This is a genomic window from Helicobacter sp. 11S03491-1, from assembly GCF_002272835.1.
Taxonomy (GTDB): Bacteria; Campylobacterota; Campylobacteria; order Campylobacterales; family Helicobacteraceae; genus Helicobacter_J.
In genome coordinates this window covers 1-57671 of the sequence record NZ_MLAO01000011.1, presented here as the reverse complement: position 1 = coordinate 57671, position 57671 = coordinate 1, and the positions used below count along the sequence as shown (strand labels likewise).

At 33.4% G+C, this 57671-nt stretch carries 60 protein-coding genes, 4 tRNA genes and 1 pseudogene (1 of these 65 running past the window's edge); 29 read left to right on the top strand and 36 right to left on the bottom strand.

Annotated features, from left to right (window positions below):
- The 6 genes in view from BKH45_RS07550 to BKH45_RS07525 are tightly spaced (at most 2 nt apart) and all read left to right on the top strand, a layout consistent with a single transcriptional unit that may run on beyond the window.
- Nucleotides 1-1013: the end of a UvrD-helicase domain-containing protein gene (locus BKH45_RS07550; protein WP_095274868.1), read on the top strand. It extends 1051 nt beyond the left edge of the window; only the last 1013 of its 2064 coding nucleotides appear in the window; the start codon falls outside the window, past its left edge; it ends in the stop codon at nucleotides 1011-1013.
- Nucleotides 1014-1015: 2 nt separating this feature from the next.
- Nucleotides 1016-1690 carry a flagellar basal body P-ring formation chaperone FlgA gene (gene flgA, locus BKH45_RS07545; RefSeq protein ID WP_095274867.1) on the top strand — a complete coding sequence of 225 codons (675 nt, stop codon included), beginning with the start codon at nucleotides 1016-1018 and terminating at the stop codon, nucleotides 1688-1690.
- Complete coding sequence (locus tag BKH45_RS07540) at nucleotides 1687-2271, top strand: UbiX family flavin prenyltransferase (RefSeq protein ID WP_095274866.1); 585 nt, start codon at nucleotides 1687-1689, stop codon at nucleotides 2269-2271. The genes flgA and BKH45_RS07540 overlap by 4 nt, the downstream gene beginning before the upstream one ends.
- Nucleotides 2259-2741, top strand: a complete 483-nt coding sequence (gene coaD / locus BKH45_RS07535) for a pantetheine-phosphate adenylyltransferase (RefSeq protein ID WP_095274865.1) — start codon at nucleotides 2259-2261, stop codon at nucleotides 2739-2741. Before BKH45_RS07540 ends, coaD begins: the two co-directional genes overlap by 13 nt.
- Nucleotides 2741-3376, top strand: a complete 636-nt coding sequence (locus BKH45_RS07530) for a dTMP kinase (RefSeq protein ID WP_095274864.1) — start codon at nucleotides 2741-2743, stop codon at nucleotides 3374-3376. Before coaD ends, BKH45_RS07530 begins: the two co-directional genes overlap by 1 nt.
- Entirely contained in the window at nucleotides 3373-3954 is a 582-nt protein-coding gene (locus BKH45_RS07525) for a ComF family protein (RefSeq protein WP_095274863.1), read from the top strand. Before BKH45_RS07530 ends, BKH45_RS07525 begins: the two co-directional genes overlap by 4 nt.
- On the opposite strand, the gene BKH45_RS07520 is transcribed toward BKH45_RS07525, so the two are convergent.
- From BKH45_RS07520 to BKH45_RS07480, 9 genes are read right to left on the bottom strand one after another with little or no spacing between them, the layout of a single operon-like run.
- Nucleotides 3951-4748, bottom strand: coding sequence for a hypothetical protein (locus tag BKH45_RS07520; RefSeq protein WP_143428396.1), 798 nt, complete (start codon nucleotides 4746-4748; stop codon nucleotides 3951-3953). The genes BKH45_RS07525 and BKH45_RS07520 overlap by 4 nt on opposite strands.
- Nucleotides 4749-4791: 43 nt before the next feature.
- The gene (locus BKH45_RS07515) at nucleotides 4792-5001 is read right to left on the bottom strand and encodes a DUF5408 family protein (protein ID WP_095274861.1); all 210 of its coding nucleotides are present in this window, start codon (nucleotides 4999-5001) and stop codon (nucleotides 4792-4794) included.
- A 10-nt stretch (nucleotides 5002-5011) separates the two neighbouring features.
- Entirely contained in the window at nucleotides 5012-5827 is an 816-nt protein-coding gene (locus BKH45_RS07510) for a metal ABC transporter permease (protein WP_095274860.1), read from the bottom strand.
- Between the two features lie 11 nt (nucleotides 5828-5838).
- On the bottom strand, nucleotides 5839-7191 hold the full coding sequence (locus BKH45_RS07505) for an FAD-dependent oxidoreductase (protein WP_095274859.1): 1353 nt from the start codon (nucleotides 7189-7191) through the stop codon (nucleotides 5839-5841).
- A 9-nt stretch (nucleotides 7192-7200) separates the two neighbouring features.
- Nucleotides 7201-7920, bottom strand: a complete 720-nt coding sequence (locus BKH45_RS07500) for an ABC transporter ATP-binding protein (protein ID WP_095274858.1) — start codon at nucleotides 7918-7920, stop codon at nucleotides 7201-7203.
- The gene (locus BKH45_RS07495) at nucleotides 7917-8774 is read right to left on the bottom strand and encodes a zinc ABC transporter substrate-binding protein (RefSeq protein ID WP_095274857.1); all 858 of its coding nucleotides are present in this window, start codon (nucleotides 8772-8774) and stop codon (nucleotides 7917-7919) included. Before BKH45_RS07495 ends, BKH45_RS07500 begins: the two co-directional genes overlap by 4 nt.
- Nucleotides 8771-10123: an SH3 domain-containing C40 family peptidase gene (locus BKH45_RS07490; protein WP_095274856.1), complete on the bottom strand. Its 1353-nt coding sequence runs from the start codon at nucleotides 10121-10123 to the stop codon at nucleotides 8771-8773. The genes BKH45_RS07495 and BKH45_RS07490 overlap by 4 nt, the downstream gene beginning before the upstream one ends.
- Entirely contained in the window at nucleotides 10120-10464 is a 345-nt protein-coding gene (locus BKH45_RS07485; protein WP_257874533.1) for an arsenate reductase family protein, read from the bottom strand. Before BKH45_RS07485 ends, BKH45_RS07490 begins: the two co-directional genes overlap by 4 nt.
- 37 nt (nucleotides 10465-10501) lie before the next feature.
- A complete protein-coding gene (locus BKH45_RS07480) occupies nucleotides 10502-10948 on the bottom strand; it encodes a low molecular weight protein-tyrosine-phosphatase (RefSeq protein WP_180675700.1) in 447 nt (148 codons plus the stop codon).
- Between the two features lie 102 nt (nucleotides 10949-11050).
- On the opposite strand from BKH45_RS07480, the gene BKH45_RS07475 reads away from it, so the two are divergent.
- On the top strand, nucleotides 11051-12205 hold the full coding sequence (locus BKH45_RS07475; RefSeq protein ID WP_095274853.1) for a metallophosphoesterase: 1155 nt from the start codon (nucleotides 11051-11053) through the stop codon (nucleotides 12203-12205).
- Nucleotides 12206-12210: 5 nt separating this feature from the next.
- On the opposite strand, the gene hisS is transcribed toward BKH45_RS07475, so the two are convergent.
- A complete protein-coding gene (gene hisS / locus BKH45_RS07470; protein ID WP_095274852.1) occupies nucleotides 12211-13533 on the bottom strand; it encodes a histidine--tRNA ligase in 1323 nt (440 codons plus the stop codon).
- Nucleotides 13534-13630: 97 nt separating this feature from the next.
- Between hisS and waaF the strand changes: the two genes are divergently transcribed.
- On the top strand, nucleotides 13631-14659 hold the full coding sequence (waaF, locus tag BKH45_RS07465; protein WP_095274851.1) for a lipopolysaccharide heptosyltransferase II: 1029 nt from the start codon (nucleotides 13631-13633) through the stop codon (nucleotides 14657-14659).
- A complete protein-coding gene (locus tag BKH45_RS07460; protein ID WP_095274850.1) occupies nucleotides 14649-15233 on the top strand; it encodes a flavin reductase in 585 nt (194 codons plus the stop codon). The genes waaF and BKH45_RS07460 overlap by 11 nt, the downstream gene beginning before the upstream one ends.
- A 5-nt stretch (nucleotides 15234-15238) precedes the next feature.
- Here the strand turns inward: BKH45_RS07460 and BKH45_RS07455 are convergent, their stop codons facing one another.
- From BKH45_RS07455 to BKH45_RS07435, 5 genes are all read right to left on the bottom strand, one after another.
- The gene (locus BKH45_RS07455; RefSeq protein ID WP_095274849.1) at nucleotides 15239-15691 is read right to left on the bottom strand and encodes a hypothetical protein; all 453 of its coding nucleotides are present in this window, start codon (nucleotides 15689-15691) and stop codon (nucleotides 15239-15241) included.
- A 145-nt stretch (nucleotides 15692-15836) separates the two neighbouring features.
- Nucleotides 15837-17381, bottom strand: a complete 1545-nt coding sequence (locus BKH45_RS07450; RefSeq protein WP_095274848.1) for a Na+/H+ antiporter NhaC family protein — start codon at nucleotides 17379-17381, stop codon at nucleotides 15837-15839.
- A gap of 72 nt (nucleotides 17382-17453) precedes the next feature.
- On the bottom strand, nucleotides 17454-17858 hold the full coding sequence (locus BKH45_RS07445) for a DUF1090 domain-containing protein (RefSeq protein ID WP_095274847.1): 405 nt from the start codon (nucleotides 17856-17858) through the stop codon (nucleotides 17454-17456).
- Between the two features lie 82 nt (nucleotides 17859-17940).
- Nucleotides 17941-18336 carry a DUF1090 family protein gene (locus tag BKH45_RS07440; RefSeq protein ID WP_095274846.1) on the bottom strand — a complete coding sequence of 132 codons (396 nt, stop codon included), beginning with the start codon at nucleotides 18334-18336 and terminating at the stop codon, nucleotides 17941-17943.
- A gap of 321 nt (nucleotides 18337-18657) precedes the next feature.
- On the bottom strand, nucleotides 18658-19209 hold the full coding sequence (locus BKH45_RS07435) for a phosphoadenosine phosphosulfate reductase family protein (protein ID WP_180675698.1): 552 nt from the start codon (nucleotides 19207-19209) through the stop codon (nucleotides 18658-18660).
- Nucleotides 19210-20144: 935 nt separating this feature from the next.
- On the opposite strand from BKH45_RS07435, the gene dnaE reads away from it, so the two are divergent.
- The 5 genes from dnaE (at nucleotide 20145) to BKH45_RS07410 (ending at nucleotide 26918) form a co-directional block, all read left to right on the top strand.
- On the top strand, nucleotides 20145-23762 hold the full coding sequence (gene dnaE, locus BKH45_RS07430; protein ID WP_095274844.1) for a DNA polymerase III subunit alpha: 3618 nt from the start codon (nucleotides 20145-20147) through the stop codon (nucleotides 23760-23762).
- Nucleotides 23759-24511 carry a pseudouridine synthase gene (locus BKH45_RS07425; RefSeq protein WP_095274884.1) on the top strand — a complete coding sequence of 251 codons (753 nt, stop codon included), beginning with the start codon at nucleotides 23759-23761 and terminating at the stop codon, nucleotides 24509-24511. The genes dnaE and BKH45_RS07425 overlap by 4 nt, the downstream gene beginning before the upstream one ends.
- A gap of 71 nt (nucleotides 24512-24582) precedes the next feature.
- Complete coding sequence (locus BKH45_RS07420) at nucleotides 24583-25443, top strand: tetratricopeptide repeat protein (protein WP_095274843.1); 861 nt, start codon at nucleotides 24583-24585, stop codon at nucleotides 25441-25443.
- Between the two features lie 97 nt (nucleotides 25444-25540).
- Nucleotides 25541-26590: a YeiH family protein gene (locus BKH45_RS07415; RefSeq protein WP_343286794.1), complete on the top strand. Its 1050-nt coding sequence runs from the start codon at nucleotides 25541-25543 to the stop codon at nucleotides 26588-26590.
- Nucleotides 26591-26603: 13 nt separating this feature from the next.
- Nucleotides 26604-26918: a thioredoxin family protein gene (locus BKH45_RS07410; protein WP_095274841.1), complete on the top strand. Its 315-nt coding sequence runs from the start codon at nucleotides 26604-26606 to the stop codon at nucleotides 26916-26918.
- Nucleotides 26919-27231: 313 nt separating this feature from the next.
- Here BKH45_RS07410 and BKH45_RS07405 read toward each other — a convergent pair whose 3' ends face one another.
- From BKH45_RS07405 to pyrG, 3 genes are read right to left on the bottom strand one after another with little or no spacing between them, the layout of a single operon-like run.
- On the bottom strand, nucleotides 27232-28134 hold the full coding sequence (locus BKH45_RS07405) for an RluA family pseudouridine synthase (RefSeq protein ID WP_095274840.1): 903 nt from the start codon (nucleotides 28132-28134) through the stop codon (nucleotides 27232-27234).
- Nucleotides 28122-29693 (bottom strand): single-stranded-DNA-specific exonuclease RecJ, encoded by a 1572-nt coding sequence (recJ, locus tag BKH45_RS07400; RefSeq protein ID WP_095274839.1) that lies wholly within the window; start codon nucleotides 29691-29693, stop codon nucleotides 28122-28124. Before recJ ends, BKH45_RS07405 begins: the two co-directional genes overlap by 13 nt.
- A complete protein-coding gene (pyrG, locus tag BKH45_RS07395; protein ID WP_095274838.1) occupies nucleotides 29690-31321 on the bottom strand; it encodes a CTP synthase (glutamine hydrolyzing) in 1632 nt (543 codons plus the stop codon). The genes recJ and pyrG overlap by 4 nt, the downstream gene beginning before the upstream one ends.
- Nucleotides 31322-31430: 109 nt before the next feature.
- On the opposite strand from pyrG, the gene BKH45_RS07390 reads away from it, so the two are divergent.
- Nucleotides 31431-32660 carry a M48 family metallopeptidase gene (locus tag BKH45_RS07390; RefSeq protein WP_095274837.1) on the top strand — a complete coding sequence of 410 codons (1230 nt, stop codon included), beginning with the start codon at nucleotides 31431-31433 and terminating at the stop codon, nucleotides 32658-32660.
- Entirely contained in the window at nucleotides 32657-33508 is an 852-nt protein-coding gene (gene prmC / locus BKH45_RS07385; RefSeq protein WP_257874530.1) for a peptide chain release factor N(5)-glutamine methyltransferase, read from the top strand. Before BKH45_RS07390 ends, prmC begins: the two co-directional genes overlap by 4 nt.
- A gap of 57 nt (nucleotides 33509-33565) precedes the next feature.
- Here the strand turns inward: prmC and BKH45_RS07380 are convergent, their stop codons facing one another.
- From BKH45_RS07380 to BKH45_RS07360, 5 genes are all read right to left on the bottom strand, one after another.
- The gene (locus BKH45_RS07380) at nucleotides 33566-33802 is read right to left on the bottom strand and encodes a hypothetical protein (RefSeq protein WP_095274836.1); all 237 of its coding nucleotides are present in this window, start codon (nucleotides 33800-33802) and stop codon (nucleotides 33566-33568) included.
- A gap of 413 nt (nucleotides 33803-34215) precedes the next feature.
- Nucleotides 34216-34303: transfer RNA gene (locus BKH45_RS07375), tRNA-Ser, on the bottom strand.
- A 37-nt stretch (nucleotides 34304-34340) separates the two neighbouring features.
- Nucleotides 34341-34415 (bottom strand) — tRNA-Cys (locus BKH45_RS07370).
- An 8-nt stretch (nucleotides 34416-34423) separates the two neighbouring features.
- Nucleotides 34424-34510: transfer RNA gene (locus BKH45_RS07365), tRNA-Leu, on the bottom strand.
- Between the two features lie 91 nt (nucleotides 34511-34601).
- Nucleotides 34602-34676 (bottom strand) — tRNA-Gly (locus tag BKH45_RS07360).
- 123 nt (nucleotides 34677-34799) lie between these two features.
- Between BKH45_RS07360 and BKH45_RS07355 the strand changes: the two genes are divergently transcribed.
- The 5 genes from BKH45_RS07355 to BKH45_RS07335 are packed head-to-tail and all read left to right on the top strand — an operon-like array spanning nucleotide 34800 to nucleotide 40427.
- The gene (locus tag BKH45_RS07355; RefSeq protein WP_095274835.1) at nucleotides 34800-35939 is read left to right on the top strand and encodes a succinyldiaminopimelate transaminase; all 1140 of its coding nucleotides are present in this window, start codon (nucleotides 34800-34802) and stop codon (nucleotides 35937-35939) included.
- Nucleotides 35939-37273, top strand: a complete 1335-nt coding sequence (gene murC / locus BKH45_RS07350; protein WP_095274834.1) for a UDP-N-acetylmuramate--L-alanine ligase — start codon at nucleotides 35939-35941, stop codon at nucleotides 37271-37273. Before BKH45_RS07355 ends, murC begins: the two co-directional genes overlap by 1 nt.
- Complete coding sequence (locus tag BKH45_RS07345) at nucleotides 37273-37692, top strand: hypothetical protein (protein ID WP_257874528.1); 420 nt, start codon at nucleotides 37273-37275, stop codon at nucleotides 37690-37692. Before murC ends, BKH45_RS07345 begins: the two co-directional genes overlap by 1 nt.
- Nucleotides 37692-39941 (top strand): endonuclease MutS2, encoded by a 2250-nt coding sequence (locus BKH45_RS07340; protein WP_095274833.1) that lies wholly within the window; start codon nucleotides 37692-37694, stop codon nucleotides 39939-39941. The genes BKH45_RS07345 and BKH45_RS07340 overlap by 1 nt, the downstream gene beginning before the upstream one ends.
- A gap of 21 nt (nucleotides 39942-39962) precedes the next feature.
- Nucleotides 39963-40427, top strand: a complete 465-nt coding sequence (locus tag BKH45_RS07335) for a tRNA (cytidine(34)-2'-O)-methyltransferase (RefSeq protein WP_095274832.1) — start codon at nucleotides 39963-39965, stop codon at nucleotides 40425-40427.
- On the opposite strand, the gene nspC is transcribed toward BKH45_RS07335, so the two are convergent.
- The 12 genes from nspC to folD all read right to left on the bottom strand — a co-directional run bounded on the left by nspC (nucleotide 40424) and on the right by folD (nucleotide 50484).
- Complete coding sequence (gene nspC, locus BKH45_RS07330; protein ID WP_095274831.1) at nucleotides 40424-41638, bottom strand: carboxynorspermidine decarboxylase; 1215 nt, start codon at nucleotides 41636-41638, stop codon at nucleotides 40424-40426. The two genes, BKH45_RS07335 and nspC, sit on opposite strands and share 4 nt — an antisense overlap.
- Nucleotides 41639-41647: 9 nt before the next feature.
- On the bottom strand, nucleotides 41648-42613 hold the full coding sequence (locus BKH45_RS07325; protein ID WP_095274830.1) for a chemotaxis protein: 966 nt from the start codon (nucleotides 42611-42613) through the stop codon (nucleotides 41648-41650).
- 61 nt (nucleotides 42614-42674) lie between these two features.
- The gene (locus BKH45_RS07320; RefSeq protein WP_257874536.1) at nucleotides 42675-43547 is read right to left on the bottom strand and encodes a radical SAM/SPASM domain-containing protein; all 873 of its coding nucleotides are present in this window, start codon (nucleotides 43545-43547) and stop codon (nucleotides 42675-42677) included.
- Nucleotides 43513-44613 (bottom strand): redox-regulated ATPase YchF, encoded by a 1101-nt coding sequence (ychF, locus tag BKH45_RS07315; protein WP_095274829.1) that lies wholly within the window; start codon nucleotides 44611-44613, stop codon nucleotides 43513-43515. Before ychF ends, BKH45_RS07320 begins: the two co-directional genes overlap by 35 nt.
- 1 nt (nucleotide 44614) lies before the next feature.
- The gene (locus BKH45_RS07310) at nucleotides 44615-46057 is read right to left on the bottom strand and encodes a leucyl aminopeptidase (RefSeq protein ID WP_095274828.1); all 1443 of its coding nucleotides are present in this window, start codon (nucleotides 46055-46057) and stop codon (nucleotides 44615-44617) included.
- The gene (locus tag BKH45_RS07305; protein ID WP_095274881.1) at nucleotides 46057-46683 is read right to left on the bottom strand and encodes a DedA family protein; all 627 of its coding nucleotides are present in this window, start codon (nucleotides 46681-46683) and stop codon (nucleotides 46057-46059) included. The genes BKH45_RS07310 and BKH45_RS07305 overlap by 1 nt, the downstream gene beginning before the upstream one ends.
- Nucleotides 46679-47242, bottom strand: coding sequence for an adenine phosphoribosyltransferase (locus BKH45_RS07300; RefSeq protein ID WP_095274827.1), 564 nt, complete (start codon nucleotides 47240-47242; stop codon nucleotides 46679-46681). Before BKH45_RS07300 ends, BKH45_RS07305 begins: the two co-directional genes overlap by 5 nt.
- Nucleotides 47243-47250: 8 nt before the next feature.
- Nucleotides 47251-47592, bottom strand: coding sequence for a hypothetical protein (locus BKH45_RS07295; RefSeq protein WP_095274826.1), 342 nt, complete (start codon nucleotides 47590-47592; stop codon nucleotides 47251-47253).
- A 9-nt stretch (nucleotides 47593-47601) separates the two neighbouring features.
- A complete protein-coding gene (gene rpiB, locus BKH45_RS07290; RefSeq protein ID WP_095274825.1) occupies nucleotides 47602-48039 on the bottom strand; it encodes a ribose 5-phosphate isomerase B in 438 nt (145 codons plus the stop codon).
- 10 nt (nucleotides 48040-48049) lie between these two features.
- The gene (locus BKH45_RS07285) at nucleotides 48050-48721 is read right to left on the bottom strand and encodes a site-2 protease family protein (RefSeq protein ID WP_257874527.1); all 672 of its coding nucleotides are present in this window, start codon (nucleotides 48719-48721) and stop codon (nucleotides 48050-48052) included.
- Nucleotides 48722-49618 (bottom strand): signal peptidase I, encoded by an 897-nt coding sequence (gene lepB, locus BKH45_RS07280; protein ID WP_095274824.1) that lies wholly within the window; start codon nucleotides 49616-49618, stop codon nucleotides 48722-48724. It abuts the gene before it with no gap.
- 14 nt (nucleotides 49619-49632) lie between these two features.
- On the bottom strand, nucleotides 49633-50484 hold the full coding sequence (gene folD, locus BKH45_RS07275; RefSeq protein WP_095274823.1) for a bifunctional methylenetetrahydrofolate dehydrogenase/methenyltetrahydrofolate cyclohydrolase FolD: 852 nt from the start codon (nucleotides 50482-50484) through the stop codon (nucleotides 49633-49635).
- 78 nt (nucleotides 50485-50562) lie between these two features.
- On the opposite strand from folD, the gene BKH45_RS07270 reads away from it, so the two are divergent.
- From BKH45_RS07270 to BKH45_RS07260, 3 genes are all read left to right on the top strand, one after another.
- On the top strand, nucleotides 50563-50925 hold the full coding sequence (locus BKH45_RS07270; protein WP_095274879.1) for a cytochrome c: 363 nt from the start codon (nucleotides 50563-50565) through the stop codon (nucleotides 50923-50925).
- Nucleotides 50926-51160: 235 nt separating this feature from the next.
- On the top strand, nucleotides 51161-52741 hold the full coding sequence (locus tag BKH45_RS07265; RefSeq protein WP_095274878.1) for an inorganic phosphate transporter: 1581 nt from the start codon (nucleotides 51161-51163) through the stop codon (nucleotides 52739-52741).
- Between the two features lie 105 nt (nucleotides 52742-52846).
- On the top strand, nucleotides 52847-54160 hold the full coding sequence (locus BKH45_RS07260; RefSeq protein ID WP_095274822.1) for a hemolysin family protein: 1314 nt from the start codon (nucleotides 52847-52849) through the stop codon (nucleotides 54158-54160).
- Between the two features lie 4 nt (nucleotides 54161-54164).
- Here the strand turns inward: BKH45_RS07260 and BKH45_RS07255 are convergent, their stop codons facing one another.
- Complete coding sequence (locus BKH45_RS07255) at nucleotides 54165-54671, bottom strand: YqhA family protein (RefSeq protein ID WP_095274821.1); 507 nt, start codon at nucleotides 54669-54671, stop codon at nucleotides 54165-54167.
- 112 nt (nucleotides 54672-54783) lie between these two features.
- Between BKH45_RS07255 and BKH45_RS07250 the strand changes: the two genes are divergently transcribed.
- From BKH45_RS07250 to BKH45_RS07230, 5 genes and pseudogenes are all read left to right on the top strand, one after another.
- Nucleotides 54784-54969 (top strand): hypothetical protein, encoded by a 186-nt coding sequence (locus BKH45_RS07250; RefSeq protein WP_095274820.1) that lies wholly within the window; start codon nucleotides 54784-54786, stop codon nucleotides 54967-54969.
- Between the two features lie 263 nt (nucleotides 54970-55232).
- A pseudogene (ssb, locus tag BKH45_RS07245) lies at nucleotides 55233-55595 on the top strand (single-stranded DNA-binding protein); the annotation flags it as partial.
- Nucleotides 55596-55724: 129 nt separating this feature from the next.
- Entirely contained in the window at nucleotides 55725-55973 is a 249-nt protein-coding gene (locus tag BKH45_RS07240) for an AbrB/MazE/SpoVT family DNA-binding domain-containing protein (protein ID WP_180675696.1), read from the top strand.
- Complete coding sequence (locus tag BKH45_RS07235; RefSeq protein ID WP_095274818.1) at nucleotides 55970-56284, top strand: type II toxin-antitoxin system PemK/MazF family toxin; 315 nt, start codon at nucleotides 55970-55972, stop codon at nucleotides 56282-56284. The genes BKH45_RS07240 and BKH45_RS07235 overlap by 4 nt, the downstream gene beginning before the upstream one ends.
- Nucleotides 56285-56659: 375 nt before the next feature.
- On the top strand, nucleotides 56660-57577 hold the full coding sequence (locus tag BKH45_RS07230) for a hypothetical protein (RefSeq protein WP_095274817.1): 918 nt from the start codon (nucleotides 56660-56662) through the stop codon (nucleotides 57575-57577).
- Nucleotides 57578-57671: the final 94 nt, after the last annotated feature.

Below are 57671 nucleotides of genomic sequence, written 5' to 3'. Positions count from 1 at the left end.
ATGCACTTTCCAGAAGCATTGAAGAAGGGCTTAATCGATCGAAAATTCCCTATAAACTTATTGGAGCTATGCGATTTTATGAGCGTGCAGAGATTAAAGATATTTTAAGTTATTTGCGATTGGTGATTCATCTTGATGATGATTTTTCACTCTCTAGAATTATCAATAAACCCAAAAGAGGGATTGGCAAAACTACTCAAGACAAAATTTTTGAAACTGCCGGAGACTTAAAAATATCTGTTTATCAGGCATTTAAGGCAAATTATCTTATGGGAATCATGAGTGAAAAAAATCATCAAACTCTTGAAAAATTTTTTTCACTCATTGAAGATTTGAGAGATTATCTTTGTATTTCTACGCTTAAATTTCTTGATGAGTTCATTTCTCAAGTTAATCTCATGAGTACCCTTGAAAATTCTCATGATCGTATTGATAAAAATTCAAATATTGAGGAATTTTATGGCATGTTTCGAGACTATATTATCCAATCTCCCATGAACTCTCTTGAAGATTTTTTAAATGATTTGTCCCTGAGCTCTGATGCAGATACCCAAACTCAAAACCATGTCTCTTGTATGAGTGTGCATTCTGCCAAAGGACTTGAATTTAAATATGTTTTTATTACAGGTTTTGAAGAAGGGTTTTTCCCCCTCATCCGTGAAGGGAGCGATATGGAAGAAGAAAGAAGGCTTGGTTATGTGGCCTTCACGCGGGCAAAAGATGAACTTTATATTTCTTATGTTAATTCAAGATTTTACAAAGGCAAGCGCACAGAATTAGAAAAATCTAGATTTTTTATAGAATCAGGTTTGATGAATAAAAACTCTCCAATCAAACAAAATATGCAAGAAACAATGCGAGATGATTTTAAAAAAGGGGATTTAGTTTTACACAAAATTTTTGGTTCAGGGAGAATACTCAATATCCAAGGAGATGGGAAAAATGCCAAGTTAAAAATCAGTTTTGGAGGTATGGAAAGGGACATATTAGCCTCCTTTGTCCAAAAAGGATAAACATGATAAAAAAAATTTTTCTATTTTTGTTGGTAAGTCTTAATCTTTGGGCAAATAGCAATATTTCCCAAATCAAAACTTATCTCCAAAATGCCTATGGAGAAAAATACAAAAATTATCATATCCGCATCATTGATATTTCATTATTTATCCCGCCTAATATTTTGATTGAAAACTACCATATCCATTCTATTGGACTTGATTCTAAATACCTCAATAAAAAAGATGGGATTATTTTGTTGCATACATCTTTGCAAAATTCTTTATTGCAAATCCCCCTGCAATATCAAATAAAAGCTACGATCAATGTTTATCGATCAAACAATACTATCAAAACATCTCAAGATATCACCGATACTAATACCTTTAAAGACACAATTACTCTGGATAAACTAAATCAAACCCCTATTGTTGCTTCACAAATCAATCAAGTCAGTGCCAAATCCTATATCCCTCCTAATAGTATTATTACAATGGACAAAATCCAACCCAAAATCCTCATACACAAAAATGATAATTTTATAGGTATTATTAAGGATAATCATATTAATCTTCAAACTACTCTTATTGCCAAACAAAATGGCTCATTAGGAGAGGTGATTCAAGCTATAAATCCTGAAACAAAAAAAATACTTCGTATAAAAGTTATAGATATAAACAAAGGAGAAGTCCTATGAAAATGATTGCAGGTATTAGCGGTGCAAGTGGGGTTAATTTGGGTATTAGACTTATTGAATCTATTCCTAAAGAAATAGATCTTTTTGTTATTATTTCTGAGAGTGCAAAAATAGTCGCAGAAAAAGAAATAGGATGTGAAATTGAATCTGCGCTTGATAGGCTTATCAAAAATGGCCGCAAAATGACGTTATTTGATGAAGATGAAATTGGGGCTAATATTTCATCAGGTAGTTTTGGGGTTGATATGATGGCGGTTGTTCCTACAAGTATGAATATGTTAGCAAAAATCTCTTGGGGTATAGCCGATGAATTAATTTCACGTTGCGCAAGTGTTATTCTCAAAGAACACAAAAAGCTTCTCCTTGCTCCAAGAGAGCTCCCTCTCTCAAGTATTGCTCTTGAAAATATGCTTAGACTCTCTCATCTCAATGTCATTATTGCGCCCCCCATCTTAGCTTATTATTCTAAAATATCAAATTTGGAGTCTATGGAAAACTTTTTAGTAGGCAAATGGTTGGATGCCCTAAATATTCCCAATGATCTTTATCCCAGATGGGGAGAAAATCCATGCAAAAAATAGCTATTTATCCGGGAACTTTTGATCCTCTTACCAATGGACATCTTGATATCATCAAACGAAGCATAGAACTTTTTGATAAAGTTATTATTGCTATTGCCAAATCAAGCTCCAAACACCCCATGTTTGCCCTCAAAGATCGCAAAGCCATGTTAGAGCTTGCCACAGCAAATATCTCCAAAGTCCAATGTGTGTGCTTCGATAATCTTTTGGCTGATTTTGCCAGAGATAACAAAGCTAAGCTTATCATCAGAGGACTTCGCGTAGTCAGTGATTTTGAATATGAACTTCAAATGGGATATGCCAATGCTTCTTTAAATGACGAATTAGATACGATTTATTTCATGCCAACTTTAAGAAATGCTTTTATTAGCTCTTCTATCATCAGAAGTATTCTCCAACACAATGGTAAGGTCTCTCATCTAATCCCTGAAGTTGTTCATAAATATATCCAAGAATTAAAAGGAGAATAATGTATATCGCACTGGAAGGGATTGATACTTGTGGTAAATCTACACAGCTCTCTTTGTTAAAAGCTTGCTATCCTCAAGCTATTTTTACCAAAGAACCCGGAGGTAGTCCTATAGGAGCGCAAATTCGTGAAATCATTTTGAAAGAAAATAATCCGGAGAATATAAACAATAAAAAAAAATCCCATTTAACATCTGTTCAAAATGCAACAAAAAGCTACCACATGGATTCTAAAACAGAATTTTTATTATTTCTGGCTGATAGAGCAGAGCATACTGCAAAAGTCCTTATCCCCAATCAAGGCAAACTTATTTTGTCTGATAGAAGTATTATATCAGGCATTGCTTATGCACAACAAATTCCAAAAGCAAAAGAATTTAATTTATTTGCTACTGACCATATCGTGCCTGATTTGGTGATTATGTTAAAAATTAATACCTCTACGCTTCAATCTCGTTTAGAAAAAAAATCTAATGATTCTATAGAATTACGAGGAATTGACTATTTACTTGATATTCAAAAAAATATCGAACAAGTAACTAACGAATTGAAATCCAAACTCGTTGTCATTGATGCCTCTCTCCCCCCTGAATGTATTCATACTCAAATCATCAAGGCTATCGAAAAAATGCTATGAAATGTGTTAGTTGTGGCAATTTTTCACTCAAACCTATTTGTAAAAAGTGTCTTGAATCAATCAGAATTACTCCAAGAACACGCGTTATTGAAGGCATAAGTATTTATAGTTTTTATTATTATCAAGATATTTCTATGCTACTCACAAGTAAATATTGGGTTTTTGGCAGCCGCCTATTAAAAATACTTGCCAAAAAAGCAAGTAACTATTTCTTTGATTCCCATCACCAACATCTATCTATCTGGAAGCAAAATAAACTTTATGGGATTGGTATTGATGATTGGGTAAGAAGCTATTATTCCCATACAGGCGTTATTCTCAAAGAATTCTGTAAGCATGGTATTAAACCCTCCTACGGGCAGCTCAAAGCCCAAAATAATGTTCATTATGCAGGTAAATCACTCCAATATCGCCAAGCAAATCCCAGAAAATTTTTTTATTCCGGCGCGCCTAAAAATGTATTTATTGTAGATGATATTATCACTACAGGCACAACAATGGCTGAAGCTAAAAATATTGTAGAAAAATCAGGCTCAAATGTTTTATTTGGGATTGCGCTTTGTGATGCCGGAGATTAAAAAGAATAGCCTACTTGAAGTCCATAAAACAAAGTTTTATTAACAGGTTCTATATAAGATCCTTTTGATATTCCTTTTTCATAAAGCTTTTCTTTACTTGATTGCCCTATGTTCCAATAATCTAAAAATCCCTCAACTAAAATAGAGGATTTTCTTGTGATAAAAACCTCTGCTCCTAAGGTAACTCTGGTCCCGCTGCCACTATTTTGAATAAAATGAAGATTGTTGTCATATCCAAGATCCTTAAAGTGACTGATATTGTTTCCTAAAAGTAACGCTCTAAACTCAACATCAAGATTTAATCTCACTTTATCAAACAACCATACTTTTACCTGCCCCCCCATTGGCATATAGAGATAGGTTTGTTCTCTTAAATAAGCTCCACTGCCATGTATTTGATTATGCAAATAACGATAGCCTAATCCCAAATAAAGCACAAGCCACTCATCAATACCATTACCAATAATCAAACCTGCTCGATATTTTCCCCCTACATACCAATCGCTCGACAATGATTGATGGGGTAAGATACTTCCATCATTTAGCATAATCCCCCCATCATAAGTATTTCTACCCAAATCTCTAGAATAATAAAGAGTTGCATCAGTCTTGATTAAGGGATTGAGTTTGAGACCTCCGATTGCACTGACCACATACATAGGACCCGTAATAGACATCACATTGGGTTCTTTGTAAGAATAATACCCTAACCCTGTTTTGATAGTTCCATAAAATGTAGGCTTTAGAGATAGGTTTATTGTATCAGTTCTGTTTATCCTTAAATCCTGAGCCATGACAAAATCCAAAAGAAAAAATAAAGGGAAAAAAAATTTTAGATTATTTTTCAAATTTTGCTTCTAAGGCTTTGATTTGTTCTTGCATAGAATGAATTTCTTTGCTCATTTGTGCTGTAGCTGTAATTTGACTAAGCAAGATATAAATATTAATCATCATTAAAAAAATGGCAAACATCCCAATAAATACAACAATTTTAACTGCTCTTCTTGCTACTTGTAAAGAAAGTTTTATTTCTTGATGTTCAGACATTTTTTTCCTTTTAGATTCTAAAATTATAAGATATATTTTTAAATAAAATCCCAAGCCCCATTCCCAATACAGACACCACAACAATACAAGCTCCTATACTTAAATCATAAGCATAAGAGATAAAAAAACCACTCCACATAAAGATCAATGAAAGAATCCATGATAAAAACATTTGTGACCTTAAAGAAGAAACAAACATTGTTGCAATGTAAGCCGGGATAGAAAGAATTGAAAGCACTAAAATAAGTCCTGCTACGCCCATACTCATGACCACTCCAAGAGAAACAAGCACAAAAATAATGATATTAAAAACTTTGACATTGATTTTTTTAAGTTTGCAAAATTCACTATCATAGAAAATACTCAAAAGTTCTCTATAATAAACCCCAACAAAAAATAACAATACAACATCAAACACTCCAATGCTTACTATATCACTTGGAGCCACTGCAATAATAGAACCAAATAAATAGCTTGTAATATCACTGCTATATCCGGGTGTCAAATCGATCAAAATTATTCCAATTGCCATTCCCAAAGCCCAACTCGCAGCAATAAAAGTATCAATCCTATTTTTATATTTAGTAGTGGCATATACCATTAATAATGCCATTAACACTCCTGCAAAACAAGCTCCTAAAGTAGCATTAAATCCAAAATATAAAGCAACACCTACCCCTCCAAAAGCACTATGAGCTACCCCTCCTGTTAAAAACACAGTTTTATTTGAAACAACAATAGAACCAATCACCCCTGCACAAATGCTAATCAAAAATGATGCGATTAAAGCATTTCGGACAAAATCATAAGTTAAAAGCTCACTCATTGGATAACTTATTAATGATTTAATTCCTCCGGAGAAAGATCTTGATAAAATCTCTCTAAGTCAAAATTTGCCCCTAAATATGTAGTAATTTCTTGGACATCCACCAAAGCATTTTGCAAACAACTTGTAGCTCCCGGTGAAGGCGTCATATTAAAAGTAATCCCTTTATTGGTAGAGATTTTTTTCTCTCCAAGTTCAAGTTTCTTTTTAGTCCTATCAAGTACTTGAGGACGAACCTCTCCAAATCCTTCTGCATACTCAAGATCTTCAAGCTTCAAAGATGGAATAATTTTACGTGCATCTTTAAGGAATTTTCGTTTTCCAATATAAGGCAACTCAAAAACTATGTTTCTAAAAACATAATCACGAATTTCTTTATCAGAAAGCAAATCACAAGAAATTTTAAAAACTTCTTTATTTAAGTCCATTTTAAGCAACTCCATACTAATGCCTCCAAATAAATGCTTATTTCTTTCTAATTTTGGCATTGTAAGCGCTGTAGGTCCAATACGCGATTTGCCTTTAATAACCACATCGGGATCTCCATGCAAAGCAGCAAAAGGAAGTTTGGGATTTTGAACGGTATAAACCTTACCTCTAAGCAAATCAGGCACAAAATAAAAACTTCCTGCAACCGGCAAACACCCCAAATCTAAACCATAACCCATAGATTGTGCTAAAGGTAAAGAATAAGACCCTGCATCTACTAACACAAATTTTGCATGAATCTTGTCTGATCTATCTGATATAAGTGTATAACCACCGGCATGCTGCTCTATTTTTTTTACACGAAAATTCAAAAATACCTCGCCTTCAGGATTTATCTTTTTTGCCTCAGAAACAAAATTTTCAGCCAAAAGCTCCCAATTCATTGCAGACCAATCTTTTCTAAATCCTGAACCCTCAACATTTTCTAATCTATCTCCCCCATTTGTCCCCAAAATTATATTAGGCTCAATTTCTTTGATAATTTTTTTATCAAAAAACTCCAGATCGGGAAAAACTTCTTTGAAATTTTCATGTCTTTTTCTCATGAAGGCGCATTCTTCATCTCCCACACCAATAGCCATTTTTTGATTTTCAAAAATAATTTTATTTTGCAAATTTTTATTCATAGCATAACGTCTCACTTTAAAAGCAGAGAGTTTGACTTTTTTAGCTTTTTCAACAGTATAATTTGTCTCAATGGAGCCATCATGAATGGTTTGAGAATTTGCTTTCGCATTTGTGCTTATTTTTGCTAACTGATCGCATTTTTCTACAATGGCAACTTTTTTAATACTGCTATATTCACTCAAAACATAAAAAGATGCACATCCGGAAATACCTCCACCTATAATCACGACATCAAATTCATTTTCCATTTATCACTCCTAATTTGCAAATCTATCAAGCAGATCGACTTCACATATGTGCCCATTTGTATCTAAATTTACATTTGGAAGCTTATGCGTAATTACTTCTTTATTGACATAAAGAACTCTTGAAGCATATCCCAACAATATAGATATGTCATGGCTAATCACAATTATAGTATGAAAGGTATTAAAGTTTTTTAATATTTTATAAATTTCACTTTGAGTTTTTGTATCAATGCTTGAAGTGGGTTCATCTAAAATAATCAATTTTGGATTACCACAAAGTGCTCTAGCTATCAAAATCCTTTGCCTCTGTCCTCCTGAAAGCTCCGATATCCTATAGTGTGCTAAGTGTGCTACCCCTAATTTTTCAAGCATTTCAAAAGCAATATATGTTTCTTTTTTACTCACTTTATAACCTAAAAAACTTTTTTTCAAAAATCCCATTTTTACCACATCAATAGCTTGTATAGGAAAATCGCTATTAATAGTGGTGTCTTGGGGAACATAGCCAATCAAACTGTGAGAGTCGAACATCAAAGGATTAGGATAAACAATCTCTCCTTTATTTGGCTTTAATAACCCCAATAAAATCCGTATCAATGTTGTTTTTCCACCTCCATTAGGACCAATAACTGCCAAAAAATCTTTTTCCATGATTGAAAAATTTATATTTTCCAGCACATACTCATTCCCATAACGAAAAGACAAGGCTTTGCATTCAAGAAGTGTCATTGACTTATTTTTCCTTGTGTGGCAATCATTTTAGCTATATACACCATATTTTTTTCCCAATCCGGCGCGAGAGGATCGAGTTCCAACACCTTTAGTTTCAAATCATTTGCCAAAGATTGGATACGTTTCTTAGAAAATTGAGGTTGGATATAAATGACTTTAATATTTTTTTGTTGGATTAGCTTTCTCATTGCAATTAATTGTTTTGTTTTTGGTGATTTACCCTCATTTTCAAGTGCAATTTCTTCAAGCCCATATTCATTTGCCAGATAACCAAAAGCCGGGTGATAGACAACAAATATTTTTTGTGCATGAGGTTGCGCAAAAATTATCTTAATCTCTGAATCAATATTATCAATTTCTTTTAAAAATTTATTTAAATTATCTTTATAAATTAAATTATTAGATACATCTATTTGAGAAAGAACTTCATAGATTTTCTGAGCCTGGATTCTTGCAAATTTTATGGACAACCAAATATGGGGATCATGCTTTTGATGATGAAGGTTATTGCTATGGCTTGAGTTATGTGTTTGGAAAAGATTGAGGGCTTTGGATAAATCTACAAATTTCATTGTAGGATTCACTCCCATGAAACGATCATGCCACATCTTTTCAAACTCCATCCCCACACCCAAATAAATAGCAGCATTTTTAATAAGCTTGATTTGACTCGGAAGAGGCTCATATGTTTCCGGACTTCTCCCATCAGGGACCATTGCGCTCACATGGACATAATCTCCCCCAATCTTTTTAACAAAATAGATTTGAGGAATAACGCTCACAATCACATTTACTTTATTTGTTGCCCAAGAAAATGTTCCCAGCAAGAGAATAACTAAAAAAAATCTCACTCTTTCCCTCCGGAATTTTCAAGATGAAAAGCATAATCATATAAATCAGACATCCCTAATACTCTATCAATTAACATCTTTGATTTAAATAAAATTCCATTTTTTTCTTTTCCTACCCAAAGTGTTGTAATCACAGCTCCTCCCAAAATGTTTTGAGTTTTTGAAAATAAATTTGAAGTTGAGATACTCCAAGCGCTATGGGCAACTATTGCCCTACCTTCATATGTCCCTATATAAAGCATAATATGCCCCTTAAGCCATAAAATTGTCGCAAAAGGAGTGGCATGCTTGATGATATATTGCTCTTTTTGTTTAGCGCTCATTTTGCTCAAATCAATCATATTGTTTGCATATTTAGCTTGAGAAGCAGAATTTCTAGGCAACAAAATACCAAAATTAGCAAAACTATCCCTTGTAAAAGCAGAGCAATCTCTATTTTCCAAAGAACCTCCCCAGCCATAGCTTTCTCCCAACATAGAATTCACAATACCTGCCATGGCGATAGCATCCATTCTTTTTGGAAAAGGACTAAAATCCGAATCCTCTATTTTAGCGCTAATGAAAACCCCATACCCATCTAAATTTTTCTTATAAACATAAACTTCTTTAGCCATAGAGTCTTGTTTATCCGGATGCCCGGATGGCTTTAGGGCAAATATCTCTCCTATGCGCGCATCTGTTAAAAAATTGCCCTTAGGACCGTAAAGGGGTATTTTGTCTTGATTGGGAACTACATAGTTTTTTAATGACAAAAGATAAGTGATATCTTTTGGATGAATTCTGGCAATATCCCCTACCTTTACCCAACCATAAACAAAACTACTTTGAATATGCGCCCATCGTTTTGTAATATCATAATGAGTAATCAACACAGGAGTACCTTGAAAAATCAAAGAATTTTGCCATCTATCAAAAGGATAGCCGCTTGGAGAATTATATCGAGGTTTATCTGTAGGCACTGCACGCACATTAGTATCTGTTGTGATGATAGCTTTTATTGCAACACTTGGGTAATGCTCTATATCCATATCCGCATAAATTTTACTTGTGTATTCCAAAGAATTTTTCTTCAAATTCTCCCCATAACCAGGGCTTTTGAGCAAAGAAGGTCCTATCCAGAAAACTTCATTCTTATCTTGATTGACTTCCATAGTTGTCCAAGGTGAAAACCAAATTTTCAAATAGTTTTCTTTAAGATTTTCAAGTGCTTTGGGAGGTAAATGAATCTCTTGTCCTTGTTGGATATAAAAATTTGCATCTTGAGGGAGAGATAAATCTGCTAATGGAGCATTTTTACTTGCACACCCAACTAAAAATAATATTAAAAAAGATAAAAAAAGTGATTTCATATTTGCCCAAAAGTTTCTTTATACTCCCCTTCATCAAACCCAACAATTATCTTATCTCCATCAATTTTATCGATAATAGGACGCTTGAGCAACAAAGGATTCTCATAACAATATTTAATTTTAGCAGATAAATCTAAATTCATATTTTTTAGTCCTAACTTTTTATAAGTAGTACCCTTTGAGTTCAATACTCTATCAATTCCTTTATTTTCTACCCATCTGCGAATATCAGATAAGGTGGGTTTATGAATCTTTAAATCTATAAAATCATACTTTATACCCCTTGTTTCAAAAAAATCTTTTGCTTTCTTCACGCTACCGCAATTTTTAATCCCAAACATAAGCATTACCAATCTCCTTAAAAATAATTTTAGAAATTTACTTGAAATAATAATTTAACAAATTTCTTACACCTGTATCTATCATCTGATAAATACATTCAAAACCTTTGTTATCTTTATAGTAGTAAGGGTCTGGAATATCTGCATTTTCTAAACCAAACTTTCCTATTTTACAAACCTTTGATTTTTCAAACCCCATTTGGAGCAAATCTAAAACATTTGCTTTATCCATTCCTACAATTAAATCAAAACAAGAATCTGCATATAGACTTACTTTTCGACTTTTGAAATCCGAAATGTCAATATGATGATTTTTGGCTATTGCAACAGATCCCTCGCAAGGTTTTTGACCATTATGCCACCCTGAAGTCCCGGCTGAATCAATTTTTATATCCAAAAATAACTTTTGGGCATAATGTTTTGCGATCCCCTCAGCCAAAGGAGAACGACAAATATTTCCCAAACATACAAATAAGACTCTCATTTTTTCCTCAATATTAGATACTACATCAACAATTACTTTTTAAATTTTATTTAAGTATAATATAAAAATTATTTAAATACCAATCAATACCAAAGGGATTTGATGCAAGATACTCCACAAATTATACAAATGCAAACACATTTATTCCCTTTTTTGATTTCTATAGTTTTTCTCATTCTTCATTTTGTTGTTTATCGTGGGTTATTTTACCAACTTAGCCACTCAAAAATTGTGAAGAATTGTTTAAAATTTCTCATGATTATTAATTTCATTGGCAGTGTTTGTTATCTATTTTTAAAACAATACTCCTCCCTCCCTCAGTGGATCTATTTTTTATTATCTTTATCTATTGGGATTATTTTTTCATTATTTATTGCAACTGTTGTTTATCAGTTTTTGGCATTTTTTATACGCTTCATTATCCGCAAAAATAGACAAATAATCTACACCCGTTATCTCCAAGAACTTTTCATTCTTCTTTCCATCTTTTATATTGGCTATGGTATCTACAACGCCCAATCAATACTAATTCTAAAAAAAATCTCTATCTATGTTGCTAATTTAACTTTTCCATTAAAAATTGTCCAATTAAGCGATATCCATATTGGGGGATTAATACAAAAAGATTATGTTAAAAAAATTGTCCAAATCACCAACGAACAAAATCCTGACATTATCGTCCTCACAGGGGATATCATAGATACAAAATCATCAAATGTAATCCAAACTGTCGAAGAACTCAAAAATCTAAAATCAAGTTATGGTGTTTATTATGTGTTGGGCAATCATGAATACTTTTATGATATTGACAATATTGTCCAAAAAATGGAAAATCTGGGGTTTCATGTCCTTATCAATCAAAATATTACCATTACCCAAGAAAATAAACCACTTATTAATATAGCAGGTATTACAGATTTTATGGGCAATCGTCTGGGGTATCTGCGCCCTAATCTCCAAGAAGCACTCTTAAATCAAAACTCCCATGTCCCTACTATTTTGCTCTCTCATCAACCAAAAATTATTCATCAAACCCAAGATAAAGCTATCGATATTATTCTAAGTGGGCATACACATGGAGGGCAAATTTTCCCTTTTGGTTTGGCAGTTTTGTTGCAACAGCCCTATCTAATGGGATTACATAAACTTTCTTCTCATCAAGTATTATATGTCAATCAAGGAACAGGATTTTGGGGACCACCCATGAGAATAGGAACTCATTCAGAAATCACTCTCATAACTCTTTTACCAAAATAAATTTTTTATTCTCTAACAATTTCAAGCGCTTTAAGGAAACTCAATCCATCCAATTGCATCCCGGAAGTCATATTTTTAAGTGTGATTGTTTGGCTTATGTATTCATTTTCTCCAATCACTACAACAAACTCATGGCCTTTAGCGTGGGCATAACTAAATTGTTTTTTAAGCTTATTGACTTCAGGATAGACTTCTGTTGCTACTGTGCTCCGACGAAAAGATTCTGCAAGCTTATGGGCAAAAGCAAAATAAGCTTCCTGCATACAAACAATCAAAATACGAGCACTCGTTGATTTTCCACTCAATAAACCCAATTCTTCAAGTCCTGCCAAAAGTCTATCTATCCCTATTGATGCTCCAACCCCACTTAATTTTTCCTTAGAAAAAGTTCTTGTTAAATCATCATATCTTCCCCCGGAACATACGCTGCCTAAGCTTTTTAACCTATTCAATGTAGTCTCATACACAATACCTGTATAATACCCCAATCCCCTTGCAATAGAAAAATTTACTCGATAAGTATCTCTATCCATTTCAAGCTCTGAGAGAATTTCATACATCCGCTCTAAATCTTCAATTCCTTTTTTAAGTTCCTCATTCCAACCCTTCATTTGAGCAATTTCAGAAAAAAATTCACTCCCTGATCCAATTTGTTTGATACTTGTTGCCTCTAAGAGACCCTCAACTTTTTTATCTGTAATATTTAATTCTTTTTTCAATTCTGCACACACATTATCTTTGCCAATTTTATCCATTTTGTCAATAATTCTTAAAGTGGTATCAATACTTTTTTTCTCATGGATACCAAAATATTTGCAAATTCCATTCAAAATATCTCGGTGATTTAGCCAAATTGTAAATTCTTCGATCTCTAAAGAAGCCATTGAAGCATAAATAACTTGCACAATTTCAGCATCACAAACAATCCAATTACTCCCGATAAAATCAAAATCACATTGAGTAAATTCTCGATACCTTCCCCTTTGGGCTCTTTCACCCCTAAAAACATTCCCAATCACATAACGTTTAAAAGGCAAATCAACCTCATTGTGGTATTGAGAAATAAATCTTGCTAAAGGCACTGTTTGGTCAAAACGCAACGCAACATCTCTTCCCCCATGATCTTTAAATCGATAAAGTTCTTTTTGTATTTCTTCACTACCTTGCTTAATCAAAATATCAGCGTATTCAAGATGAGGAGTTTCAATAGGGACAAAACCAAAACTTTCGAATACCTTAGAAACTTTTGCCAATAACTTTTCTTTTGCCATAGCTTCTTTGGGTAATCTATCTTTAAATCCGCTTAAAGTTCTAGGGACAACTAACATACTTAAGTCTCTCCAAAATTTTTAGTCAATGCTTGAATTTTATCCACTTTTGTGTAAAATTCAGTTTAAGTTAAAATCTAAAAGGACAGGCTATTTGATGAAAATTTTATTACGATTGCCAAATTGGATTGGCGATGCTGTGATGGCAACGCCAACACTGGAATTGCTCAAACAAAAATTCCCTCAAGCCTCCTTCACGATCATTGGCACCCCTGCTGTTTGTGAGCTTTTTTCCAGAGATAAGTGTATTACTTCTGCTTTTATTGATCAAACCAAAAAAAATAAAAATAGAATTCTTGCCACTTATCAATTTGCCAAAATGATTGGCAAGCATGACATAGGTATTACCTTTACAAATAATATTTTCTCTGCTTTGCTTTTATTTTGGAGTCAGACTCCCATACGAATAGGTTATTCCAAAAATTTACGCTCGCTTTTTCTCACTTGCAAGCTCATTCCCCTTAAACAGATTCATCAGGTTTTATTGTATGCTTGTTTATTGGAACCTGTGTTGAAACTTGGCAAATCTGAAATTATCAAACAAACTCCAAAATTACACCTCATTGCTTCAAATAACCATTATCACAAGATAAAAACAAAAATAGGCATCAACCCCGGTGGAGCATTTGGGAGTGCAAAGCGATGGCTTAAGGAATATTTTGCTGAAACTATTTTATATTTTATTCAAAAAGATTATGAAATTGTCTTATTTGGGAATCAATCAGACATTGATTCTGCCAAAGACATTATAACAACCATTGAAAAGCTCTCTTTGAATAAGCAATTATTACAAAACATCACTAATCTTACCGGATTAACCACTATCCCTACGCTTATAGACACTATCAGCAAACTTGATTTATTTATTACCAATGATAGCGGTCCTATGCATATTGCAACAGCGCTTCAAATTCCATTAATTGCAATATTCGGACCCACAAACGATCAAGAAACTTCTCCTTGGTGCCATTCTCAAGCTGTTATTTTAAACAAAAAATTAGCTTGTTCTCCGTGCAAAAAACGTGTTTGTCCCCTAGTACACCACAATTGTATGAAGCTTATTACTCCTGATGAGGTCATCATAGAGGCAAATAAAATTCTTAAAAGGAATAACAATGATTGTTGATTTTGACCAAACAAGTCCCTTAATAAAATATAAAATCCTAGCCAATTGTATTACCCCCAGACCTATTGCATGGGTAAGCACTATAGACCAAAATGGTGTTGTTAATCTTGCTCCTTTTAGTTTTTTTTGCCCTATAAGTTCTGATCCTGTCGTATTTTCTATTTGCTTTACTCCCAAAAGTGATGGTTCGCCCAAAGACACATTTAAGAATATTACAGAAACAAAAAAAGCCACCATTTGCATGTGTAATCAAAAAAATCTTAAATCTCTTCAAGATTCTGCCGGTGAGCTTGAATATGGTATTTCTGAAGCAGTCAAATTTAACATTGATCTCGAAATAATCCAAAACGATTATCCCCCTATTATCAAAAATTCCCAAGCGAGTTTCATGTGCGAATTTTATGATATTTTAGAGATTGGAAAAAACTCCAAAACAATCTTGCTTGAATCAACAAAATGCTTCATTGATAATAAAATCTATACACAAGACCTACGCTTTACGCTTCAGAATGTAGGCAGAGTAGGCAAATATTATCAACTCCCCGGTTCTCTTATTGATCCTAAAAATCTCTAAGAAGTTTATGCACTCATAGCGCCCTTGCTTAGATAATCAATCATTTCAAGTTTTTGAACAAGCCGGCTAATGAGCCCTTTCATTTCTAAACTCAAATAATCATTTTGCATGATTTTATTAAACTCATCAAAATCCGGCTTAGGACTCTCTTTTGCCAAAAAATCTACCGCTATCATATCGTCATTGTTAAGAATACCTTCTTTGTGAAGTTTCTCCGATATGACAACAAAAGAATTCACATCTTTAAAACCACCTTTAATTTGATCTTGGAGTTCAATAATTTTCGTATATTCTTTAGAGGGAACAAAACTATCTTCAATAGGCTTGTGAAAATTATTTTCTAAAAGAGAAACTTCAGAATGAGAGTTATTTTGGGGTAAAGAAGGAGATAAAACATTCCGGTGATAAGATTGTGAAAAAATATCTTTTAAATCTGTAGAGTTATTTTGGATATTCATAGGGATCTCCTAAAGGTAGTTACTTAGCTAAAGCAAAAACCATACCTTTATATTCTTATATTAAGAGATTTTTTGCCCTCATTTATGAAAATTTCAATCAAAAATATCACTAAATTTGCCTCTCTCTTTTGCGCCTTTATTTGATTTAAGATATGTTTTTAATGGGTTTGAAAAATTTCTTATAAAAATAAAATATACCCAACATCAAAACGATACCAACCCCATAACCGCTCAAAAGCGATGTACTTAAACTTGCCACACCAAAGCTAATCATAGCCACTACAGCAACTGTAGTGGCATAGGGAAATTGTGTGATAAAATGACTTTGCACTGAGCAACCCGCCCCTGTTGCCGAAAGAATCGTTGTATCAGATATTGGAGAAGCGTGATCTCCATATACTGCCCCAGCTAACACAGCTGAAATCGACAAAAGAATATCTCCTCCTGAAGCACCTACCACACTAACTCCTATGGGAAGCATAATCGCAAAAGTCCCCCAACTGGTCCCTGTAGCAAAAGCAATAAATCCTGAAATCAAAAACAAAATCACAGGCATCATTACAACCATATCTTGAGATAAAAACTCTTTGCTTAAATTCGCCAAATAAATCCCTGTTTGCATATCATCACGGATAACAGGTCCTATTGCCCAAGCCAAAATTAAAATCAAAATTGCAGGCAACATACTTTTAACACCATTTACTGCAAGATTAGCCAGAGAATCTTTGCGTATATGTTTGATTGAAACTAAAAAAGCTATCACAAGAGCAAATAAACCACCATAAAATAAAGAAAAAGCCGTATTGGTATTTTTGAGCATATCCAAAAGTTTCCATTCTTTTCCCACATCATATCCTGTCCATAAAATCATAGAACCAATTGAAATAACCAAGACTATCACAGGGATTACAAGTAGCCATACTGAACTTGAATATTTATTCAAATCATCATCGCGGAGTAAATCTGTAACCCCAACGTTTTTATATTTTTTCATCGCAGGGAGATTGATTTGCCAATATATAGTTAAAAATACTGCTAAAAGCGCAAACCAAGCATAATAATTACTCCATACGCTGCTAATAAGCACAAACAATCCATCGCCAACAGATGGAGGAACACTACTTTGCATAATCCCTATGATATAGGCTCCCCAACTTGAAATGGGCATCAAAATACAAACAGGAGCAGAAGTTGAATCAATAACATACGCAAGTCTTTCTCTGGTAGAGTGGTTTGCATCATTTAAAGATTTTGAAATTTGCCCTACTGTCAAGGCATTAAAATAATCATCAATAAAAATTACAATCCCGGCAATAAAGGCGACAAATTCAGAACCTTGGGGACTTTTTATACGCTGTCGTGCCCATTTTACAAATGCATTCACAGCGCCTGAGTGAGAAATAAGTTGAGAAAGTATGCCCAGAATAATCAAAAATCCAAATACATATACACTTTCCCAACTGATTACTAAGCTTGTCTTGCCTTCCTGATTGTGTTGTATGCTAAAAAGTACAGAGGATATTTTTTCATAGATATAAACAAAAATTCCAATAAAATTATCATAACTTACCATTACCCCACCAAGCACCACTCCTAATAACAAAGAAAGCACCACTCTTTTGGTGAGAAAAACCATAACAATTACACAAACCGGAACCAATAAACTCAAAGCAGAATGGGCATAATCCATAAAATTCCCCCATAAAAATTTTATGCAATCATACCAAAAAAAGATAGCAGTTTAAAATCCAAAAAGCTTAGCTTAAGACTTTGGTTGAGGATTATTTCCCTTAGCTAAATCCTGCATCCTTTGAAGTTCGTCTTTTTTTGAGGCTAATTCTGTTTCAATTAATCTTAACTTCATTTCTGCTTTTTTAATACGATCAGCCTTACCTTTTGCTTGAGCTTGAGTTATTTTTGACTTTGCTTCAATCACCTTATTTTCAAGCTTTTGGACATCAAGTTCAAGTTCGCTTAAAACGATATTATCTTTGCAATGATCTCGTAATTCTTTCAAGGCTTTTTGCAAACCTGAAATCTTATCTTTATGATTATGTTTGGTTGCATAATCAATCTGAGAAAGCACATCTTTTTCTTTAAAATCACAGACAGGTCCTGCTATCAAAATACCACAAGCTACAGCACTTAAAATAAAAAATTTCTTCATTTTTTCTCCTAAAAATTATTTTTTAAAACATAGAATTATAGCCTAATTTCTCCTAAAAATTTAAAATAAATCATACTAAAGATTATTGTCTTTGTGTTTTTAATAAATCTTTCATTCTCAAAAGCTCTTGTTTAGCAGCAATGTATTCAAGATTTGCAATTTTGAGTTGTATGCTTGTTTGTCTGATTTGATGCGCATTGCCCTCAATTTGTGCGTTATTAAAGTTTGTCCGGGCTTGTTGGAGATTTTTTTGAGTTATTTGAATATTTTGGTTGATTTCTGCCAAAATATCAGAATCTTTGCAAGTTTTTTGAAAATCTGACATAGTTTTTTCTAGTTTTTTGACCTTTTGGGATAAATGATTTTTTTTTGCATAATCAATCTGAGCTTTAAAATCATTGAGTTTATATTTGCACACCGGACCTGCATATACAAAAGAACTCCATAGGAATATAATAAAAAAAACCTTCAAAACCATCTTTGTTGCCTTTTATTTTTAAATGCCTCAATAACATATGCAATTATATAAAATATGAATAAATCTTTAATAGAAGATATTTGTAAAAATAAAAGAATGCGGAAAAACTAAAATTTAATAAATTCAATGGCCGGGAGAGAGGGATTGCAAAACTTTATAAGTCCCTATTTTATGTGGTTTAAGGTTAAAATTAGTTTCCAAATAGCATTAAATACCTTATGCCGAGTGTTTTTAGAGGTATAATCCGGATCATAGCCTTATAGTCGCCTATTTTAGGACATTCTAATTTTACTGGTTTTCACTTTGTTTTAAATCTAAAAATTATTCTATAGAAGCTATTATTAAAATTAATTTTAATAATAGCTCAACATTAAAAGCGCAATCGCTCAAATCCCTGCTCCAAAAATCAAAAGAATGGTTTTCCTCTGTAATGCTATAACCTGGAGGTTCTCTTAGCCATTTGTCTTTGTCTTCTATCGCCCAAGGTCTCCAATAGGTTTGATACATCGAACAAGCACATTGGGCTTTGAAGGGCATGCAGATATAAAATATCTTAAAGCCTTCTTTCTTACATTCTTGGAGGGTTTGTTGCACAAACTTTGTGGTTTGGTTATATTGGGCTTCATAATCCAAGTGATAAATAAAGAGATTCTTTTTTGTTTTTAATTCGGGTTTGTGTTTTAAATATTCACGCACAAGATGGAGGAGTATGGTGCTATCTTTACCCCCGCTGAAACTAATGCAGATATTTTTAAAGTTATCCAATACAAACCATAGCCGACCTTTTGTGGCTTCAAGGACATTTATATCCAAATATTGTTTTGAGCTTTCCGAATATTTCTCATCAATGATTTCTTCTTGAAAAACTTGCATTTCCATGTTATGGTACCTCGCTTTTAAAAAATTGGAATGTTGTCTCCACTCCATAAAACCCACTTCCGTTCAATAGAAGCGGGCTCCGGCAATGGTTAGAGTCTTTCTTGGAATGTTTTTATCTTCTTCTCAAGCTTATTTAATCGCCACTCATTCACCCCAACCCAACCTGCTAAAATAATGATTAGCAAAAATTCTAAGTCCATTTGCGTCTCCTGTGGTATAATTGGCTAACACAATGATTAAGCAACCCCGTTAAACGGGGTCTCTTCTCCAAAAGAAGAGTTTGCAAATCGCTATCAAATAGAAGACAATTTGCAGGATTAGTGCGAATAATCTTAGCTTTTTCATTGTGTTCCCTTTCTTTTGGATTTCAAAAGTCTTTTTAAATCTTTTTTATGACACGTTTTATAACACAATTATGTCTTTATTTGAATTTCTTGATAGAATTTTCTCATCAAAGTCAAGATTAGCAAAATTTTAACTTTTGAGAGATTAACTTCTGAAGTTTCAAAACATCAAGATAAGTAAAATTTATTTTAGATACCCCTCATTAAGATTTTATAGCAGAGTTCCGGATTGAAATAATAATAAGAATATTTTAGTGATTTATGGTTAGTTTATTATAAAAAATAATATTTGATTTAAATATAAATAAATTTATTTTATATATTTTAAATTTTTAACTAAAATCTAAAATATTTCATCAAAAGACAAAAGTAAAATTTTTAGGGATTTTAGTTTTTATTTTGGTAGCTTAAATTTTAAGGCTAAAATATTTTAGCCTGCATTTGAGGATTTTAATATTTTTAAAGAAGAGTTATTTGTTTTTTATCCGGATTTTAAGTTATAATTTTTGATAAATCATTGTGCTATTTGCATTGCCAAAATACACTTATTGAAGATAAAATAAGAACACCTGAGAAAGAGTAGTTATGAGTTATACACATTTACATTTGCATACAGAATATTCTCTCCTTGATGGGGCTAATAAAATCAAAGCCCTTGCCAAAAAAATCAAAGCTTTAGGAATGAAAAGTGTCAGTATGACCGATCATGGCAATATGTTTGGAGCTATTGATTTTTATATGACGATGAAAAAAGAAGGTATTAAGCCTATCATTGGTATTGAAACTTACCTTCATAATGCCCAAGATTTGGCAAGCAAAGAATCTAAACAACGTTTTCATCTTTGCCTTTATGCCAAAAATGAAGAAGGTTACAAAAATCTGATGTATTTAAGTTCTATGGCTTTTATTGAGGGATTTTATTATTATCCCAGAATCAACAAAAAAATATTGCGTGAGCATTCTGCAGGGCTTATTTGTTCCTCAGCATGTTTGCAAGGAGAGGTAAGTTGGCAACTCAATACCAATAACCCTAGAAATATTAAGTTTGGTGCAAAAGGCTATGAGATAGCCAAGGAAGTCGCACTTGAATATCAAGATATTTTTGGGGATGATTTTTATATAGAGATTATGCGCCATGGGATTGCCGATCAGGCTTTTATTGATGAACAATTAATTAGAATTTCGCTACAAACAGGGATTAAACTTATTGCCACTAACGATACACATTATACCAACCAAAAAGACGCAAATGCTCAAGAAGTCGCAATGTGTGTAGCAATGGGAAAAACACTTGATGACAAAGATAGGCTCAAACATTCTGTACAAGAATTTTATGTCAAATCCCCCGAACAAATGGCGAAACTTTTTGCAGATATACCTGAAGCTCTCAAAAACACAGAAGAAATTGCCCAAAAATGTAATCTTGAAATTGATCTCAAAGATGAAAAACATAACCCTCCCACACCTCCAAAGTTTAAATTTACCCAAGAATATGCTAAAATAGAAGGGCTTGATATCAATGATGATGCGAGTTATTTTGCCTACAAGGCCAGAGAAGGACTGCAAGAAAGATTAAAGATTATTCCCCAAGAAAAATATCAAATCTACAAAGACAGATTAGAGCAAGAAATAGAAGTCATTAATAAGATGAAATTTCCCGGCTATATGTTGATTGTATGGGATTTTATCAAATACGCAAGGGAAAATGGCATTCCTGTAGGACCAGGCAGAGGGAGTGCAGCGGGTAGCTTAGTAGCATTTTGTCTCAAAATCACCAATATTGATCCTCTTAAATATGATTTGCTTTTTGAACGATTTTTGAATCCTGAACGTGTGTCTATGCCTGATATTGATACAGATTTTTGTCAAAGACGTCGGGGTGAAATTATTGAGTATATGATTAGAAAATATGGCAAATATAATGTTGCCCAAGTTATTACTTTTGGTAAAATGCTTGCAAAGGGTGTTATCAGGGATGTGGCAAGAGTGCTGAACATGCCCTATAAAGAAGCTGATGACATGGCAAAACTCATTCCTGATAAGCTGGGGATTACGCTTCAAAAATATGAAAAAAATGGAGAATGGGTAGATGGGGCATGGGAGCTTGAACCTAAGCTTTCAGAACTGACTCAAAACAATCCTCTTGCTAAAAAAGTTTGGGATTTTTCACTCATGCTTGAAGGACTCAATCGCAATGCAGGCAAACATGCAGCTGCTTTGGTGGTTGATAGCGAAAAAGAATTATGGCACAAAACTCCTCTTTATACAAGCGACAAAACAGGCGGGGCTATTGTAACGCAATATTCGATGAAATATCTTGAACCTGTTGATTTGATCAAATTTGACTTTTTAGGTTTAAAAACACTCACTGTGATTGATGATGCGCTTAAGCTTATTTCACAACGATACCAAAAGAATTTGGATTTTTTGACGATTGATACTGACGATCCTGAAGTTTATAAAACTATGCAAAGTGGCAACACAGTGGGCATATTCCAAGTAGAATCAGGAATGTTTCAAGGACTTAATAAGCGTTTGAAGCCTTCCGGCTTTGAAGATGTGATTGCTATTATTGCTTTGGGGCGTCCCGGTCCTATGGAGTCAGGCATGGTTGATGATTTTGTGAATCGCAAGCATGGAAGTGAGCCTATCAAATATATGTTTCCTGAACTTGAATCTATCTTAAAGCCGACATATGGAACTATTGTTTATCAAGAGCAAGTTATGCAAATTGTCCGGAGCATTGGAGGTTTTTCATTAGGAGAAGCAGATTTGATCCGTCGGGCAATGGGAAAAAAAGATGCCCAAATTATGGCAGATAATAAAAATAAATTTGCTTTGGGAGCTCAAAGCAAAGGATTTGATAAACAAAAAGCCGAAGAGCTTTGGGATTTGATTGTTAAATTTGCAGGGTATGGGTTTAACAAATCTCATTCCGCAGCTTATGCAATGCTGACTTTTCAAACTGCTTATTTAAAGACTTATTATGAATATGAATTTATGGCTGCAATGCTGACAAGCGAATCAGACAAAATAGAATCTGTGGCTAAATATATTGATGAAGTTAAACTTTTGGATATGGAAATTATTCCTCCCCATATCAACACTTCTATGCTTGATTTTAGTGTGGGTGATTTTGAAGATGAAAATACTAAGCCTGTCAAAAAAATTATTTTTGGATTGAGCGCCATTAAAGGGGCAGGAGAAGGACCTCTAAAAAATATCATTGAGGTCAGAGAAAGTGGGGGTAAATTCAAAAGTTTAGAAGATTTTATTTCCAGGGTTGATTTTACTAAACTTACCAAAAGAATTCTGGAACCTCTTATAAAAACAGGGAGTCTGGATGGGCTTGGTTATACGCGTGCGACAATGCTAAAAAATATTGATAAAATTTGTGAAATAGGGAGATCAAAAAATAAACTAAAGGTAGAGGGAACACTATTAGAAGGGATTTATGAATCTGAAGAAATACAAACAATTTCTCTGGATTTAAAACAAGAAGATGAATATGATGCAAAAATTTTACTGGATTATGAATATGAGTGTTTGGGAATTTGTGTTTCAGGGCATCCTTTGGACGAATTTGCCAAAGAAATCAAGACAATCAAAAATGTAGCCAAAAGTGTAGAATTAGAGGATTTAGAAGTTGGTTCAAATATAATGCTTGTAGGTAAAGTCCTTGATATCAAGAAAAAGGTCAGCAAATCAGGAAATGTCTATGGCAAGGCAGATATTCTGGATCTCTATGGTAAGATTGAATTGATGTTGTTTGAAAAACACCTTCAAGAGCTAGATAAATTTGATATTTCCAAGCCCTTAGCCTTTAAGTGCAAAATTGAAGAGCGTGAAGAAAAAATACAATTGCGTTTGTTTGAAATTATGGACTTAGAACAAGCAAAAAAAGTAAAAAATAAACTTGAGTATAAAGTTATTGAACAAAAAGAAGAAGAGAGCATACCTCTTGATATGAAACCCCAAGATTTTAACGATGCTACTTGTCCTTTGGCAGTGGTGTTAAAGAAGAACACTCAAATAAGTTTGATTGAAAAACTCAAGATAGAAGCCAAAAAATTTGAAGGCAAACGCGAGCTTCAAGTACTCATTGATGACACAGAAAGAAAATATAAATTTATAAGTAATCTCAAGGTAAATACAAAAATTAAAGAAAGTTTTTGCGAACTTGAATGGTTAGATATATTATGAGATTAAATCAGTTCATTTCTCATCATACAAAATATTCTCGCAGAGAAGCTGATTTGTTAATTAAAGAGGGAAGAGTCAATATTGAAAAAACTAAAGCCGGTTTTCAGAGTATTTTGAAAGAAGGACAGAGGGTTTTTATCGATGGCAGGTATGTTAAGCCCAAAGAAGAAGATTTATATACAGTGATTGTTTATCATAAGCCTAAGGGTGAGATTGTAAGCAAAAAAGACGATAGAAATAGGCGGGTAATTTATGACACATTAGATAAGAAATACGCACATTTTGTCCCGGTAGGGAGACTTGATTTTGCATCAGAGGGCGTTTTATTGCTCAGTGATAATAAAAAGGTTGCCCAAGCCCTAATGGAAAGCGATTTGGAGCGTGAATATATTCTTAAAATTAATGGAAAAGTTACCAAAGAAATATGCGAGGGAATGGTTAATGGATTAGAACTTAACGATGCCAGAGCAGGCGCGCATGAGAAAAGCCGGATTCAAAAAATGCGTTTTGCACCTTTTGTAAAATATGAAATAAGCAAAGATGATGTGCATTTTTCTAAACTTAAAGTATGCATCCATGAAGGAAAAAATCGTGAGTTACGTAGATTTTTTGCTTATTTCAAAAGAGATGTGCTTGATTTACGACGTATTCGTTATGGTTGGATTCATTTAAATGCCTTGCCTGTAGGAAAAACAAGATTTTTAAATAAAGACGAATACAAAAGACTTCATCATTTTATGAATAAATAAATGATGTAAATTTTGATATAAGCAAAAAATATATATAATTTTGGCTTTAATTTATCTCAATAAGGAACAAGATGAAAAAATTGATTTTTATTTCAGCAATACTTGGAGTATTTTTTTATGGTTGCAGTGATCCGACTGCCCCAAAAGAAGGAGATAGCACAGAAATTTCTACTCTTAAGACAAATTGCGTCGCAGGAGATTTGGAGAGTTGTGCAAATTTAGGCGCAAAATACGCCTTAGGACAAGATATTTCCAAAGATATAAATGCTGCAAAGGAATTATTTGATAAGTCTTGCAAAGGAGGTAATCCTACGGGTTGTTACAATTTAGGCGTGATTGATCGTGATAAACAAGACTACAAAAAAGCAATGGAGCGTTTCAAAGATTCTTGTGAAAAAAATTTTGGTCAAGCTTGTTATAGTATTGGCATAATGTATAAAAATGCCGAGGGAGTTACTCAAGATTTAGATTATTCTGCAAGCATGTTTTCTAAAGCTTGTGATTTGGGCAACCCTTATGGTTGCTTGGATGCTTGTGCATTTTATAAAGATGATGCACAAGGAGATAAAGCATTGCCAATGTGTCAAAAAGCTTGTGAATTAGGAAATGGAGCCGGTTGTTTTAATGCAAGTGATTTGTATTTTACAAAATATAAAGATATTGGAAATACTCTTGCATATTCAAAACGAGCTTGTGATTTAGGTGTTGGTGTAGCTTGTTCAAATGTAGCCTTTTTATATGCTGAAGGAAAGGTTATTCATCAAGACATTAAAGAAGCAATAAATTATTTCAAAAAAGCTTGTGATTTGGGCAATAAACAATCTTGTGAAAATTATAAAACACTTGAAAATACTCTCAATAAAAGCAAAAATGCTAAAGATACAAAAAATAAAAATACCACTCAAACAATAAAAGGTATTAAAAAAGATTGATTGTTAATTCTATTTTATAAAATTATTGAACAAGTTAAGGTTTATTTTTTCTAGTTTGAAGTAGAATACCCATAAAACTTCATAGAAAAGGTAAATGATGTTAAATGCAAGAAAGTCCGTGATTGCAAATAGTTATTTTAATGGGATAATTTTGGTGGGAGCAATATCATTTGCTGCATTATATTTTGCTGATATTGATATTGTAAAAGCTTTGCATTTATCACCCTTATTGATTGGTGTTATTATTGGAGCGTTAGCTTCATCAGTCTTTAGAAGATCGAGAAAATCTACAGAGCGTGGCGTTTCTTTTAGCGCCAAAAAACTTCTGAGATTCGGTATTATTTTATATGGTTTTAATGTAACGCTAGGCGAGATTACAAGTGTAGGCGCACCCGGAATTATCATCTCTTTTATAGTTGTTGTTATTATTTTTGCAGTGGGGACTTATATTGGTGTGAAATTTCTTGGTCTTGACAAAGATATCGCTATGCTTGTAAGTGGAGGAAGTGCTGTATGTGGGGCTGCAGCTGTTCTTGCTCTAGAGGCTTCAATCAAATCTGAACCTTATAAAGGTGTCATAGCAGTAGGGACAGTTGTGATATTTGGCATTATCGCAATGTTTTTATACCCCATACTTTACAATATTGGTATTATTCCTTTAACTCATACACAAGAAGGGATTTATATTGGGGCTACACTTCATGAGGTAGCAAATGTTGTAGGGGCGGCCAGTTCAATTTCTCCTGAAGCTGAAGGAGTAGCTGTAACGATTAAAATGATTCGTGTTATTTTATTGGTGCCATTGCTTTTGGTAATTCCTTATTTGATTGCTCATAATCCACATGGGGGCAATCGTAGAAAATTGCATATTCCATGGTTTGCTTTTGGATTTTTGGCTATGGTAATTGTCAATTCTTATATTTCTTATTTAGCTCCTAAATTTATAACTGAGGAAAAACTTTCTGAAATTATTGAAATACTAAAATATCTTTGTAATGTAAGTTTGGTGTTTGCAATGGTTGCCTTAGGACTTCAAGTTGATTTGAAGAAATTTTTAAGTTCAGGAGGCAAAGCATTTACACTTGCATTGATATTGTTTGCTATCCTGATAGTAGGCGGATTTTGCCTGGTAAAATTTTTTATATAAACAAGGAGAATAAATGATTGAAGTAATTGATAGAAAAAAATTTGAGCAAGTAACCAAAGAAGGGAGTGTCATTGTTGATTTTGGAGCTAATTGGTGTCCGGATTGTCGCAAAATTGAGCCAATTATGGAAGTGTTAGCAAAAGAATATGCAGATAAAATAAAAATTTATAAAATCAATATTGATGCCCAAGAAGCCCTAAAAGATGAGCTGGGAGTGCGTAGAATCCCTACATTGATTTTTTACAAAGATGGAAAAGAAGTGGGAGAAAGACTTGTAGAGCCTGATAATAAAGTCTTAATAGAGACAGCTTTAAAGAAAATTCTATAATTCGATTATCCTTTATTTCGAAAAATTTGAAGGTTGGAAAGAAACTGAGAGTCTAGATAGAAGGGAATTTGATTATAAAAATTATTCAAAAATCAGTTAGAAGAAGATAAATTTAGTTTTTTAATAAATTGGCGGTAATTTTTGGGCTTTGATGGAATAAGTATTTTAGTACCTTGTTTTTTGAAGTTTTTGAATAAGTTGAGTATTTTATAATTCTAAATATTAAATAGTTTATAGTTTTGATGGTATGGTAAATAAGATAAGATTTGATAATAGGGCTTTACCAAAAAAAATTAAGAAATCAATGCCGACTTTATGGGTTATTATATTTTTGCAATATTTTATTTCCTCCAAAATTTTTGTGGCTTTTGATATAGTAGAAAGTATTTTTGTAATCAAAGCTAAGAACTTGAGCATGAAGCATTAAAGTAGGCGTTTGAGAATCTAGAAATTTTTGATTGAGATAATCTCTAGCGCTTTGTTTGCTGACTCCATAAAGAGATTCACCAATGATTTTATGACCAATTTGAGCAAGATGAATTCTGATTTGATGGGTTCTGCCTGTAATGGGGATAACCTTTAGAAGGGTAGTATCTTTTATCTTGTCATAAAAAATAGGAAAAATTTTTGTTACAGAAGGTTTGCCTTCAGGAGAAATAACACATTGAATCTTCAAGTCTTCATATTTATCTGTTTTGCGGGGAACTTTGATGGGAAGGTCTATTGTCTGAGGTGTTTGTATATGCCCTTGGACAAGAGCGATATATTGTTTGCAGATATGCTTGGTTTCAAAAAGATTTTTAAGTTCTGCTTCATGTTGTTTTTTTCTTGAAGCCATGATTAAACCACTTGTTTCATAATCAAGTCTATGGACAGGATTGGCTTGTTTCCCGAATTGTGATTTGATAACATCACACAAACTAGGGTGTTTAAAATAGCCCTTTGGGTGGATTAATAATTTTGATGGTTTTTCATAGATAACGAAATCAGGAGCAATAAAAATAGGTGCAAGATTGAAGTTATGAGGTTCAAAGTAGGTTAAATGAACTTTTCCTTCTATAATTTGAGATTTATGAACAGGCAAATCATTTTGTTTGAGTCTTTGTTTGTCCAGATGCTTTTGTGCTTCTTTTTGAGAGCATTGGAGAGTTTGCATTACAAATAAAAAAGCCTTTTTGGGACTATTAAGCGTGAAAGCTTTCGTTACAAAGGGCATTTTTGAATTGTTTTGACAATCATCAAAGCACAATTACTAAAGCTGTCTTTTTGCACACTAAAGTTAATATTGACTTGATCATTCTTTTCATAAAATTTTTCACAAAAAAACACCATTGCTTTTTGTTTGCGATTATAGACATCAAATTCGAGTTTTTGATGAAGGGCTTTGAGAGTTTGGGCAGAGGCGATTGTGAGATTATTGCAAGTAAAATGAGGCTGAGGATTTCCTTGCCCATAGGGTTCAAATTGATCTAATATTCTTAGAAGTTCTCCATCAATTTCTTCAAGATTTAAAACACCCAATGTTTCTGATATCTCTGCTTGTTTTACTTGAGGCATTTGGAAGTTTTTGAGAGATTCAAAAAAAGGCTCTAAATTTCGTTGATTTATTTGGAGTCCTACAGCTTTTGTGTGCCCTCCAAATTGAATAAAAAACTCTGAATGAGCATTGAATGTTTCTATTAAGTCAATATTGTCATAACTTCTAGCGCTGCCTTTGAGAATATCCTCTTTTTTACTCAAAACAATTGCAGGTCTTTGATAGGATTGCGCGAGGGTGGCAGCTACAATTCCCAAGACTCCTTCATGCCAATTCTCTCCATAAGCTAATATGCAATTTTTGCTTATTAAAGAAGTTTCTTGAGCGAGAAGAAGAGTATCTTTGGCAATAGTTTTTCTCTCATTGTTGCAAAGATAGAGTTCTTTGTAGAATTTTGCAGCTTCTTGTTCGTTATTAGAGAGTAAAAGTTGCAACGCTATATTTGCATCCCCCATTCTCCCGGCACTATTAATCAGCGGAGCAATATAGTGGGCAATGTCTGCGGCTATGATATTTTTAGTCTTAAGATGTCTTTTTAATGCTTTGTTGGCAGGGGAATTAGAATCTTGAAATTTTTTTAACCCAATTTTAACAAGAAGTTTATTGACTTTGGTTAAGGGCATCATATCTGCGATGGTTGCAATACAAACAAAATCAAGCAAATCAATCAAAGAAATTTTTAAACCCAGCTCTATTTTAATAGCATTACACAAATACCATGCTACAGCAGCGCCACAAATTTCTTTTTGAGGAAAGAGACATTGTGTTTGTTGAGGATTGATAATTGCGTTTGCTTGGGGTAGTTTGTCTTTGATACTATGGTGATCGGTAATGATAAAAATAATCCCTTTTTGCAAGCAATATTCCCCACATTCAAAAGCGCTGATACCATTATCTACGGTAATGACTATATCAGCAGGATTTTTTTCTAATATTGATTGGCTAACGCCATATCCATCGCTAAAACGATTGGGAATAACATAACTAATATTTGGGTAATCAATCAAAGAAAAAAATCGCATCATCAATGCAGTTGATGTGATCCCATCAACATCATAATCACCTACAATAAGAATCTTTTTGTCTTCTTTAATAGCTTGTGTAATGATGATAGCAGCATTTTGTGCATCTTTGAGTTTGTGAGGATGGGGCAATTGGCTGGGAGATACAAATATGTCATCTTTAAATCTCTGCGCCAAAAGTTGTTGGATAGTTTGCTTATTTAAAGAAGGATTCATTTATTTTGAAATTCTAAAGTTTTTTTAACAAACTCTAAGATAATAGGATTGGGACTTTGGAGTCTTGAAGTGAATTCCGGATGGAATTGCACGCCTACAAAAAAGGGATGGTCTTTGAGCTCTATGGCTTCAATAAGCCCATTGGCAGATTCTCCACTAATGAGCATCCCTTGAGACTCCAAATTGGATTTATATTTTGGATTGGCTTCATAGCGATGGCGATGCCTTTCTTTGATATCAAGATGATTATTGTAAGCTTTAGCAAGTTTAGAATCTTTTTTGATCTTGCAAGGATATTCTCCCAGTCGCATTGTGCCACCCATAGGGGATTGATGTGTGCGAATTTGTTCATTGCCTTGCTGATCAATAAAATCTTCAATTAAATAAATAAATGGATTCTTTGTGCGGGTATCAAATTCTGTTGAATTTGCATCATGGATACCCAAAACATTACGTGCAAATTCTATGATTGAAAGTTGCATCCCTAAACAAATTCCTAAAAAAGGTATTTTATTTTCTCTAGCATATTTAATGGCTTCAATTTTTCCATTTACCCCCCTTTCTCCAAAACCACCCGGTATCAAGATGCCATCTGCATCTTCAAGCACAGAAAGATCGCTATCATAAAGATTTTCACTATCAATCCACTTGATATTGACGCGAGTATCCATATTTGCTCCGGCATGAACAAGGGCTTCTGTAAGGGATTTATAAGATTCTTTGAGGCTTAAATATTTCCCCACAAAACCAATTGTAATTGAATCTTTTGGAGAAATAATTTTTTTAACAAGCATGTCCCATTCATCCATTTTGGGTTTAAGATTTCCAAGTCTGAATCGCCTGGCAATAGGGGTAAGTATATCTTCCTTTAAGAAATTAATAGGGCATTTATAAATACTTTCTGCATCTTCGGCAACAATCACGCTATCATCATCTACATCACAGCTAAGGGCTAGTTTTTTCTTCAATTCTTTGCTTAAGGGTTTTTCGCACCGTGCTAAAATAATTTGAGGTGAGATACCTATGCGACGGAGTTCTTGGACAGAATGTTGTGTGGGTTTTGTTTTGAGTTCTCCGGCAGCCTTGATAAGAGGAATAAGTGTTACATGGATACTGATGACCAAATCATTGCCAAGTTCGTGTTTCATTTGTCTCATTGCTTCTAAATAAGGCATACCTTCCATATCTCCTACAGTCCCTCCTAATTCAACAACTAAAAAATCACTATTTAAGCTGGCATTTTTAATACGATTTTTAATTTCATCTACAATATGTGGGACAATTTGAATGGTTTTGCCCAAATATTTTCCATGCCTTTCGTTTTCGATAACAGAGAGATAAACTTGTCCTGTTGTAAAATTATTTTGTTTGGAGAAATTCGTATTCAAAAACCTTTCGTAATGACCAATATCGAGATCGGTTTCTGCTCCATCAAAAGTTACAAAGACTTCTCCATGCTCCAATGGACTCATTGTGCCCGGATCAACATTAATATAAGGATCGATTTTAAGGATAGAAACTTGATAACCGGAATGTTTAAGTAATGTAGCAATAGAAGAAGATGAAATCCCCTTTCCAAGCGAACTTAACACCCCACCGGTAACAAAAATATATTTAGTGTATTTCATGTTTGCTCTCTTAAATTTTTTTATTATCTTAGTAAAATCGTGGTTAAAAGTGATTTAATTTCAAAAGGATTTATGCTTTTAGTGTAGAATTTTTTAAAATTAAAAGTGGATGGTGTATATGCTCTATTTGTTAGGATTTATCTTTATTGTTTTTTATACATTCCCTAGCATTGTTTTGTCTTGCCTTCAATTCAAGCATATCAATTCTCATATCAATAAAAATCCCATTATCTTATCTCCAAAGGACTGGCAGGAGGCAGGAGAGTATTCTTTGGCGAAGCTTAGAGTTTCTATTATTCAAAACATTATTGAAGCAGTTGTTTTTGTTTTGTGGATTGGAATTGGACTTTTTGGGCTTGAGAATTTTCTTAAAGAGTGGGATATTTTTGAAAATGTATATTTTTTAACATATGTTTTGATTTTCCTAATTATTGGGGCAATTATTTCTATTCCAATGAGTTTTTATGTAACTATGAAATTAGATAAAAAATATGGTTTTGCTAAAGGCACTTTGAGTTTGTTTATAAAAGATACATTAAAAGAATTTGCAATGCTTATAATCATAGCCGGTATTGTGGTATTTTTATTGATTGAAATTATAGAAAATTTTTATTATTGGTGGGTGTATAGTTTTTTATTGGTTTTCATGCTGGCCATTTTAGCAAATGTGCTTTATCCTATTTTGATTGCCCCTATTTTTAATAAATTCACATCCTTAAATGATGATAATTTACGCGAACAAATAGAATATATGATGAAAAAGGTGGGGTTTAGGGCAAGTGGAATTTTTGTAATGGATGCCAGTAGGCGTGATGGTAGGCTAAATGCTTATTTTGGAGGTTTGGGAAAATCTAAGCGGGTAGTTTTATTTGATACTCTTTTGCAAAAAGTCAGCCAAGAAGGGTTATTGGCAATTTTAGGACATGAACTGGGGCATTTTAAGCATAAAGATATTTTGAAAAATATTGTTATTATGGGGATTGTTTTATTTATTTTATTTTTTATTGCAGGGAATTTACCTCAAGAATTATTTAATTCAATAGGCATAGAATATAACCCCGCGACAATGATTGTTTTTTTACTTTTAATCTCTCCTGTAGTATCTTTTTGGGCAATGCCTATTATTGGGTATTTTAGCAGAAAAGCAGAATATGGCGCTGATGAATATGGCGCTGAGCTTACAAATAAACGTGCTTTGGCAGAGGCGCTAATACGACTTGTTAATGAAAACAAAGCTTTTCCCTGCTCACACCCGCTTTATATATTTTTTTATTATACTCATCCGCCTTTACTTGAGAGACTGAGGGCGCTAGATTATCAGGGAGGAGGGGTAGATTGAATATTTTTCAAGCCCTTGGTTATGCCAAAAGAGAATTTTTAAATTGTAGTTATAACGAAAATGTTCGCATAGGACTTGAAGCAGAATTGCTTTTGGGGTTTGTGATGGATTGCACAAGGGAGTGGTTGCACACTTGGGGAGAACGTGAAGTTGATGAGTGTGAATTAAGAGAATTTATGGGTTGCGTATGTCGCAGAATCAGAGGAGAGCCTATTGAATATATTATTCAAAGCGCAAGTTTTTATGGTGAAAAATTTTATGTAGATCAAAGAGTTTTGATCCCCAGACCTGAAACTGAAATATTAGTGCAAAAGGTCCAAAATTTAATGGCAAATTATTCCATTAGAACTCTTGCTGAAATTGGCGTGGGGAGCGGTATTATTTCTATTACATTGGCATTAAAAAATTTAGATATTTTAATCACAGCAACAGATATTTCTAATCTGGCTATTGAAGTTGCTCAGACTAATATTGAACAATTCAGTACCCGTAAAAATACCCTTGAAGAACGCATAAATCTTGTGTGTACAAACTTGCTTGATGGTATAGAAGGAGATTTTGATCTCTTGGTATCTAATCCCCCTTATATCGCCCAAGATTATCCTTTAGAAAAAAATGTGCTTTATGAACCTAAAATAGCTTTATTTGGGGGTATTTGCGGTGATGAAATTCTAAAGAATATCATCAAACTTGGAGCCAAAAAAAGAATCAAATTTTTAGCTTGTGAAATGGGATATGATCAAAAAGAAACTTTTGATCATTATCTGCAAGATCATGGTTATGATGGGGAATTTTATAAAGATTTGAGTGGTTTAGATAGAGGATTTGTTGCTATTTTGAGGGACTAGTTTTTACAATTACGACTCAGAAATTACAAAGATTATAAGAATATTTCTATTGGAGACTTATGACAAAAACCATTTTTTTAGAAATTTTTCGTAAATAAAATCATCAATAATTCCGATAGGCGATCTTATATTGAAAAATAACCATAAAATAATCACTATGGGAAAATAAACAATCCCTGCAAAAAAATATAGACCAATCATTTTAATACCCAAATCATTGAGTGTCCTATTGTCGGGCATTAATAAAAAAATTACGATTAAAAAAACACCACTAATTAAAATAGTTTTAAGCATTTAATTATCCTTAATATATTTTATTAATTTTATCAAAAAAAATTAATTTTATACTTTATAAATAGAGTAATATTTATAAATTAAAGAATAAATATAGTATTGATGAGTAAAAAAGTACCATAAAAGAAGTTTTATATCTATTTTTAGCAAAATATATAAAAATGAAGTTTATTATCTAATAGTAATATGATTTAAAATATTCTTATTAATGATCGCTTTTTGATATATTAGATAAAATCATTTCTTAAAAGCTTAAAATGATTAAAAGGATGTGATAGATCCACCAAATCACTTGTGGCATTCAAAAAATCTAACTTCAAGAAAGTTCGTATGAAGGAATTCAATGAATCAAAATGATTAAAAATGAAGTTTAAAAAAGCGTAGAAAAAGCATGAAACTATGCGTAAAAGCGGTGGCCGGGAGAGAGGGATTCGAACCCCCGGAGGTGTTACCCTCAACGGTTTTCAAGACCGCCGCTTTCAACCACTCAGCCATCTCCCGTATTTCAAACAATTAAATCAAGGATTCAAAAAAATTTTGGAGGCGACACTCGGATTCGAACCGAGGAATCAAGGCTTTGCAGGCCCATGCCTTACCACTTGGCTATGTCGCCCCATTAGGTGGTGCCCGGAGCCGGACTTGAACCGGCACGGAAGCAATATCCGAGGGATTTTAAGTCCCTTGTGTCTACCATTCCACCACCCGGGCATTATTTAAATTAACCTAACTTCAAGATTAACCCAAACTTACGATAAAGCAAATCAAGATTCTATGATAATACAAGAAGCTATTGAAGTTATGGAGCGGGAAACGGGGATCGAACCCGCGGCCCCAACCTTGGCAAGGTTGTGCTCTACCACTGAGCTATTCCCGCAAATCATAATATCAAGGGCATAATTCTAGCAACCCTTTTATAAAAAATCAAGGCTAAAAGCAAAAAATTACAAAATTTTATATACAATAACCTTTTAGAATACCAAGACCGGAGAAAATCAACGTGAATTTCCAACCCTACCCATTTGAAAGACTAAAAGATTTACTCCATTCTATCGCGCCCAAAAAAAAAGGAGTCTCCCTCACCATTGGAGAACCTCAATTTCAAACTCCTGATTTTATTCAAAAACAACTTAAAGATTCTGCCGGTGAGTTGCGTTTTTATCCCAAAACCTCAGGGGAAGATTATCTCAAAAAAGCCCAATTAGATTTTGTAAAAAAAAGATTTAAAATTACTCTCAAACCTTCTGAGCTTATCCCAACTTTTGGAACAAGAGAGGTGCTTTTTAATTTGCCCCAATTTTTACTTTTTGATTTACCTCATCCCATCATGGCTTACCCCAACCCCTTTTACCAAATTTATGAAGGGGCGGCTATTTGTTCAAGAGCCAAAACAATTTATATGAATCTGGAAAAACACAACGCTTTCAAACCAATCCTCACACAAGAACAAAAAAAACAAGTCAATCTGGTGATCCTCAACTCACCCAACAACCCTACAGGCTCTACACTCACTTTAGATGAGCTTAAGATGTGGGTACAATGGGCTTTAGAATATGATTTTATTTTGATTAACGATGAATGTTATAGCGAAATTTACCAATCTTCACCCCCTGCAGGGATTCTAGAGGCTTCTTATGCTATCGGGAATACAAGTTTCAAAAACATCCTCTCTATTAATTCTATTTCAAAACGCTCTTGCGCTCCCGGGTTGCGAAGTGGTTTTGTAAGTGGAGATGAAGTGATTTTGAAAGATTATCAAAAATATCGTACCTATACAGGCTGCGCAATCCCAAATCCTCTTCAAAGAGCTGGAGCAAAGGCTTGGCAAGACACACAAGAGAGTGAAAAAATTCGCCAAAAATATGCCAAAAATCTTCAAATTGCCCAAACAATATTTCCAAATGCAACCATCTATCCCTATAGCTTTTATTTATGGCTTGAAGTTGGGGATGATATTGATTTTACACAAAAACTTTATGAAGAAGAAGGGATTTTGGTGCTTCCGGGATCGTTTCTGGGTAGAAATCATATAGGTAAAAATTATGTGCGTATTGCCCTTGTTTATGAAGAAGATATTCTTAGACAAACCTTAGAAATCCTTTGTAAATTTTTGTATTCTTATCTCAAAAAAGGTATTTAATGACTCTTAAAAAAAACTTTAATAATTTAAAAATTCATTTTATCGGTATTGGGGGTATTGGCATTTCAGGACTTGCCAAATACCTTAAAGCCCAAGGAGCAGAAATTACAGGTTCTGATATAGCTGAAGGAAGTGCAACAAAGTATCTTCGATCTATGGGTGTTCCCATTACAATTCCCCACAGTCAAGATGCTCTCAAAGATCAAGACCTTGTGATTCATTCTGCTATTATTAAACCGGATAATATTGAAATACTTCAAGCTGCCAAAAAAGGAATCCCTGTTTTATCCAGAAAAGAGGCATTAGAATTTATTTTGGGCAATAAACGAGTATTTAGCATTTGTGGAGCTCATGGCAAAAGCACAACAAGCGCAATGCTTAGTGCTATATTCCCTCATTTTGGAGCTATTATTGGAGCAGACACTAAAGAATATGGTTCTAATGTCAGAGAAATAGAAAGTCAAAACATTGTCTTTGAGGCAGATGAATCTGACAAGAGTTTTTTAAATTCCAATCCTTATTGCGCTATCGTAACCAATGCCGAACCCGAACATATGGAAAGCTATAACTATGATTTAGATATTTTTTATGATGCTTATAAGCAATTTTTATCCTCTGCTTGTAAATGCTGCATCAATATTGAAGATCCATTTTTGGCTACCCTTAATTTAGAAGCTATCAAGCTTTCTCCCTCTGAAGATATTAAAAATATTTCTTATATTCTTAGAGATGATGAGCCTTATACACAATTTGAACTTAGAGATTTAGGTGCATTTGAAGTTTGGGGATTTGGAGAACATACTGCCCTAAATGCCTCTTTAGCTATTTTAGCTGCAAGCCCGGAACTCTCTATTCAAACTATTAGAGATAATCTAAAAAACTTTAAGGGTATTAAAAAGCGTTTTGATATCCTTCAAAAAGGTAGATTAACTTTGATTGATGATTATGCCCATCACCCCACTGAAATCAAAGCCACACTTGATGCAGTAAAAATTTATTCTAATCTAAAAGGACAAAACAAAATTATTGTTATTTGGCAGCCACATAAATATTCAAGACTTTTAGATAATTTAGAAGGTTTTCAAAAGTGTTTTGAACAAAACTGCGATGAACTTATTATTCTTCCGGTTTGGAAAGCAGGTGAAAAAGAAGTCTTGATAGACATGAAAAAACTCTTCAATCAATACCGTCCTATTTTTGTCGATAAAATTCACAAACAAGGCAATCAAATCGCACTTTTATCCCAAAATAAAATCATTAAAACTATTGAGGAGGGTATTGCAGTAGGACTTGGAGCAGGAGATATTACCTATCAATTAAGGGGGGAAAAATAATGTCTGCATTATTGGCAATTTTTTTGGTGCTTTTGCTTACGCTGGCGCTTTTATATTTTATTCTTAGAGATTTTGGCGTTATCACACCCAAACAAAAATTAATCTCCCTAAGCACATTGATTGTATTTGGTATTTTAATTGCCTTATATAGTTATTTTCAAAGCCAGTCCGATAGGAAAGATTTTATGCTTCAAACAGCATTCAAAAGAGGAGAATCTTTAGAATGCAATGGTATTATCATCAACAAAGAAAATTTCAATCTTGTTACAGGCACACTTAGTTTTATTGGCAAAAAAAATACTCCTATGAACAATATTATCGTCCCCTTAGACAAATGCAATATTATTCAAAAACAAGATCTGCCCCAAGATCAAGATACCACATCTAAAAGCCTTGAAGAAGAGTTACAAAGAGACTAATGCAAGAAAATTATCATTATGAGAATCTCATTGGCAAGCTTGATCTTTGTGATTTTATAAATCAATTTAATGGTTTTTTTGCTCGTCCAAAACCCCTACATTTGCAAGGAGATAAATCTCCTCTCATAAGTCTTATTCATGAACTCGATAAGATTATCTTCACTCCTCCACCCAAGATAGAATCACTAGATACCTTTATCTTGAAACTCAAAAAATTTGGTGTCTTAAAACTTGAAGAGATTTTTGAATTTATAAAAATTATTCGTTATTTTCTCTACCTTAAATCTTTAGACAATATTACAGAAGAAATGCATCTTCATAGATATTTACAAAATATTATTATTCCTGAATCTTTAAGCAAACTTACAAAAATTTTTACCGAATCTTGTGAAATCAAAAACGGTGTCTATGAAGAGCTTGACAGTCTAATGTTTTCTATTTCAAGACAAAAAGAGGAGATTTCAAAAACATTATCAGAAATTCTTGCAAGCGCCAAACTTGCTCCTTATCTTGTAGATAAACAAATTCACTACATCAATACCAATGAAACTTTATTATTAAAAGCAGGATTTAATCATGCCATTAAAGGCATCATTATCTCCAGGTCTCAAAGTGGATTTTTCTATTTATTACCTAATCAAGTTTATAGTATTCATCAAAAAATTTCTGAACTTAATGATAAACTCCAAGATTATCTGTATGAAATTTGCAAAAATATTTCTACTTTATTCCATAAAAACATTTTATTCTTAAATTTTATTAACAAAGAATTTGATAAATTTGATCATTTACAAGCAAGAGTTTGTTTTGCCAAAACATACAATTTAGAATTTGTCAATACCCAAACAACAGATAAAACAATCATTTTAAAAGACTTTGTCCATCCTGCATTAACTCATCCCAAACCTATTAACATTGAATTTCGATCCGGGCTTTTGATGGTTACAGGCGTAAATGCCGGGGGGAAAACAATGCTATTAAAATCCATTCTAACAAGTGTTTTTCTCTCTAAATATTTATTGCCTATGAAAATCAATGCTCATCATTCCAAAATTGCCAATTTTAAAAATATATTTGCCATCATTTCTGATCCTCAAAACAGCAAAAATGATATTTCAACATTTGCAGGGCGTATGCTCAACTTTAGTCAGATTTTGAATACTCAAGACTTGATTGTTGGTATAGATGAAATTGAATTAGGCACTGATGCAGATGAAGGGGCAAGTCTTTATAAAATCCTACTTGAATTCTTACTCAACAAACAAGCAAAAATAATCATCACAACACACCACAAAAGACTGGCTGCTCTTATGGCAAATGATAGTAGAATCCAAATATGCGCAGCCATTTTTGATGAAAAAAGGCAAATCCCCACTTATGAATTTTTGCATGGAAGTATTGGCAAAAGTTATGCCTTTGAAAGCGCTAAAAGATATGGCATCCCTGAAAATCTCATCACTCAAGCCAAAAAAATCTATGGAGAAGATAAAGAAAAACTCAATGAATTGATTGAAAAATCCACCCAACTTGAAATGGCACTCAAACAAAAAACAACACAACTACAAGATAAAATATCTGAATATGAAAGAAAAAAACAAGAACAACAAGATATCATAGAAAAACTCAAGAATGATTATGAAAAAGAAAAATATCTCTTGCATACATCTTATACGCAAGCCCTTGATAAACTTAAAGAAATAGCCAAAAGCAAAGAAACAAGCGATATTCACAGAGGCATCAATAATGCAAATAAAATTTTAAATAATTTTAAAAATCAACACAATATTCTCACTTCCATTCCTCCAAATTATAAAGAAATCAAAATAGGCGATAGAATCAAACATGGATCTCAAAAAGGCAGCGTTATTGGTAAAAATGGGGATATGTATCTTATTGAACTTGATAGTGGAGTGCGATTAAAAACAAGTGCCACCAAACTCAAAATCATTCCAAACCATCGCCCCATCCCTGCAAGCTCTCCAAAAATTAACATCAATTATCAAAATAATGCTCATGTGAGTCTTGACTTACATGGACTCCGAAGTCAAGAAGCTATAGAAAAACTGGATAAATTTTTATCAGATGCACTTATTGCCGGATTTGATGAAGTAATTGTTTATCACGGAATTGGAACAGGAAAATTATCTTTTTGTGTTAAAGAATTTCTTTCTTCCCACCCAAAAGTGATTAGCTTTTGTGATGCACCTCCACAAATGGGAGGTTTTGGAGCTAAATTGATTCGATTATAACTAAGACATAAAGGGCTATTGATGATAAATATCATACTTATACAACCTAGAATTCCTCAAAATACAGGCAATATTGGCAGACTTTGTGTAGCCGGAAATGCCAGATTACACCTTATCCATCCTCTGGGATTTTTTATTGATGAGAAATCTCTTAAAAGAGCCGGAATGGACTATTGGGAAAAACTCCAAGTCCAAGAATGGCAAAATATACAAGAATTTTGGGAAGCCCACCGTGTTGATAAACAACATTTCTTTCTCACCACAAAAGCTCAAAAAAATTATTATGAAGCTGATTTTTGCGATGAGTGTTTCTTATATTTTGGCAGAGAAGATGCAGGTATTGAACCAAATATTCTCTCTTTATATCCTAACCAAAATCTTAAAATCCCCATGGTATCAACAACAAGAAGCATTAATCTTGCAACTGCTGTAGGAGCAGTCCTATATGAAGCTATCAGACAAAGCAAAAATTATCTGCATTTTTAATTACGATCTTTATAATTATTATAATCAAAACTTTTTAGAAGTATGAATTTATCCTCTTGAATTGTCCCCAAACCAGGCAAAGGCATACCATTAAAAGTATTATTTTTGACAATACTATAGTGCATCATATCTTCAAATAAAATTCTATCCCCAATTTTAAGCTCACTATCAAAACTATAATCCCCAATAATATCTCCGGCTAAACAAGTATGACCCCCAAAACGATAAGCATACTTAGCTTTATTGACTCCCTTATCTTCTTCAAAAACTTCTTTTTTATCTATAAGAGAAATTTTTTTTACATTCGGACGATAGGGCATTTCCAAACAATCAGGCATATGCGCACTCGCGCTTACATCTAAAATAGCAATATACATCCCATTCCAAACAATATCAATAACCTCTCCAATCAAAAATCCACTTTGCCAACCTATGGCTTCTCCAGGTTCTAAAAAAACATCTGTATTACAATATCTCGCTTTAAAATCCTTGAGAATATCAATTAGTTTTTCTATATCATAATCAGCACGCGTGATATGATGCCCCCCGCCAAAATTTACCCATTTCATTTGAGGAATATAAGGGCTAAAATATTTTTCAAAGTGCCCCAATGTCCTAAAAAGTGCATCTGAGTTTTGCTCACAATGAGTATGAAAATGTAATCCCTCAATCCCCTCAAGACCAAATTCTTTTACCCCTTTTTCAAACTCACCGGGGGTAATTCCTAAACGACTACCTTTGATGCAAGGATTATAAATAGGGGGTTGTACTTCGCTATAAAGGGGATTAAGACGTAATCCTACTTCAATCTTAGTGAAACCCAAAGATTGGAGTTGTTTATTTTTAATTTCTATTTTATTTTTATACTTCTGCCACTGGGCAAAAGAATTAAAAATAATATGCGTAGCAATACCAAGAAGCTGTTGGATTTCAAAATCTTTATAAGCAGGACTAAAAACACAAATATCTTTCTTGATTTCTCTACCTCCAAACTCCTCAAAAGCAAGTAATGCCTCATAAATACCACTGGCACAACAACCATTAAGATATTCTCGGACAAGCTCAAATCTCCTCCAAAAAGCATAACCCTTCAAAGCAAGCAGTATTTTTGCGCCACTATGTTGGCGCACATTATTTAAAATCTCCAAATTATACTTGAGTTTTTCTTCCTGAAGAACATAACATGGAGAGGGTATATCAAAAAATTTCATATTTGCTCTTTATTGTTTATGGATAAGGAGTTGATTGATGGACCTTTCAATGTCAATAGGATTAGATTTGGATACAAAATCATCGGCATTTAAGGACTTTGCCATTTCTTCATTGCTACTCCCGCTCATAGACGAATTTACCACAACCGGAATATGGGCACTTAAGGGATTATTTTTGACTTGTTTAATAACTTCAAATCCACTGGCCTCAGGCATTTCTAAATCTGTAATAATCATACCAATATTTTCAATCTCTGTAGTTGGAGCAAACAAATAATCAAGCAACTTTTGCCCATTAATAAAATCATTATGGGCTACTCCAATTCTGTTTAAAATAATTTGCATAGTTTTTAAAACACTAGGGCTGTCATCAGCAAGCAAAATAACTTTGTTTGTTTTAACTTGGCTAACCTTTTTTAACTCTTCTTGTTTTTCTTCTTCAATCCATGGAAAAACATCTACAAGCATTTTTTCAATATCCACAACTTGTACAAGCCTTCCATCAAAATATCTTGTGCGACTGACTAATTTATTATTACTTCCAGTGCCTCCTATACCTGCGCTTTGCTCCATTTCAGTCCATTTCTTATTCAAAATGCGATCAGCTTCATAAATCCTTACGCCAATTGTCCATTGAGAAAATTCACAAATCATAATAATATCATGCTCATTTTCTTCACGTTGGATTTTATAAGGCGTCAAATCTTTATTTTTATTTTTATCATCATAATAAAACCATTTTTTCATATCAATAAGTGGAATTGTAAGCTCTCTAATTGTGATCAGCCCTTCTATCAAAGAACTTTTTTCATGACTAACAATAGTCAGCGTCCCATCATACTTCACAACTTCTCGAATCTTAAACACATTCACAGCATACAAATCTTTATCTTTTTGTAGACGAAAACACAATAATTGAAGTTCATTATTTTTATGCAAACTTGTAACTTGATCAATTTGAGACAGATTTGACATACTTTTCCCTCGCATGCAATATAAATTTTTATATCATATCATAGTTTTATTTCAAAAAACTTTATGATTTCTTTGCCGGGTAAGAACAATGAATACAGAGCTTTTCAACAGCTTGGTTATGCATAAAACCTTCTCTGATGTTTTGAGCACGCCCGGATTGTAGAATATCTATTAATTTTTGATCCTTGAGATTACCCAATTTAATAACTCCTTGCGCATCAATACAGCAAGGCACAACACTCCCATCAGCCAAAATCCCCACTTGAGCAATCAATCCATGGCAATATTTATGCGATTGAGAGAATACTTTTGAATTCGGATTTGCCCATTGAAATGTTTTGGTAATATTTAAAAATACCTTTTTTCCAAGTCTAAAACGTGATTTTGTATTATCATCAAGAATTCCAAATTCTCTAAGAATTTTTTGTTTCAACCACAAAAGCTCCTCTAATGTGCTATCTTGTAACCTAAGATTAATAAACCCGGCGCTATCTTTGAAAATCTTATAGCGGCATAAACTCAAAATATTCTCAAGATAATTTTTACTCACCCTATCTTGATTGTTCCTATCAAATCCTGCATTTAACGATAAGGAAAGTTGCGCTATAGGATCACAAACAAGCCAATCAAACATATCATGTCTTAAATAAACCCCACTTGTAACCAAATCTACTTTAAGCCCATAATCTTTAGCAATTTTTAGATAATCTTTAAGATTTTTAAGAATACAAGGATCGCCCAACAAATGAAAAGCAATACTTTGGGTCAAACCCACGCTTTGCTCACAAACTTTCTGAAATAATGCAATATCCATGATTTTGCGAATATTTTTTTGGCTAGGGCAAAAACTACAATTTAACCCACAAATATCACTAAGCTCAATATAAATTTTTTTAAACTTAAACATTAAACCTAAAGTGCATAACATCTCCATCTCTAACAATATAATCCTTGCCTTCTACCCTCATAACCCCTGCTTCTTTTGCTTTGGATTCCCCACCATATTTGACAAAATCCTCATAAGCAATCGTCTCTGCCCTAATAAAACCTTTTTCAAAATCCTTATGGATAACACCTGCAGCTACAGGGGCACTATCCCCCTTATGGATTGTCCAAGAACGCACTTCTTTGATACCTGCAGTAAAATAACTAATCAATCCCAGTTTGGCAAATCCTCTTTTGATAATTTGTTCCAACCCACTCTCTTGGCACCCTAAAGTATGCAAAAACTCACTGCGTTCATCCTCCTCCATACCCACCATTTCTTCTTCAAGTTTAGCGCAAATTCTAATAACTTCAGCATGGTTTTTATGTGCATATTCTTTTACTTCTTTGAAATATTTATTCTCTGAAGCAATATATTCTTCACTGACATTAGCCCCATAAATCACTTCTTTAAAAGTTAAAAATCTAAGTTCTTTGTTAAGTCCTATAAACTCTTCTGTATCTCTAAATTCAAAAGTTCTAGCCGGGTGGTTATTTTCTAAATGTTGTAATAATTTTAAAGCACATTCTAAGAAATTCTTTGCCTCTTTATCGGATTTGGTTTGCCTTTGAAGTTTTTCAATGCGTTTGTTAAGCGTATCAATATCAGCTAATAAAAGCTCAAGCTCAATAATTTCAATATCATCAATAGGATTAATTCTACCTTCGACATGCACGATATTTGAATCTTCAAAACAACGCACAATATGCAAAATTGCATCGCTTTCTTTAATATTTGCTAAAAATTGGTTTCCCAGTCCTTCACCTTTGCTTGCCCCTTTAACAAGCCCTGCAATATCGACAAATTCGATAACAGAATGCAAAATTCTTTCGGGTTGAACAATTTTTGCCAACTCAAAAAGCCTAACATCAGGGACATTAACTACAGCACGATTAGGTTCAATCGTGCAAAATGGATAGTTTGCAGATTGAGCATTTTGTGCTTTTGTAAGTGCGTTAAAAGTGCTTGATTTACCTACATTAGGCAGACCTACGATTCCAATTGAGAGTCCCATTTTAATCCTTTTTGATTATATCAAGCACAAATTCCACACATGCCCTCACCCCCGCGCCACTTCCACCATATGTATTAATATCCCATTCTCTCTCTACATAAGCAGGACCGGCTATATCAATATGCAGCCATTTATCTTTGTATTCTTTACGGATAAACTCACTCAAAAACATCCCCGCAGTAATTGCTCCCCCATACCTGGAAGAAGCGACATTACACACATCAGCAATTTTTGATTCTATAAGTTTTTTGAGGTGTCTGTTAAAAGTCAATTTTGTAGCAAGCTCTCCTGATTTTAAAGCCATATTTTCAAAATGAGTTTTTAACTCTTCATTATGCCCCATTACACCGCTGGTATATTCACCCAATCCAACAACACAAGCCCCGGTAAGTGTTGCAAAATCAATCAAATAATCCGGTTTTAAATCCTGCGCATAACTCAAACAATCTGCCAGAACAAGTCTTCCTTCTGCATCTGTATTTCTTACTTCAATACTTTTACCCTCGCGACTAAGAAGAATATCATCAGGTTTATAGGCATTCCCTCCAATCATATTTTCAGTAGCCCCCACAATTGCATGTATCTCTGCATCTATTTTCATTTTTGCTAAAGCATCAATAATTCCAAGAACCGCACAACCCCCGCTTTTATCAGCTTTCATAGTTACCATATAATCAGCAGGTTTCAAACTCAATCCTCCGCTATCATAAGTCAATCCCTTGCCTACAAGAACAAATCTGGCCTTAGGTTTTTTGGTTTTATAAATCAAATGAATCAATCTTGGAGGATGCACAGAAGCTCGATTGACTGCTAAAAAAGCTCCCATTTTTTCTTTTTTCAAAAATTTTTCATCTCCAATATGACATTCAAGAGAATTTTCTTTGGCTATTTTTTGAGCTAATTGCGCAAGAAACATAGGAGTAGCTTCTTCCGGAGGAGTGTTGATAGCATCTCGAACCAATATGATGCTTTGGGCTAAAATAAGAGCCTTATCCAAAGATTTTTGCAATACTTGAAGCGATGGGGGTGTTTTTTTATCAAAGCTTTCATAAGAAACAAAAATTTCTTTAAGCGCAGGGATAATCTTTTTGCTTTTATATTGATTAAAATCATACATCCCTACCAATAAGCCCAAAAAAATTCCTTCCATCATCTCTTCATTACCATAAATTCCTATTTTTAGACTTTTGAAAGGTAATTTTTTGATAAATCTGAGAGCTTGTGTGCTCGCCTCTCTGAAGATATCTATATCCAAGGATTCTACTCCGATATAAATGATTTTATTGAATTGATCAAAAAATATCCCTTCTCCCTCATAAGCAAATTCTTTTAAAATCTTAGGCTCTATCCAAGCATGTTTGAAATTTTTGTTGATGACAAAAACAAGAGCTAAATCCGCTTTTGTTTCCTTGAAACTCGTTTTTTTAAGATTAATTTTTAACATTATTTTTCCTTTTTAATTTCTAATTGAGATTGAATTTTTTGAATTTTTTTATCAATTTTTTTTGTATGAGAATTAAAATACCAAACCACAAACCCCAAAAATGCTATTGCCAGAATAACAAAAATATAAGGGTGATGTTTGAGCCACGACAATATATGCAAAATCTCCTCACCCAAAAACCATGCCAATAAAATCGTAACCCCTGCCCAAACCCATGCGCTAATAAGGTTAATCAAAGCAAATTTCAATGCACTATAGCGCGTCAGCCCAATACTGATTGGGATAATGGTTCGCATCCCATACATATATCTTTGAATAAAAATAATAGGCCAACCATGCTTTTGAAGCAACAAATGCGCTAAAGCAAGCTTTCTACGTTGTTTTTTTAAATGTTTTTGAATATAGCCCTTGTTGAACCTGCCAATGTAAAAATAAATCTGATCCCCCACAAATCCCCCAAGACCTGCGACAAATATAGCTAAAAAAACATTCATATGCCCTGTATGGGCAGCAATTCCAGCAAAAATTAATCCCAACTCACCCTCTAAAATACTCCAAAAAAATAAAATTAAATAACCCCAATCAGCAACATAAGTATCCCATAAGCTAATAATGTGCTCTTCAATCCCCATTTTCTCCCCCTATATCCAATATTGTAAATACCTTAGTGAGACCTTCGATCTTTTTTATCCCTCCTAATTGGGGCAAATTTAGTATAAAACAAGCCTCCGGACATTGTGCTCCTACGCTTTGAATTAATTTTACACTTGCAGCAGCTGTGCCTCCTGTAGCAATTAAATCATCAATAAGTAATACCCGCGGTTTTTGTAAGTCTCTAAAGGCATCAATATGGATCTCAATCTCATCAAAACCATACTCAAGAGTATATTTTTCACTTACGGTTGTAAAAGGAAGTTTGCCTTTTTTTCTAATAGGAACAAATCCTATATTTAAAGCATAGGCTAATGATGCGCCAAAAATAAACCCTCGTGATTCAATTCCGGCAACAAAATCAATATTCATAGGAGAATAATATTCTTTGAGAGCATCAATGAGTTTAGAAAATAAAGGAGAGTTGATTAAAGTTGTGATATCTCGAAAAATAATTCCCGGTTTTGGGTAATCAGGGATATTTCTGATAGAATCCAGCAAATCTTTTTTAAATTGTTTAGAAAATGGATGCATATTTTTCCTTATAAGAGAGCTTCAATTTTTTGCTCCAAATCTTTAATCCTGCTTCTGTATTTATCTGTTTCAATACGATATTGAGAATTTCTTTGTTTGAGTGTTTTGACTTCATTTTTTAATGAATTCATTTCCTGAGTAAGTATATCAATATTTCCTAATGCTCTTTGAAGTTGTAACTGATGTTTTTGAATTAAGATTTCAGCTTCTTGAAGGGTAAGCTTCATTGAAGCTGAATTTCTTTCTTCTTTTTCTGCGATTGACTTATAGAAAAAAGTCTTAATAATCATATAGAGAACAAAAAGAATAAAAACCGTAACTAAAAACCACTCTATAGCTACATTTGTCATCATAAACTCCTAAGAATCAAAATCCTCAATTTTTGAAACCCTACACGCATGCCTTCCTCCTTCAAATTCAGTATGGATAAAAGCTTCCATAATTGATTCTACCTCACCCAAACCACTAATACGTTCTGCCAAACATAAAATATTAGCATCATTATGAAGTCTGGCCATTTTTGCCATATAAGCATCTAAGCATAAGGCGGCTCGGATTCCTTTATAACGATTAGCAGCAATACTCATTCCAATACCTGTTCCACAAATCAACACTCCTTTTGCATCTCCTGTTTTTAAAACTTCTTTGCATACTTTTTGGGCAAAATCCGGATAATCTACCTTATGGGCTTGTTTTGGAGAATAATCAATGACTTCAAAACCATTTGAAATTAAATAATTTTTTACAAAATCTCCAAGAATAATACCTGCATGATCTGTTCCCAAAATATAAACCATCAAAAATCCTTTATGTTAATAAAAATTGCAATAAAAATTCTGTTGGATAAAAAAATATTCTTGATAATGGGGTGGCCAGAATAAGCAAAATAATCATCGTACCATAAGCGCCTATTTGATAAAAAAATCTTGGAATGCTTTGAATGCCTAATTTGAGACAAATAAATCCCAAAGCCTGAGAACCATCAAGTGGAGGGATAGGCCAAAGATTAAAAACACCTAATACCACATTATAAACAATAAGTTGTGTTAAAAAAGCCACTATAATGATTTCCCAATCTCCCAAAACATTTCCAAAAATGCCGCTAAACAAAATCCCACTTGCAATCAAAGCCAAAATTAAATTATAAGCTACTCCTGCCAAACTTACTGCCACTCCCGCCCCATAACCCCATCTTTGAATAATGAAATTCATATTAATAGGCACAGGTTTTGCCCATCCAAATAAAAAAGGGGCTTGGATAACAAATAAAATCAAAGGGATGAGGATCGAACCTATTGGATCAATATGTTTGATTGGATTAATGCTTAGTCTGCCCATTTTTTTGGCTGTGTCATCGCCATATTTAAAAGCAACCCACCCATGCATGATTTCATGACCAATGATGGCTATCAAAAAAGTCACTATCATGATAAGAGGTTTGAGAATATCTGCAGATAAAAAAGAATTTAAAATTTGCATTTATCCCTCTACTTTTTTCTTAAGTTCACTCTCAAGTCCTTCAACACTCTTAAACATTCGATTCCACCGTATTGTAAAGATTGCCTTAGGATTATCTTGCACCCCTGCTTCTACACTATTTTTAAGATTAATGCTAAAATAAATGAACCATGGCTTGCCAATAATGTTTTTATAAGCAACACTACCCCAAAATCTAGAATCATCGCTATTATCACGATTATCCCCAATCATAAAAAACTCATCAGGAGCGATTTTTTTGTAAAAAGCTAATTGACCATCAAGATTTATAGGCATCATTGCAATCCCTATTTGATTAGGATCATCATTGCTGCCTAACAATCCTTTTGTCCAAAGATCTTGAGCAATAGCTGCCATTCTAAAATAAGAAGAATTATTATGCTTATAATGAATACCTAAATGCGCCAAAGAATAAGGTTCAAAAACAAATTTCTTGCCCAACATCGTAGTGATTCTTGAGGGATCATAATGAGACTCTATATAATTATCCCCTTCATAAGGATGAAGATAAAGCCCCTTTTGTGTAAAAATAACTTCATCACCACCAATTGCGAAATTTCTTTTGACGAAATATGTTTTTTCTTCATGAGGAGGGATAAAAATTACAACATCGCCTCTTTGAGGTCTTTTGCCTTCTATGATATGTCCATCTCCTCTAAAATCAGGAAAAATTGGAATCTCTAGCCAAGGGATTCTAGGTGTAGGTATGCCATAAGAAAACTTTTTGACAAATAACATATCCCCTTCATACAAAGTTCCCACCATTGAACGAGAAGGTATAATAAATGCCTGTGCAACAAAAAATATTACAAACAAGACAATAACAATTGTCCCTGTCCAACCCGAACAAAAATTATAAACAGATTTTAAAAATTTCATTCAAACCCCTAATTTTATTTTTTAAGTTTTCTTTGTTTGGCAGCTAAAAGCGTATTTTGAAGTAATGAAACAATTGTCATTGGTCCCACTCCTCCCGGAACCGGGGTTATAAAACTTGCTTTTTGACTCACACTCTCAAAAGCCACATCACCCACCAATCTTCCATCGTTTAAACGATTCATCCCGATATCTATAATAATAGCCCCTTCTTGAATCATATCAGCCCGGATTAATCCGGGTTTCCCTACACCTACACAAACAATATCTGCCTTTTTAGTAAAAAATGCAATATCTTGCGTAAGGATATGGCACACACTAATAGTTGCCCCCGCATTCAACATCAAAGAAGCTAATGGCTTACCAACAATATTGCTAGCCCCAATTATAGCAACATTTTTGCCACTCACATTAATATTATAATGCTGGAGTAAATTCATTACTCCCAATGGAGTTGCAGGCGCAAAAGCCTCTACTCCTGCTAAAATTCTACCTATATTAAAAGGATGGAAACCATCAACATCTTTTTGATAACTTATCGCCTCTAAAATAAATTTTGTTTCAATATGCTTAGGCAAAGGCAGTTGGACTAAAATACCATCAATTTGTTCGTCTTTATCAAGATCTTGAATAATCTGTAGTAACTCCTTTTGAGTTATATTTTGGGATAATTTTTTTGGGATACATCTAATCCCACAACGTTCGGACGCCTTAATTTTCATACTCACATAAGCGCAACTTGCAGGATCTTCTCCAACTAAAATAACTGCTAAAGTTGGGGTAACTCCTTTTTCTTTCAAAAAATTTGTTTGGATAATGATTTGTTTTTCAATCGTTTCTGCCAAAGATTTTCCATCAAGGAGCACCATTTTATCACCTTTAAAATTGAAGTAGTGTATTATAATAAAAACTCTATTTCTAAAACCTTTAAAGGAAATACAAATACTATGGTGTATAAAAAAATAGCTTATTATGCTTGTGGTTTTTCTCTCATCCCTATTTTTTGCTACTCTCTTCAAAATCCCAAAGATGATAGTTTTATCACCCCTCAAGAATATGGCAAAAAACTCTATGAAAATCCTCGCAACATAGGCTGCATAAAATGTCACGGAAAAAATGGAGAAAGCGAAGTGATTGCTCAATACAAAAGCAAAGGTAAAAATAAAATTATCAAAACTCCAAAAATTAATGATTTAGATTTTGATATTTTCAAAAAAGCTCTCAATAAAGATAAAGGCATTATGCCAAGATATAATTTAACTGACGAAGAAATAAAGGCTATCTATCTTTATATTACTTCTAAAAAATAACTTTGGTTGTATAATTTATTAAGAATTTCCAAACTCCGGTCTCAATAAATTTCAATTTCTAAAATTCTATGTTTTGACTTCAACAGATATAACGAAATAAATTTTATAAAATCCAATAAAATAAAGCAAGTTAGATAATGTAGGTAATAAAATGCCGGCTTACCAAAAAATATATAAGTTTGCCTTATTGAAGTTTTTGGTATCATATCTTAAATTGGCATTATTTGGAGATAGCGTGGAAATAAAAGATATTAATCAAATCCAAAAAGTAAATAAAAAATTTCAGAAAGAAAGCTCAAAAGTCGCTATTATCATGGTCTTTGCAATATTGATTTCTATCATTGGGCTTACTTTTGGGAATACTTCTAATCCTTTATTGCTTGTTTTTACGACAATTGTTGGGGGCTATATGGCTATGAGCATTGGCGCAAATGATGTTGCAAACAATGTTGGCCCTGCCGTAGGATCTAAAGCAATTACTTTGATAGGGGCAATTATTATTGCTGCAATTTGTGAAGCAAGTGGAGCAATTATCGCCGGAGGCGATGTAGTTGATACTATCAAATCAGGCATTATTGATCCCCTTAGCATAGCCGACCCTAAAGTATTTGTTGGTGTCATGATGGCTGCACTTATTTCCGGTGCAATCTGGGTGCATTTAGCCACAATAATTGGCGCTCCTGTTTCGACTACGCATTCAATTGTTGGAGGTATTTTGGGCGCGGGGATTGGAGCGGGAGGATTTGGAGTCGCTCATTGGGAGGCGCTTGGGGAAATTGTAGCAAGTTGGATTATCTCTCCTTTAATGGGAGGACTTTTTGCAATGGTTTTTTTAATGATTATCAAAAAAACCATTACTTACAAACAAAATAAAAAACTTGCAGCAAAAAAAGTAGTCCCTATTCTGATTTTTATAATGACCTGGTCTTTTGGATTATATTTAATTTTAAAAGGATTAAAAAAAATTTATTCAATTGATTTTCCTACGGCATTAGGAATTAGCTTTTTAATCGCTTTAGCAATTTATTTCATTACCAAACCTTTTATTTATAAAAAAGCAAATACACTCCAAAATACCAAAGAAGATATTAATCTACTCTTCACTCTCCCTCTCATTTTTGCTGCAGCCTTGTTAAGTTTCGCGCATGGAGCTAATGATGTTGCTAATGCCATTGGTCCTTTGGCTGCTATCAATCAAGCCCTGGGGAGTTTGCAAAGCGTGGGAAAAACAGCAAATGTTCCTTTGTGGATTATGGCAGTAGGAGGCTTGGGAATTTCCTTAGGATTGGCACTTTATGGACCAAAACTCATCAAAACAGTAGGGAGTGAGATTACTGAATTAGATAAAATAAGGGCTTTTTGTATTGCAATGTCTGCTGCACTCACTGTGTTGATTGCTTCCGGACTTGGGTTGCCTGTGAGTTCGACTCACATTGCTATTGGAGCAGTATTTGGAGTGGGATTTTTGAGGGAATATCTTAAAAATAGATATCACCAAATGCAACAAACTATCATTCAAGCCCATAGCGGCAAAGATTCTAAAGCAATTGAAGAGTTTTTGCAAAGATTTCATAAAGCAAGCGTCAAAAGAAAGGGAATTATGCTGGAAAGTCTTAAAAAAACCAACAAGAAATCTTTCCTGCCTCCCTTGAATAAAAAAGAAAAAAAATCTCTCAAAAAAGCCTATAAAAATGAGCTTGTCAAACGAAGTGCCATTAATAAAATTATTGCTTCTTGGATTATCACCGTGCCAATATCAGCAATATTAGGAGGGATTGTTTATTTTATTGTAATGGCTGTAGGATTTAAACTTTAAATCATTAAAATACAATTTTATGATAATATGATAGAATGTATTCATTATTAGGTGTTGTCCTAAAATTTAAGGAGTAATAGTTTGGACCCGTATCAGTCGGTTTTAATGTTTATTTGCGCAATATTTTTAGTTTTTTTGAATGCTTTTTTTGTCCTCTCTGAATTTGCTATTGTCAAGGTAAGAAAAACTCGCCTTGAAGAATTAGCCAAAACCAATAAATTAAATGCAAAGTTAGCTTTAAAAATATCTAATCAACTGGATACTTATTTAAGTGCCACTCAACTTGGTATCACACTCTCTTCATTAGCGTTGGGTTGGATTGGAGAACCTGCAGTAGCCAGGATTCTCAGTGTCCCATTGGACAAACTTTTTGGATCTAATCCTATTGTTGTACATACAATTAGCTTTGTTGTTGCTTTTACTTTTATCACTCTTCTACACGTCGTATTGGGCGAAATTGTGCCCAAATCAATAGCTATTGCTAAGTCTGAAAATGCAGCTCTTTTTGTTGCAAGACCTTTATACTCATTTTGGGTGATATTTTATCCGGTCATTAAACTTTTTGATATTTTGGCTGCATTTTTTTTAAAAAGAATAGGCATAGAACCTTCAAAAGGTCAAGATAATGCACATTCTGAAGAAGAACTCAAAATCATTGTAGGAGAAAGTTTAAAAGGGGGTTTCATTGACTCTATTGAGGGTGAAATCATCAAAAATGCCGTAGATTTTTCAGATACTATTGCAAAAGAAATCATGACCCCCAGAAAAGATATGATTTGCCTAAATACTGAAAAAAGCTATGAAGAAAATATTCAAATTGTAATGGAAAGCAGGCATACAAGATATCCTTATTGCAAAGGCAATAAAGACAATATTATTGGAATGATTCATATTCGCGATTTGCTTACAAGCTCGATATTTGATGCAAATAAACATGATATGAAAAGTCTCGTAAGAGAAATGATTATCGTACCTGAAAGCGCTTCTATTTCACAAATTCTTATCAAAATGAATAAAGAACAAATCCATACGGCACTTGTCATTGACGAATATGGCGGAACAGCAGGCTTATTAACAATGGAAGACATCATTGAAGAGATTATGGGAGATATATCTGATGAGCATGATCTTAAAAGTGAAGATATGCAACGTATTGATGAAGATACCTATGAATTTAATGGGACAATGGACTTAGAAAGTGTTGAAGAAATTATGGACGTGAAATTTGATGATGAATGTGAGCAAGTTACAATTGGAGGGTATGTATTTGGATTGCTTGGAAGACTCCCCGTTATAGGAGATTGTGTGAGTGATAAATACTGCGAATTTGAAGTCTTAGACATGGAAGGAGCAAGAATCAAAAAACTTAAAATTAAAAAAATACGCATACAAAATGATGAGGAACTCAAAGAAGCCTAAGCTTCTAATGTTTGTGCAAAAAATAAAGACCAACGCAAATAGCCAATATAGATGAAGCAAAAAATACCATATCTTTAGCATCGGTTATCCCCATACTAAGAACTTTTGAAAAAAATGCTACTATCAATGCCATGACAATAACTTTTGCCAATTTATCTTTGAGTTGATCGAGGGTGTGAATTTCTAAAACTTTTGAACTTTTATCATCTTTGATAGTGATTTTCCTGATAAAAAGTTCATAAAGTCCAAATGAAAAAATTAAAAGCACTACCGCAATCAGATACAAATCAATCGCTGAGACAATCATATGCAGCAAAACATTATGTATATCAGACTCTTGATCTAATAAATTAAAGTAATATTTATAAGTATTTATTACAGCCTTAATTACATCAATACTTGCCACAATAAAAAGCAATACTGCTCCTACCATTGACAAAATAACTGCCAACAAAATAAAAAGTCTTGAATTCCAAAGTAATTTTTCAAACAATTTTTGTAAAAACTCCATCAAAATCTCCGAAAATAAAATGTTTCTGAGATGGAATTATAACATTTCAACAATTATTATGCGCACCATAACAACAAATAAAAACAAATTCAAAAAATAAAAATGTAGGGTAATGAAGCATCAAACAAAAGATTACTCAGAAGTTGGCTTTGAACCTATAGCCACGCAGATCCCATTAAATGCTATTTCAAAATTTGACTGCCAAGATAATTTTATTGAAGTTTTTGATAAAGATAAAATCGTTAATATTTGGAGTCATCGTAATTCCAATATTTTAGCCGTTGAAGTTTTGGATTAAGTTAATGAAGGGGTTATAGGCTTAAGAGGAAGCTAAAGGGCTTAGAGATTGAGAGAATAGCCATTGATGTTTTTTATTTACTCAAAAAAGAATCTTTGGTATTTGGAGTATTTGTATCGGATCTAAAATAGAGTAGATATAGAATTAAAAAAGTTTAATTTTAAGCTTAATTTAATTCTAATTTTTGCCATATAAAACAGAAGTGAGCCCCTCACTTCGATTTTAAGTTTCAAATCACTTCGGTTTTATGTGGCAATTTACAAGATGTCAAACTCTTTGGCAGGGGAGCAGAAGTGGCTAATGAATATCTCAGAAAAGGTTCGAAAGTTTTGATTGAAGGACGCTTGAGTTTGGAGAGTTGGACAGATCAACATGGCACAAAAAGAAGCAAGCATACCATCATGGCTGAAAGCATGCAAATGATGGATACCAAAGCCCAAACCCAAGAACTTGCCCAAGAAGAGAATGCCCGGAGTGAAAACCCAACAACCAATGTCTCTTCCGGTGTTTCAGACACTCCAATACAAGAGAATGCCCAAGCACCCTCAAAAGAATCTCAAGAATCTTCTGCCAAACACGAAGAAATTATTTCTCTTTTAGGTGAAGGTGAAGAAATTCCATTCTGAAATATCCTTAATAAAGATATTTCAGCACCTTCTATATGATTTTGAAATATTGAATCAATCTAAAATAAATATAAACCTGTTTATGTAGATACAATATAATAACATATCTGTCAGGATAAGGAGAGCAAAATGACAACCTTGATTAAGATAGGAAATTCTTTGGGTATAAGAATTCCAAAGGCTTATATTGAAAAAACAAAACTTCAAAATACACAATTAACCTTTGAGATTTTAAAAGAAGGACTTCTTATTAAACCTATTGGAACAAACAAAAGATCAGGTTGGGAGAATAAGGTAAAATCTGCTTTGAAAAACAATACAAACAGTTTTGATAATGAATTTTTAAGATTTGATTTGGATTTGAAAGATTGGGAATGAAACGATTTGAAATTTGGTATATTAATTTAGATCCCACACAAGGCAAAGAAGTCAAAAAAACCAGACCCTGTGTGATTGTTTCTCCCGATGAACTCAATGATTTATATACAAGAATTGTTATTCCTTTAACAACAAAAGGTTTTGATTTGCCTTGCAGATTAAGAATTCAATTTAACAACAAGTCTTCCTTGCTGTTATGTGATCATATAAGAAGTGTTGATAAAAGCAGGCTTATTAATAAAATAGGTGAGTTAGGCGTTGATGATTGTATGGCTTTATGTGAGATCTTAAATGCAATGTTTGCATTTTAGTTTTTATGATGGTGTCAAAAGAATCTCAAGAATCTTCTGCCAAACACGAAGAAATTATTTCTCTTTTAGGTGAAGGTGAAGAAATTCCATTCTGAAATATCCTTAATAAAGATATTTCAGCACCTTCTATATGATTTTGAAATATTGAATCAATCTAAAATAAATATATAAATATCAATAAGTATAATTTTATTTTAAGAAATAATTATTTAGAATAACCGGATAATTTTAGTAAGTACTTAGTTTAATTATAAAAAATTCATGAGAGTTTTTAACCCGGATAGAAAAAATAGATTATAAACAGCTTTGTAACAAGACAGATTGAGTCTTGAGTTTTTTATAATCAAAAAACAACAACATCAAAAAGGGAACACAATGAAAAGAATAATGAGAATAATGGCTGCCTTATTGGCAACAACAATAGCAGGAGTGAGTATGGCTCCGGCAGATGAATTAGATGAACAAATTCAAAAACTGGAGAAAGAAAATAAAATACTTGAGTTAAAAAACAAACAAAAACAACTCCAACCAAACCAAACAAGTCAAAGCCAAGTCAGCCAGCCCAACCAAAGCAATACCCAAAACCAAAAGAAAGTTAAAAACTTCAATTCTAAGAATGGAGTTTTCTTAGGTGTGGAAGGGAGTTTAGGAGGAAATAACGTTACATTCATACTGTCAGATTCTGATGATGGAAAAAATAAAGAAGATGTATTTTTTAATAAAAGTGCCACTTTTGATCTGGGTTTAGTCGGAGGGTATCAACATTATTTCGGAGAATCTCAAAGACATGGGATAAAAGTATCTGCTCATTTGTATTCGGGGTTTGGAAATAGTTGGAAGAATGATCCCCTTCCCGGACAACACGCTCTCTTCTCTTACATTCCTATTAAGTTTGGCTTAGATGTGAAATATGTTTGGGATTTTCTACAAAGAGGGGCGCACACTTTAGGATTCAATGTAGGGCTTGGCGATGAGTTTGATTTGTATATAGCCGGAAAAGATGAAAACAAGAATGACAAATATCCGAACGACATAGGACCTGCAACTGCGATGAATAATATTTTTGCCAATGATGTTTATGGCGTGCTAGGTTTGCATTATTACTACGGACACCATCAGTTTGAAATCCTCTGGCGAGGAGGAGGTATTTTAGGTTCGACAACTAAAAAAGAGATTATATATCAAAAAGATGTGTATACGGATACATCATCTACACATATATGGATTAAAAAGTTGAATCTTACTCTACTCACCCAATCCTACCTCACACTCAATTATGCTTATCGGTTTTAAAATATAAATAAAAATTAAGGAGTTCATATGAGATTAATTCTGGCATTAATATTACCTTGGCTATCGTTTTTTACTATAGGTAAGCCTATATCAG

Coding starts and splice junctions, on each gene's coding strand:
- flgA (WP_095274867.1), top strand. CDS start 1,016: ATGATAAAAAAAATTTTTCTATTTTTGTTGGTAAGTCTTAATCTTTGG.
- BKH45_RS07480 (WP_180675700.1), bottom strand. CDS start 10,948: ATGAGAGTCTTATTTGTATGTTTGGGAAATATTTGTCGTTCTCCTTTG.
- BKH45_RS07530 (WP_095274864.1), top strand. CDS start 2,741: ATGTATATCGCACTGGAAGGGATTGATACTTGTGGTAAATCTACACAG.
- BKH45_RS07380 (WP_095274836.1), bottom strand. CDS start 33,802: ATGCTTAAAACTATTTTAATTAGTGGTGTTTTTTTAATCGTAATTTTT.
- BKH45_RS07455 (WP_095274849.1), bottom strand. CDS start 15,691: ATGAATATCCAAAATAACTCTACAGATTTAAAAGATATTTTTTCACAA.
- murC (WP_095274834.1), top strand. CDS start 35,939: ATGACTCTTAAAAAAAACTTTAATAATTTAAAAATTCATTTTATCGGT.
- BKH45_RS07435 (WP_180675698.1), bottom strand. CDS start 19,209: ATGCAAGTTTTTCAAGAAGAAATCATTGATGAGAAATATTCGGAAAGC.
- BKH45_RS07250 (WP_095274820.1), top strand. CDS start 54,784: ATGAAGCATCAAACAAAAGATTACTCAGAAGTTGGCTTTGAACCTATA.
- coaD (WP_095274865.1), top strand. CDS start 2,259: ATGCAAAAAATAGCTATTTATCCGGGAACTTTTGATCCTCTTACCAAT.
- BKH45_RS07510 (WP_095274860.1), bottom strand. CDS start 5,827: ATGAGTGAGCTTTTAACTTATGATTTTGTCCGAAATGCTTTAATCGCA.
- BKH45_RS07285 (WP_257874527.1), bottom strand. CDS start 48,721: ATGCAAATTTTAAATTCTTTTTTATCTGCAGATATTCTCAAACCTCTT.
- ychF (WP_095274829.1), bottom strand. CDS start 44,613: ATGGGACTCTCAATTGGAATCGTAGGTCTGCCTAATGTAGGTAAATCA.
- BKH45_RS07300 (WP_095274827.1), bottom strand. CDS start 47,242: ATGCATCCATTTTCTAAACAATTTAAAAAAGATTTGCTGGATTCTATC.
- lepB (WP_095274824.1), bottom strand. CDS start 49,618: ATGAAATTTTTAAAATCTGTTTATAATTTTTGTTCGGGTTGGACAGGG.
- BKH45_RS07270 (WP_095274879.1), top strand. CDS start 50,563: ATGGTGTATAAAAAAATAGCTTATTATGCTTGTGGTTTTTCTCTCATC.
- BKH45_RS07405 (WP_095274840.1), bottom strand. CDS start 28,134: ATGCCCTTTGTAACGAAAGCTTTCACGCTTAATAGTCCCAAAAAGGCT.
- BKH45_RS07340 (WP_095274833.1), top strand. CDS start 37,692: ATGCAAGAAAATTATCATTATGAGAATCTCATTGGCAAGCTTGATCTT.
- BKH45_RS07425 (WP_095274884.1), top strand. CDS start 23,759: ATGAGATTAAATCAGTTCATTTCTCATCATACAAAATATTCTCGCAGA.
- BKH45_RS07420 (WP_095274843.1), top strand. CDS start 24,583: ATGAAAAAATTGATTTTTATTTCAGCAATACTTGGAGTATTTTTTTAT.
- BKH45_RS07240 (WP_180675696.1), top strand. CDS start 55,725: ATGACAACCTTGATTAAGATAGGAAATTCTTTGGGTATAAGAATTCCA.
- BKH45_RS07335 (WP_095274832.1), top strand. CDS start 39,963: ATGATAAATATCATACTTATACAACCTAGAATTCCTCAAAATACAGGC.
- BKH45_RS07490 (WP_095274856.1), bottom strand. CDS start 10,123: ATGAAATCACTTTTTTTATCTTTTTTAATATTATTTTTAGTTGGGTGT.
- dnaE (WP_095274844.1), top strand. CDS start 20,145: ATGAGTTATACACATTTACATTTGCATACAGAATATTCTCTCCTTGAT.
- rpiB (WP_095274825.1), bottom strand. CDS start 48,039: ATGGTTTATATTTTGGGAACAGATCATGCAGGTATTATTCTTGGAGAT.
- BKH45_RS07515 (WP_095274861.1), bottom strand. CDS start 5,001: ATGTCTGAACATCAAGAAATAAAACTTTCTTTACAAGTAGCAAGAAGA.
- BKH45_RS07410 (WP_095274841.1), top strand. CDS start 26,604: ATGATTGAAGTAATTGATAGAAAAAAATTTGAGCAAGTAACCAAAGAA.
- BKH45_RS07460 (WP_095274850.1), top strand. CDS start 14,649: ATGATTGTTGATTTTGACCAAACAAGTCCCTTAATAAAATATAAAATC.
- BKH45_RS07525 (WP_095274863.1), top strand. CDS start 3,373: ATGAAATGTGTTAGTTGTGGCAATTTTTCACTCAAACCTATTTGTAAA.
- waaF (WP_095274851.1), top strand. CDS start 13,631: ATGAAAATTTTATTACGATTGCCAAATTGGATTGGCGATGCTGTGATG.
- recJ (WP_095274839.1), bottom strand. CDS start 29,693: ATGAATCCTTCTTTAAATAAGCAAACTATCCAACAACTTTTGGCGCAG.
- BKH45_RS07235 (WP_095274818.1), top strand. CDS start 55,970: ATGAAACGATTTGAAATTTGGTATATTAATTTAGATCCCACACAAGGC.
- BKH45_RS07485 (WP_257874533.1), bottom strand. CDS start 10,464: ATGTTTGGGATTAAAAATTGCGGTAGCGTGAAGAAAGCAAAAGATTTT.
- BKH45_RS07310 (WP_095274828.1), bottom strand. CDS start 46,057: ATGTTAAAAATTAATCTTAAAAAAACGAGTTTCAAGGAAACAAAAGCG.
- BKH45_RS07295 (WP_095274826.1), bottom strand. CDS start 47,592: ATGACAAATGTAGCTATAGAGTGGTTTTTAGTTACGGTTTTTATTCTT.
- nspC (WP_095274831.1), bottom strand. CDS start 41,638: ATGAAATTTTTTGATATACCCTCTCCATGTTATGTTCTTCAGGAAGAA.
- BKH45_RS07390 (WP_095274837.1), top strand. CDS start 31,431: ATGGTGTATATGCTCTATTTGTTAGGATTTATCTTTATTGTTTTTTAT.
- pyrG (WP_095274838.1), bottom strand. CDS start 31,321: ATGAAATACACTAAATATATTTTTGTTACCGGTGGGGTGTTAAGTTCG.
- BKH45_RS07475 (WP_095274853.1), top strand. CDS start 11,051: ATGCAAGATACTCCACAAATTATACAAATGCAAACACATTTATTCCCT.
- BKH45_RS07540 (WP_095274866.1), top strand. CDS start 1,687: ATGAAAATGATTGCAGGTATTAGCGGTGCAAGTGGGGTTAATTTGGGT.
- BKH45_RS07415 (WP_343286794.1), top strand. CDS start 25,541: ATGTTAAATGCAAGAAAGTCCGTGATTGCAAATAGTTATTTTAATGGG.
- BKH45_RS07505 (WP_095274859.1), bottom strand. CDS start 7,191: ATGGAAAATGAATTTGATGTCGTGATTATAGGTGGAGGTATTTCCGGA.
- BKH45_RS07440 (WP_095274846.1), bottom strand. CDS start 18,336: ATGGTTTTGAAGGTTTTTTTTATTATATTCCTATGGAGTTCTTTTGTA.
- BKH45_RS07325 (WP_095274830.1), bottom strand. CDS start 42,613: ATGTCAAATCTGTCTCAAATTGATCAAGTTACAAGTTTGCATAAAAAT.
- BKH45_RS07255 (WP_095274821.1), bottom strand. CDS start 54,671: ATGGAGTTTTTACAAAAATTGTTTGAAAAATTACTTTGGAATTCAAGA.
- BKH45_RS07500 (WP_095274858.1), bottom strand. CDS start 7,920: ATGACACTTCTTGAATGCAAAGCCTTGTCTTTTCGTTATGGGAATGAG.
- BKH45_RS07260 (WP_095274822.1), top strand. CDS start 52,847: ATGTTTATTTGCGCAATATTTTTAGTTTTTTTGAATGCTTTTTTTGTC.
- BKH45_RS07320 (WP_257874536.1), bottom strand. CDS start 43,547: ATGGAGATGTTATGCACTTTAGGTTTAATGTTTAAGTTTAAAAAAATT.
- BKH45_RS07520 (WP_143428396.1), bottom strand. CDS start 4,748: ATGGCTCAGGATTTAAGGATAAACAGAACTGATACAATAAACCTATCT.
- BKH45_RS07450 (WP_095274848.1), bottom strand. CDS start 17,381: ATGGATTATGCCCATTCTGCTTTGAGTTTATTGGTTCCGGTTTGTGTA.
- hisS (WP_095274852.1), bottom strand. CDS start 13,533: ATGTTAGTTGTCCCTAGAACTTTAAGCGGATTTAAAGATAGATTACCC.
- folD (WP_095274823.1), bottom strand. CDS start 50,484: ATGGTGCTCCTTGATGGAAAATCTTTGGCAGAAACGATTGAAAAACAA.
- BKH45_RS07230 (WP_095274817.1), top strand. CDS start 56,660: ATGAAAAGAATAATGAGAATAATGGCTGCCTTATTGGCAACAACAATA.
- BKH45_RS07345 (WP_257874528.1), top strand. CDS start 37,273: ATGTCTGCATTATTGGCAATTTTTTTGGTGCTTTTGCTTACGCTGGCG.
- BKH45_RS07445 (WP_095274847.1), bottom strand. CDS start 17,858: ATGAAGAAATTTTTTATTTTAAGTGCTGTAGCTTGTGGTATTTTGATA.